Below are 45,405 nucleotides of genomic sequence, written 5' to 3' on the forward strand. Positions count from 1 at the left end.
CTCGCGGCCGGAGCGGCTCTCGCCGGCGCGGACGCGGAGGTCCTCGACCTCCTCGCCGGGTACGGCCGGCTCGTCGGAACGGCCTTCCAACTGGGTGACGACCTCCTGGGCGTGTTCGGCCAGGAGACCGTGACCGGCAAGAGCACGAGCAGCGACCTCCGCGAGGGCAAGCAGACCTCGCTGATCGCCTTCGCGCGCGGGACGATGGAATGGCCGGCGATCGAGCCGGTGCTCGGACGTCCCGACCTGAGCGCGGCCGACGCGGCCCGGGTGGCGGCGTCGCTCGAGCTCTGCGGCGCACGCGCGTTCGTGGAGCGGCTCCTCGCCGAGCACGTCGCGACCGCGATCGCCGCGCTCGACTCGCCGTTGATCCCTCCCGAGCTCGCCGCGGACCTCGCCCGGCTCGCGCTGCGCTGCGTGGGGCGGCCGTCATGACCCGCACCGCCCCGGCGCCCACGGGCGCGTCGACACCGCCGACCGACCTCGCGCTCTACGGGGAGGCCGCTCACCGGAGCGCGGCGACGATCATCCACGAGTACTCGACCTCGTTCGGGATGGCGACCCGGCTGCTGTCGCCTGCCGTCCGTCCCGGGGTCGAAGACGTCTACGCCCTGGTGCGGGTCGCCGACGAGATCGTCGACGGCGCCGCTGCCGAAGCCGGACTCTCGCCGGAGGAGATCGCGGCGATGCTCGACGGTCTCGAGGACGACACCGAGCGGGCGATGCGCGCCGGGTACAGTGCCAACGTCGTGGTCCACGCCTTCGCCCGCACCGCGCGCGCCGCGGGCATCGGGCCCGAGCTGACCCGGCCGTTCTTCGCGTCGATGCGGCGCGACCTCGACCCCGTCGACTTCAGCGCCGACGAGCTCAGCGCCTACATCTACGGGTCGGCGGAGGTCGTCGGCCTGATGTGCCTGGCCGTGTTCCTGCACGACACGCCTGTCCCGGAAGACACTAGACGACGGCTGGAGGCCGGCGCCCGGCGGCTCGGTGCCGCGTTCCAGAAGATCAACTTCCTGCGCGACCTCGCCGTGGACTACACGGAGCTCGGCCGCAGCTATTTCCCCGGCATCGATCCGGCCCGCCTCACCGAGCGCCAGAAGCTCGCGCTCGTGGTCGACATCGACTGCGACCTGGGAGCCGCCGCCGACGCCATCCCGGAGCTGCCGGAGAACTGCCGCCGCGCGATCACGGCCGCGCACGGCCTGTTCGCCGAGCTGAGCGACCGCATCCGCGTCACGCCGGCAGCCGACCTGATCGCCCGACGCGTGAGCGTGCCGACCCGCACCAAGCTCGCCATCCTGGTCCGGGCGACGGCAGGGACGTTGCGGTGACGGCGAACGGCGTCGATCCGCGCCGCGCCGTCGTGATCGGCGGCGGGATCTCCGGACTCGCGACGGCCGCCCTGCTCGCCCACGACGGCCACCGCGTGACCGTCCTGGAGCAGCAGGACGCGGTCGGCGGCCGGGCCGGGTCGTGGGAGCACGACGGCTTCCGCTTCGACACCGGGCCGTCCTGGTACCTGATGCCGGAGGTCTTCGACCACTTCTTCCGCCTGCTCGGCACGAGCGCGGACGAGCAGCTCGACCTGGTGACGCTCGACCCGGGCTACCGGCTGTTCGCCGAAGCAGAGCGCGCTCCTCTCGACATCCGGTCGAGCGGGGTGGCGAATCGCGCCCTGTTCGAAAGCGTCGAGCCCGGAGGGGCGGCCGCGCTCGACCGCTACCTGGCGAGCGCGTCGCAGACCTACCGGCTCGCCGTCGACCGCTTCCTCTACGCGACCTACGCGTCGCCGCGCCCGCTGCTCGACCCGGCGGTGCTCCGGCGGCTCGGCCGGCTGGTCAGACTGCTCGTCGAACCGCTCGACCGCTACGCCGCCGGGTACGTGAGCGACATCCGCCTCCGTCAGCTGCTGGGCTACCCGGCCGTCTTCCTCGGCACCTCGCCCGGGCGCGCTCCGAGCATGTACCACCTGATGAGCCACCTCGATCTGGACGACGGCGTCCGCTACCCGCTGGGAGGCTTCGCCGAACTCGTCGCGCGGGTCGCGGCGCTCGCCGAGGCCGCCGGAGTCGAGGTCCGGACCGGTGCCAGGGCCGTCGCCATCGAGACGCAGGGCGGCCGCGGTCGGGCGCGGGTCTCCGGCGTCGGGTGGGTGGACGCCTCGGGCGGGCACCATGTGACGGAGGCCGACCTCGTCGTCTCCGCCGCCGACCTGCACCACACCGAGACGCAGCTGCTGCCTCCTGCGCTGCGCACGCATCCCGAGCGGCGCTGGCGTCGTCGCGATCCCGGGCCGGGGGCCGTGCTGGCGATGCTCGGCGTCCGGGGCGGCCTCCCGCAGCTAGCCCATCACAACCTTTTCTTCACCACCGACTGGGAGGCCGGCTTCGCGCGCGTCTTCGGCTCGCGCCCGGGCATCCCGGACCCCGCCTCCCTCTACGTGTGCAAGCCGAGCGCGACCGACCCCGGTGTGGCTCCCGCCGGCGACGAGAACCTGTTCGTCCTCGTGCCCGTCGCCGCTGACGTGTCGATCGGGGCGGGAGGCGTCGACGGCGCGGGCGACCGGCTCGTCGAGCGCACCGCCGATGCGGCGATCGCCCAGGTGGCCGCGTGGGCGGGCATCCCCGATCTGGCCGACCGGATCGTCGTGCGGCGGACCGTCGGGCCCGACGACTTCGCCCAGCAGTTCAACGCCTGGCGCGGCGGCGCCCTCGGGCTGGCGCACACGCTCCGGCAGAGCGCGTTCTTCCGGCCGGGTAACGCGTCGCACCGGGTCGACGGCCTCCTCTACGCCGGCTCGTCCACCATCCCGGGCATCGGACTGCCGATGTGCCTGATAAGCGCCGAGCTGGTGCTCAAGCGTCTGCGCGGGGACGTCTCGGCCGACCGGCTGCCCGAGCCCGTGACGCCGGTCGCACGCACGGAGCGTGTGCCGTGAGCGTCGCCTATCTCGCGTGCCTGCTGATCGCATCCGGCGCGCTCGTGCTCCTGGATCGGCGGTTCGCTCTGGTCTTCTGGCGGGACGCCCGGCGGGCCACCGTGGTCCTGACCGTCGCGCTGGCGTTCTTCCTCGCCTGGGACGCCGTCGGGATCGTCTCCGGGGTGTTCGCGCGAGGGCGATCGTCGTTCATGACCGGCATCGAAATCGCGCCGGAGCTCCCGCTGGAGGAGCCGTTCTTCCTGGCGTTCCTCTGCTACCTCACGCTCGTCCTGCTCTTCGGCGTCCGCGCTGTGCTCGACCGGATGAGTGGAGACGACCGGGCGGCAGTGCGCGACCGTACCGAGCTGCTCCACGACGAGGAGCGGCGGCGATGACCTACCTCATCGTCGACCTGGTCTTCCTGGCCGTGGCCGCCGCCGTTCTCGCGGTCGCGCTGGCGCGCGCGCCCGACCGTTCCCGGCTGGTACGCCGGTGGTGGCTGCCCGCGCTCGTCTCCGGCATCGTCCTGCTCGCGCTCACGATCGTCTTCGACAATGCGATGATCGCCGCCGGCCTGATGACGTACGCACCGCACGCCGTGTCGGGAGCCCGGATCGGCCTGGTTCCCGTGGAGGATCTGGCGTACCCGATCGGCGGCCTCCTGATCCTCACCGGCCTCTGGGTCCTGCTACGGAGGAGGCCGGCATGACCACGACCGTCGCGCCTTCGCTGCTGCGCCAGCTCGTGCTGGCCTCCCGCCCGCTCAGCTGGATCAACACGGCGTTCCCGTTCGCCGCGGCCTACCTCCTCACCACGGGGCGCGTCGACGCTGTGCTGGTGATCGGAACGCTCTACTTCCTGGTGCCGTACAACCTCGCGCTGTACGGCATCAACGACGTGTTCGACTACGAGTCCGACCTGCGCAACCCGCGCAAGGGCGGGGCGGAGGGCGCCCTGCTCGATCGACGCCTGCACCGGAGCACGCTCGTCGCCGCCGCGGTGACGAATGTGCCGTTCCTGGTGTTCCTGGTCGCGGTCGGCTCGCCGCTGTCGTGGCTCGTGCTCGCCGTGAGCCTGTTCGCCCTGCTGGCGTACTCCGTGAAGGGGCTGCGGTTCAAGGAGGTCCCGTTCCTCGACTCCGCGACGTCGAGCACGCACTTCGTCAGCCCGGCGCTCTACGGCCTCGTCCTCGCCGGAGCCGTGTTCACGCCCGGACTCTGGCTGGTGCTGCTCGCGTTCTTCCTGTGGGGCGTCGGGAGCCACGCGTTCGGCGCCGTGCAGGACATCGTGCCCGACCGGGAGGCCGGCATCGCCTCGATCGCCACGGTTCTCGGTGCCGCCCGCACCACGCGCTTCGCGATGGCCGCGTGGGCGGTCGCAGGACTGGCGATGCTCGGCACGGCATGGCCCGGGCCGCTCGCCGCGCTGCTCGCCGTGCCGTACCTCCTGACCGCTGCGCCGTTCTGGTCGCTTCCCGACGAACGCGGAAGCGCCGCCAACCGGGGGTGGCGGCGCTTCCTGTGGATCAACTACGCATGCGGTTTCGTCGTCACGCTGCTGCTGATCGTCTTCGCGCTCGGGAGGGCGTGAGACTAGTCGCGCTTCGGCAGCTGCTGCAGGCTCCAGCCGTTGCCGTCGGGGTCGGCGAAGAACACGAAGCGGCCCCACGCCTGCTCGTCGACGCCCGTGGCCTCCACCCCGTTCTCGCGCAGGTGCGCCAGTGCCTCGTCGGCGTCCGGGATCACGATCTGCAGGCCCTTCATCGAGCCGGGCGCCATGTCGGTCAGGCCCTCGCCGAACGCGATCGAGCACGCCGATCCGGGAGGGGTCACCTGCACGAAGCGCAGCGTGGGGGTGACGCGGTGGTCGAAATCGGCGTTCCAGCCGAGCGCGTCGACGTAGAAGGCCTTGGCCCGGTCGACGTCGGTGACGGGGACGACGATGAGCTCGATGCGCCAGTCGCTGATGGTCATGATTCCTGCCCTTTCGGTTTTCCGTTCTGTGATTCCAGCCTAGGAGGGCAAGCGGTCATATTCCGTCCGCAATCCCATTTCCTCCACATCCGAAATCAAGGGAATTCGCGGATCCGCCCGCTAATGTCGTGACCTATGACCGACAGTCCCGCCGCGCCGAGCCCCTACGAGGTGCTCGGCGTCAGCGCGTCCGTCAGTCAGGAGGAGCTGCGCCGCGCCTACCGCCGTCTCGCCCGCGCGACGCACCCCGACACCGGCGGCACCGCCGCAGCGTTCCAGGCGGTGCAGACCGCGTGGGAGCTCGTCGGCGACCCGGAGGACCGCGCACGGTACGACCGCGGCGAGAGCCTGGTGGTCGACGCCGTCTCGGGCGAGTCCGGCGGGGGAGGCTTCAGCGCCACCGTGCACCCCACCCGCGGCTCCGCACGCGGAGCCACCGTGCGCGCACGCAGTTACGGGCACCCGGGCGGACGCGCGCGCGAGCGGTTCCTGACCCTCATGCGCGAGTGGATGGGCCGCGGCTCCGAGGCCGACCCGTACGACCCCGCGCTGGTCCGCTCGGCCCCGCGCGAGATCCGCATGCTGCTGGCGGAGGCGCTCGCCGAGGAGGCCACGGCACGTGCCGTCTCCGGCCTCGGCATCGGCTTCACCATCTGGAACGACGTCGCGGTGCACCCGGCGACGGACGCCAAACTCGACCACATCGTCCTCGGCCCCGCCGGGCTGTTCGCCGTGCGCTCGGCCGACTGGGGCGGCGAGGTCAAGCTCGCCAAGGGCGAGTTGACCGGCGCTGGCATCCGCCGCGACGAGGAGCCGTTCCACGAGCTCCACGCCTCGGCCAAGAGCTTCGGCCGCCAGGCCGGCGTGCGGTTCACCGGACTCATCGTCGTCGTGCCCGACGACGCCCTGGCCGTGCCGCTCGACGTCGTGCAGCGCGGGAGGCTGTCGGGCTCGCTGGTGGTGCGGCGCTCGCTGCTGCCGAAGGTGCTGCGCGACGGCGCCAACGCGGCGGGCCGCGAGAGCGTCGACCGCGCGTTCGAACTGCGGCCGCGGCTGCAGGAGGCCGTGCGGTTCGTCTAGACGCCGGGCCGCCCGGGGAGCAGAGTGGAGCTCATGGTGAACACTCTCGAGATCTTCAGCGGATTCAGCGTGAACGACATCGACGCCGCGCGCACGTTCTACCGGGACGCGCTCGGCCTCGACGTGACCGACGGCCCGATGGGCAACCTCGACATCGCCCTCCCGGCAGGCAGCCACGTGTTCGTCTATCCGAAGCCCGACCACCAGCCGGCGAGCTTCACCATCCTGAACCTCGTCGTCGCCGACATCGACGCGGCCGTCGACGAGCTCAACGCGAAGGGCGTCGTCACCAAGATCTACGACGACGACGCGCTCCCCACCGACGAGAAGGGCATCGCCCGTGGCAAGTCGGTGAACCGCGGGCCGGATATCGCCTGGTTCCGCGACCCGGCGGGCAACGTGATGTCGGTGCTGCAGGACTGACCGGCGCACCGCGAGCACGGCCGGCTCAGCGCAGCCGCTCGCAGAGGCCCATCGCGTCGTACGGAGCGCGCACCTTCATGTCGTTGTCGAAGTAGGCGAAGACGTCCAGACCGGCGTCGAGCCTCCCTCGCAGTTCAGCGGCCCAGCGGTCGAGCGCCTCGTCGGTGTACCCGCTCGCGTACAGCTCCTCGTCTCCGTGGAGGCGCACGTAGACGAAGTCGGCGGTGACCTCCCGGATCACCGGGTACTTTCCGGCCGTGTCGGCGAGGACGACGGCGACGCCGTGCTCGCGCGCGATGCGGGCGAACTCGGGGTCGGCGAAGCTCGGGTGCCGCGCCTCCACCGCGTGCCGCAGAGGGCGGTCGCCGCCGGAGGTCAGGTCGGTGCGATCCTCCTCGAGCGTGGTCTCGGCGGCGAGCGTCCGGGCCTCCGCGGCGGTCGACGGCAGCAGCGCGAGGAACGCGTCCAGTGCCTCGGGGTCGAGGGGGAGGGTCGGCGGCAGCTGCCACAGGAACGGCCCGAGCTTGGGGCCGAGCGCGAGCACGCCGGAGGCGAAGAAGTTGGCCAGCGCCGCGCGTGCGTTCCGCAGCCGCAGGATGTGCGTGATGTAACGGCCGCCCTTGACCGCGAACACGAATCGCTCGGGCGTGGTCTCCGCCCAGCTGCGGTAGCTCGCGGGCTTCTGCAGGGCGTAGAAGCTGCCGTTGATCTCGATCGAGTCGAGCTGGGAGGACGCGTACTCGAGCTCGGCGCGGTGCGGCAGCCCTTTCGGGTAGAACACGCCGCGCCAGGGTGCGTACGTCCATCCCGAGATGCCGACCCGCGCCACCGCCATCAGTGGCCTCGGAGCTGCTCGATCAGGCGCCGGTCGCGCTTGGTGGGTCGCCCGGCCCCGCGCTCGCGCGTGATGCCCGACGGCGCCTCGGTCTTCGGGGGCGGAGGCGGCGTGCGGTCCTCGAAGCACTCGGCGGCGATGGCTGCACCGACGCGCTTCACGATGAGCTTCCGCGCGATGTAGATCTTCTCGGAGCCGCCGACGTACGCGCGCACTTCGTCGCCGACCTTGACCTGCTGCGACGGTTTCGCGCGATCCCCGTTCACCTTCAGATGGCCGGCCTTGCAGGCGTCCGAGGCGGCCGACCGGGTCTTGTAGAGCCGCACGGCCCAGGCCCACGCGTCGACGCGGACGCTGGTCATGGGCGGAGTGCCGGCTCCGCCGTCAGGACGGTCTGCGACTCGCCCGCGGTCTCCGCTTCGGCGGCCAGCTGCGCCTTCCACTTCACGAGGCTGCGCACCGTCCGGCTGCGGTCCTCGGCCAGCTTCTCCATCACATCGGACGGCACGTAGTAGTTGACCGCCACCCAGCCGCGCACCGTCTCCGAGCGGTCGCTCGCGAGCGACCGCAGGATGTCGCACGGCGTCGCCTCGTTCTTGGCGACGCACCCGCGCACGCCCTCGTCGGGATCGTTCGCGAGCATCACGAACAGGTCCTCCGGAGTGTTGTAGCTGGAGGCGACGGCCTCCCGGATCTTCGGGTTCGGGTTCGTCGCGAGCAGCCGGAGCCTCCGCAGCTTGCTCTCTGTGAACTCCGGCGCCGGATGCAGCGCTGCGGCCTCCTCCGCGGTGAGCACCGCGGGACGGTGGTCGCGCATGGCCTGGCGCTGGGCGGGGGTGTTGAAGCGGATGCAGGACATGAGTCCACCGTACGCGCCGGATCGGGCGGAGGTGGAGCATCTCCCAGCCGCGTCGCGTTACCGTGAAGGCATGGAATCCCTGCTCCGACGGCTCGACCGGCTCGCGGGCGGACGCCACGCCGGTTACACCGTCCCCGAGGAGGGCCGCGACGATCCGCGCACGCGCCGCGCGTTCGTCGTCATCGCCTGGCTGCTGGTCGCCGAGCTGGTCATCGGCACGACGGCGGTCGTCATCGCACTGGTCCTCACGCTCGATGGCGCGGTGCTGCCGTTCGCCGTGTGGATGCGCTCTGTCGTCGTGCTCGGCATGACCGTGACGCTCTTCTACTTCGCGTGGCGTGCGCAGAAGGGTTACTACTGGGCGTACTCGCGCCTGCGGCTCTTCTCCAAGATCTTCCCTGTCGTCACGCTCGTGATCGCGGCGATCCCCGGGCTCTACCCGCTCTGGATGGTGACCGAGCAGATCGTGTTCAGCCTCATCCTCATCGGCGTCGCCGACTACCTCGACTCCGACCACATGCGGGAGGCCTTCCCCCGGCCCGCGCGCGCCGTCACGACCGCGCCGTGATCGCCTGGTCGCCGCGTCGCGGGAACCACGGGACGATCGGCGACGTGCGCCGCTGGTAGTCCGCGTACTCGGGGTAGCGCGAGCGCGAGATGCTCTCAGTGAACACCGTCGAGCCGATGAACAGCCCGGTGAGCAGCAGCGGTCCGATCACCGTCCACTGCAGGATCGAGCCCGCGGCCGCGCAGCCGAACAGGAAGACCACCCACCACTGGGCTTGCTCGAAGAAGAAGTTCGGGTGCCGCGAGATCCGGAACAGCCCGGCCTGCAGGAAGCGCGGGCTCGGAGTGCGCCCGGCGGCGACCTCCCGCTTCTTCCACTGGTGGAAATCCCACTGCTGCTGGTCGGCGATCGTCTCTCCGGCCAGGAACAGCAGGAAGAGCACGGTGCAGACGATGTCGAGCGCGTTCAGCGGTGTGCGGTGCTGGTACGCGGTCCAGGCCGGCAGTGTGATCAGCAGCAGGAGGACGTTCTGGTAGATCACGATGAAGAACAGATTGAACAGCGCGAACGCCCCGCGGCTCATCCGGGCGCGCAGCACCTCCCAGCGGTAGTCCTCTCCGCCGGGCGCGTAGCCGCCCTTGCGCGCGAAGTTGAAGGTGAGGCGCGCTCCCCAGAGCGTGACGAGTCCCGCCATCAGGTCGAGCCGGGCGTCCTGGAGGCCGGTGGCGGCTGCGAACACCCAGACGTAGGCGACGGGCACGATGGACCAGATCCGGTCGACCCAGGAGTGCTCGCCGGTGACCAGCGACAGCACCCAGGTGGCGGCGCACACGCCGACGAGGATCCACAGACAGACGATGAAGGGCTCCACGACCCACATCCTAGGGGTGACGTCGTCGCACGATGGGGGACAAGCGGTCACTAGAGTGGAAACGTGGATGGTGTCGGCGCCGTGAGCTCGCGCGTGTGGACGGTCCCGAACGCTCTCAGCTTCTTCCGGCTCGCTCTGGTCCCGGTGTTCCTGTGGTTCGTGATCGTGGGGGAGGACGCGCTCGCGCTGGGCGTGCTGATCTTCTCGAGCGTCACCGACTTCCTCGACGGCTGGTTGGCTCGCAAGCTGAACCAGGTCTCGCGGCTCGGCCAGCTCCTCGATCCGGCGGCCGACCGCCTGTACATCTTCGCTGCCCTCGTCGGCCTCGCCTGGCGGGAGGTCATCCCCTGGTGGCTGGTGGCGGTGATCGTCGCGCGCGACGTCATGCTCGCGGTGCTCGGCGTCATCCTCGCGAACCACGGCTACGGCCCGCTCCCGGTGCACCATCTCGGCAAGGTGGCGACGTTCTGCCTGTTCTGGGCGCTCCCGCTGCTCATGCTCGGCGAGGCGTTCGACCCTCTCGCTCCCTACTCCCTGCCGCTCGGCTGGGCCTTCGCACTGTGGGGAGCGTTCCTCTACTGGTGGGCCGGAATCGTCTACATTCGCGAGACGGCCCGGGTCATCCGTCTTCCGGCCGACGACAGCGGGCCACATTCCGATAGGCTTGACAGCGAGGAGGTTGACGGTGCCTGAACAGAACTACCCCGCCGGTGATCCGGCCGAGGGCGACAACGGTCGCGACGCCGCGAACCCCCTGCGCGACTCCGCGACGGGGAACGAAGACACGACCGCGCGCTTCGGCGAGGAGTTCGTCTCCAAGATGTTCCCGGTCGACGGTGAGATCAGTGCCGAGGAGCAGGAGGCCATCGCCGCCCTGCCGTCCGGTTCTGCTCTCCTGATCGTGCGTCGCGGGCCGAACACGGGTGCCCGCTTCCTGCTCGACGCCGATGTGACCAGCGCGGGGCGCCACCCCAACGCCGACATCTTCCTCGACGACGTGACCGTGTCGCGTCGGCATGCCGAGTTCACGCGCCGCGGCACGGCCTTCGAGGTGCGCGACCTGGGGTCACTCAACGGCACCTACTACGATGGGGTGCGCATCGAGAGCGCTCTGCTCAGCGATTCGTCCGAGGTCCAGATCGGCAAGTTCCGGCTCACGTTCTACGCGTCCCGCCAAGACCTCGCCACCGCGGCGAACGGCTAAGGCCCCTCTCCGTGGCGCGGCAAGCAGCGAGAGCGCACGCCGCCTCGCCCGCACTGCTCTCGATCGGCCAGGTCCTCGCTCGGCTCACTCCGGAGTTCCCGGACCTGTCGTCGTCGAAGCTCCGCTTTCTCGAGGAGCGCGGGCTCGTGACGCCATCGCGCACGGCGTCGGGCTATCGCAAGTTCTCGCCGGCCGATGTCGAGCGGCTGCACACCGTGCTCGCCATGCAGCGCGACCACTACCTCCCGCTCAAGGTCATCAAGAAGTATCTCGCCGAGGTCGACGCCGGCGGCGACCCGCCGATCCCGGGCGGAGCGACCTCCGGTCCCACGACGTCGATGCTCTCCGCCGGCCGGCGCTACCAGCGCGACGAGTTGCTGCGCGAGGCCGGAGCGAGCCCCGAACTGCTTCAGGAGGCCGTGAGCGCATCGTTGATCGTGCCGGCCGACGTCTACGGCGACGAGGCGCTCACCGTCCTGCGTGCCCTGGCCGAGCTCTCCCGAACCGGAATCGGTCCGCGGCACCTGCGCGGATTCCGCGCCGCAGCCGAGCGCGAGATCGGCCTGATCGAGACGGCTCTGGTGCCGCTGGCGCGGCGCAACGATGTCACCTCCCGACCGCAGACCGCCGAGCTGGCGCGGGAGATCGCCGGTCAACTCGACGTCGTGCGCGGCAGCATCATCCGGGCCGCTCTCGAACGTCTGCGTCCCTGAGCGCCGACACGCCGACGACGATTGCCGGATGTCGTTGCCCGGTGGCCGGGGGATGGGTACCGTTGATGAAGCGGCTCATTCGGAGACGCAGGATCCGAAGGACCCGGGCGAGAGGCAGGCAGCATGAGCGAATTGAGTCGTGACAGCGACGCCGCCCGGTACGACCTGGGCCTGCTGTTCACCGACGGCCTCCCCGAGATGGACGACGCCAACGGCTACCGCGGTGCCGTCGCCGCCCGCGCTGCCGGCATCTCTTATCGTCAGCTGGACTATTGGGCGCGCACCGGTCTCGTCGAGCCCACCGTCCGCGGTGCGGCCGGCTCCGGATCGCAGCGCCTGTACGGCTTCCGCGACATCCTCGTCCTCAAGCTGGTCAAGCGCCTGCTCGACACCGGCATCTCGCTGCAGCAGATCCGCACGGCGGTCAACCAGCTGCGTGAAGCGGGCGTCAACGACCTCGCCCAGACCACGCTCATGAGCGACGGCGCGAGCGTCTACCTCTGCACCTCCAACGACGAGGTCATCGACCTCGTCAGCCGCGGCCAAGGCGTCTTCGGCATCGCCGTCGGCAAGGTGCTGCGCGAGGTGGAGTCGTCTCTCGTCGAGCTCGACACCCAGGGCGACGACCTCGACGAGCTGGCTGTGCGCCGCGCCACCAAGTCCAAGGCCTCCTGAGCCTCGTACGTCACTAGCCGTCGAGTACCCGGACCATCGGTGTACTCGGCGGTTTTTCGTTGATCGAGTGCGTACTCGAGGGGTGGTGGCAGCGCGGGTCAGGAGCCGGCGACGGCGTACTCGCCGATCTTCGCCGTGCGCAGGACGCGCTCGAGCAGGAGGTCGAAGTTGTGCGCCATCTCCTGCGCACTTTCACCCGGCCAGACGTGCAGGGGCTTCGCCGCACCCTGCGCCTGCTGCAGCGACGTGCGCTCGGGCAGCTGGGGTGAGAGCACGAGCGGACCGAACATGTCGCGCAGCTCCTTGATGCGGAACTGGTGCTCGAGCGACTGGACGCGGGCCCGGTTGACGATGATGCCGAGTGGCTGGAGGCGCGGAGACAGGCCGCGGCGGATCTCTTCGATCGCGCGCAGCGCACGGTCGGCGGCCGCAACCGAGAACAGGCCGGGCTCGGTCACCACGGCGACACGGTCGCTCGCGGCCCACGCCGTGCGGGTGAGAGCGTTGAGCGACGGGGCGCAGTCGATGAGCACCAGGTCGTAGTCGTGCTCGACGTTCGCCAGCGCCTCCTCGAGCTTCCAGATGTCGCGGATGCTCGGGTGCGGGCCGTCGAAGTTGATGGCCGACGGGCTTCCGATCATCACGTCGATCTTGCCGGCGCGGCCTTTGGTCCAACCGGAGGGCGCGATCGCCGCGCGGACGATCTTCTCCTTGGGAGAGGCGAGCACGTCGGCGACGTTGAGGTGACCGGCGACCTGGATGTCCATGCCGGTCGAGACGTCCGACTGCGGGTCGAGGTCGACGACGAGCGTCCGGAGCCCCTTCGCGAAGGCGGCTGAGGCCAGACCGAGCGTCACCGTGGTCTTTCCGACACCGCCCTTGAGGGAACTAACGCTGAGTACGTGCACGACAGCCACGTTACCTTCACTAGTCTTGGAGTACCTAACCGTTTGCTGTGTGGTGCCGACCCCTGCTCGAAAGGTCCCCATGTTCCGTAAGATCCTCGTTGCCAACCGCGGTGAAATCGCCATCAGGGCCTTCCGCGCCGCCTATGAGTTGGGCGCCGCCACGGTCGCCGTCTTCCCGTACGAAGACCGCAACTCGATGCACCGGCTGAAGGCGGACGAGGCGTACCAGATCGGCGAGCCGGGGCACCCTGTGCGCGCCTATCTGGACGTTCAGGAGATCATCCGCGTCGCCAAGGAGTCCGGCGCCGACGCGATCTACCCGGGTTACGGCTTCCTTTCCGAGAACCCGGAGCTCGCCGACGCCGCGCGAGCCGCGGGCATCGCGTTCATCGGCCCGCGCGCCGAGGTGCTCGAGATGGCCGGCAACAAGGTCACGGCCAAGGAGCACGCCATCGCCGCGGGCGTCCCCGTGCTCAAGTCGACCCCGCCGTCGCGCGACATCGAGGAGCTGCTCGCCGGCGCCGACGGGATCGGCTTCCCGATCTTCGCCAAGGCGGTGGCCGGGGGCGGCGGCCGCGGCATGCGGCGGGTGGCCCGCAAGGAAGACCTCCGGGCGTCACTCGAGGAGGCAATGCGCGAGGCCGACAGCGCGTTCGGCGACCCGACCATGTTCCTGGAGCAGGCCGTGCTGCGTCCGCGCCACATCGAGGTGCAGATCCTCGCCGACGGCACGGGGGACACCATCCACCTGTTCGAGCGCGACTGCTCGGTGCAGCGCCGGCACCAGAAGGTGGTCGAGATCGCGCCGGCGCCGAACCTCTCCGACGAGATCCGCCAGTCGCTCTACCGCGACGCGATCGCCTTCGCCAAGTCCATCGGCTACGAGAACGCGGGCACCGTGGAGTTCCTGCTCGACACCGCGGGGGAGCGCGCAGGCCAGCACGTGTTCATCGAGATGAACCCGCGCATCCAGGTCGAGCACACGGTCACCGAAGAGATCACCGACGTCGACCTGGTGCAGTCGCAGATCCGCATCGCGGCGGGCGACACCCTCGCCGACCTCGGCCTCAGCCAGGACAGCGTCCAGATGCGCGGCGCCGCCCTCCAGTGCCGCATCACGACCGAGGACCCGACGGCGAACTTCCGCCCGGACACGGGCAAGATCACGACCTACCGCTCGCCGGGTGGCGCCGGCATCCGCCTCGACGGCGGCACGATCAACCCGGGCGCCCAGATCAGCCCGCACTTCGACTCGATGCTGGCGAAGCTCATCACGCGCGGCCGCGATTTCCCGGCCGCCGTGCTGCGCGCCCGGCGCGCGCTGGCCGAGTTCCGCGTGCGCGGCGTCGCCACGAACATCCCGTTCCTGCAGGCGGTCATGGAGGACCCGGACTTCATCGCCGGCAATGTCTCCACCTCCTTCATCGAGGAGCGCCCTGAGCTGTTCAAGGGCCGCACCTCCAAAGACCGGGGCACCAAGGTGCTCAACTGGCTGGCCGACGTCACCGTCAACCAGCCCAACGGTCCGCGTCCGGAGGTGGCCGACCCGGTCGAGAAGCTGCCGCGCCTCGACCTCGCGGTGCCGGCGCCGTCCGGCTCGCGCCAGCGGCTGCTCGAGCTCGGCCCGAAGGGCTTCGCCGAGGCGCTGCGCGCGCAGACCGCGCTCGCGGTCACCGAGACCACTTTCCGCGACGCGCACCAGTCGCTGCTGGCGACGCGCGTGCGCACCAAGGACCTGCTCGCGGTCGCTCCGTACGTCGCGCGCCTCACGCCGGAGTTGCTCTCGGTCGAGGCCTGGGGTGGCGCGACCTACGACGTCGCGCTGCGCTTCCTCGGCGAAGACCCGTGGGAGCGGCTCGCCGCCCTGCGCGAGGCGCTGCCCAACATCAACATCCAGATGCTCCTGCGCGGTCGCAACACGGTCGGCTACACGCCGTACCCGACGCAGGTGACCGACGCATTCGTGCGGGAGGCCGCGGCGACGGGTGTCGACATCTTCCGCATCTTCGACGCGCTCAACGAAGTGTCGCAGATGCGCCCGGCGATCGAGTCGGTGCTCGCCACCGGCACCTCCATCGCCGAGGTCGCGGTCTGCTACACGGCGGATCTGCTCGACCCGGCAGAAGACCTGTACACGCTCGACTATTACCTGCGGCTCGCCGAGCAGATCGTCGAGTCGGGCGCGCACATCCTCGCGATCAAGGACATGGCCGGCCTGCTGCGTCCCGCCGCGGCAGAGAAGCTGGTCTCGGCGTTCCGCGAGCGCTTCGACCTCCCGGTGCACGTGCACACCCACGACACTCCGGGCGGCCAGCTCGCGACACTGCTTGCGGCCTCCCGCGCCGGCGCAGACGCGGTCGACGTGGCCAGTGCGCCGATGGCGGGAACCACCAGCCAGCCGAGCGCCTCGGCGCTCGTCGCGGCCCTTGCGCACACCGAGCGCGACACCGGCGTCTCGCTATCGGCCGTCGAAGACCTCGAGCCGTACTGGGAGGCCGTGCGCCAGGTGTACCGTCCGTTCGAGTCGGGCCTGCCCGGCCCCACGGGTCGCGTCTACAAGCACGAGATCCCGGGCGGACAGCTGTCCAACCTGCGCCAGCAGGCCAACGCGCTGGGCCTCGCGGAGGACTTCGAGCTGGTGGAGGACATGTACGCCGCCGCCAACCGCATCCTGGGGCGCATCCCCAAGGTCACGCCGTCGTCGAAGGTCGTCGGCGACCTCGCGCTTCACCTGGCGGCCGTCCACGCCGACCCGGACGACTTCGCCGAGAACCCGCAGAACTACGACATCCCCGACTCGGTCGTCGGGTTCATGGCGGGCGAGCTGGGCGAGCTGCCCGGCGGCTGGCCGGAGCCGTTCCGCACGAAGGTGCTCGCGGGCAAGACCGTGAAGGTCGGCGTCGAAGACATTTCGCAGACCGACGCGGAGGCCCTGGAGGGCTCCAGCGCGTCCCGTCGCGCCGCGCTCAACCGGCTGCTGTTCCCGGCCCCGACGCGCATCTACGAGCAGATGCGCGAGCTGTTCGGCGACCTCTCGGTCGTCGACTCGATCGACTACCTCTACGGCCTCGGCGCCGGCGAGGAGCACGTCATCGAGTTCAGCAAGGGCGTGCGGCTCTACATCGGGCTGGAGGCGATCGGCGAGGCCGACGAGAAGGGCATGCGCACCGTCATGACCACGCTCAACGGCCAGCTGCGTCCCGTCTTCGTGCGCGACCGCAGCATCGTCGTGGAGGCCAAGAGCGCCGAGAAGGCCGACACGGCCAAGCCCGGCCAGGTCGCCGCTCCGTTCTCCGGAGTGGTCACCCTCCAGGTCGCGCCGGGCGATGCCGTCGCCGCGGGCCAGTCGGTCGCGTCGATCGAGGCCATGAAGATGGAGGCGGCGATCACCGCACCCATCGCCGGCACGATCGAGCGTCTCGCCATCCCGAAGACCCAGCAGGTGGACGCGGGCGACCTCCTGGTCGTCATCACGCCCGCCTGACCCTGCCCGATAAACTGTCGCAGTCGTCTCACGTCGAGCGGCAGAAGGAGTGACAACCGTGGCTGACAAGCCGGAGGAGCCGGAGCGCGGCGACCTCGAGCCGTCCGACGAGAAGCCCAGCTTCCGTCCGTCGCCGCTCGAAGTCGACACGACGCTGAGCATCGCCGTCGACCTGCCGCCGACGCCGCCGAAGGAGATCCCGGAGGACGAGGCCGCGGTCGCGATCGACGACGTGCCCGTGAACCCGGGCTTCGTCGAGTCGCCGACCGACCCGACGACCACGTCGGTCGCGATCGTGGCCTCGCGGCTGGCGACGGCCCCGACGCCGACGCAGCCCGACGCAAGCCGCGGCGAGACGACTGGGCTGCCGGGTTCCGATGCGCATCCCGAGGCGTTCGGCCAGTCGCGGCGCGACCGGCTGCGCGGCGAGCACTCGCCGCAGCCCGAGCCCGCGGCCATGCTGACGGCCGACCGCCTGCTGGAGGTCAACCGCAAGACGCGACCGGGTCCCGAGGGACCGTGGCAGCGGTTCGTGTACAACGTCACGTTCCGCACGGTGAACCTGGGCGACTCGGCCAAGGTCCGCGCGCGCAAAGAGCTCGACCACCGCATCCAGAAGCAGTTCGAGGGCGGCACCCGGTTCGTGCCCGTGCTCACGCGTAAGGGCGGCGTCGGCAAGACGACCGTCACGACACTGCTCGGGATGGCGCTGGCTGCCGCGCGCGAAGACCGCATCATCGCGATCGACGCGAATCCCGATCGCGGAACGCTCTCGGAGCGCGTCCCGAAGCAGACCAGGGCGACGGTGCGCGATGTCGTGCACAAAGCGGCGAGCATCGGCGGCTTCACCGACTTCTCGGCGCTGGTCTCGCGTGACGAGACGCGGCTCGACATCCTCGCGTCCGACACCGACCCCATGCTGTCGGAGGCCTTCGACGAGAACGACTACAACGTGGTCGCCGACCTGTCGGCACGCTTCTACTCGATCGTCCTGACCGACTGCGGCACCGGCATCGTGCACTCGGTGATGCGGGCGACGCTGCAGCGAGCCGACGCGCTCGTGATCGTGTCGGGCGGCAGCGTCGACGAGGCTCGCCTGGCCTCCGAGACTCTCACCTGGCTCGAGGCCAACGGCTACACCGACCTCGTCCGCAACGCGGTCGTCGCGCTCAACACCGCGACCCACGCCACGAATCTGGTGAAGCTCGAGGAGATCGAGTCGCACTTCCGCTCGCGCGTGCGCGAGATCGTCCGCATCCCGTACGACCCGCAGCTCGCCGCAGGCTCGGTCGTGTCCTGGAAGGACCTCAAGCCGCTGACCAAGCTCTCGGCCCGGGCGCTCGCAGCGCTCGTCGTCGAGGGCTTGCCTGCCGAGCGCGCCTGACCCCGTCCGCCGCCATCGCGCCGTGCGCGCGCCCGAGGAGATACCCGTGACCGAGCGCCAGATCCGCCTGTTCGGCGACCCCGTCCTGAAGACCCCGTCGGAGCCGGTCCTGGAGCTCGACGAGGGCGTCCGCGGCCTCGTGGAGGACCTCATCGACAGCGTCGTGCCTCCGGGCCGCGCGGGCGTCGCCGCGCCGCAGATCGGCGTCGGCCTGCGCGCGTTCAGCTACAACGTCGACGGCGAGATCGGCTACATCATCAACCCCGAGCTGGTGGAGGTTTCGGGCGAGCCCGAGCTGGTGGACGAGGGCTGCCTCTCGGTCCCCGGGCTCTGGTTCAAGACCTCCCGCTACCCGTTCGCCCGCGTGCGCGGCATCGACCTCGACGGCAACGAGATCGAGCTCTCCGGAACCGGCGTGATGGCGCAGGCCCTGCAGCACGAGACCGACCACCTCGACGGCAAGCTGTACCTCGACCGGCTCGACAAGGAGACGCGACGCGAGGCGATGCGCCAGGTGCGCGAGAGCGACTGGTTCTAGCGCCCGTCTAGACTCGATCACATGGACATCGCAGTCACCGGAGGATCGGGAAAGCTCGGACGCACCGTCGTTCGCGAACTACGCGCGGCGGGACACACCGTCGTCAATCTGGACGCGACGGGGGAACGCGGTCCCGGCTTCGTTCGGGTCGACCTCACGGACTTCGGGCAGACGCTGGACGCGATCCTCGGCGTCAACGACCTCCATGACGGGTTCGACGCGATCGTCCACCTCGCCGCGATCCCGGCGCCGGGCATCCTGAGCGACGTCGCGACCTTCCACAACAACATCCGGGTCACGTACAACGTGTTCCAGGCCGCGCGCCGCGCCGGCATCCGCAACGTCGTGTACGCGTCGAGCGAGACCGTGCTCGGCCTCCCGTTCGACGTGCCGCCGCCCTACATCCCGGTCGACGAGGACTACCCGGCCCGCCCGGAATCCACCTACTCGCTGGTCAAGCACCTCGAGGAGCAGATGGCGATCGAGTTGGTTCGCTGGGACCCGGCGCTGAAGATCGTGGCGCTGCGCTTCTCGAACGTGATGGAGCCGGCCGACTACGCGGCGTTCCCGTCGTACGACGCCGACGCGCGGGCTCGCAAGTGGAACCTCTGGGGCTACATCGACGCGCGCGACGGCGCCCAAGCGATCCTCCGCGCGCTGGAGTGGGACACCACCGGCTTCGACCGCTTCATCATCGCCGCGGCCGACACCGTGATGTCGCGTCCCAACGCCGAGCTCGTCGCCGAGGTCTTCCCCGGGGTCCCGCTGAAGCGCGACGACCTCGACAACAACGACACCCTCCTCTCCATCGACAAGGCCCGTCGCGTCCTCGGGTACGCCCCCACCCACTCCTGGCGCGACGAGCTCTAACCCCTCGAGATTTGCGGCAAATGTGGCGATAGGAGGCCTCTATCGCCACATTTGGCGCAAAGGCGTTGTCCACTCGGGTCGGGGGACAGCGTTAGAAGTGCACAGATTCGTGCAGTGGGGCGTGGGCCGGGCCCGACGCGGTGACGATGGGGGAATGCGAAAACCTGAGCCGCTGCCACCCGCGCTCGCGGGTGTCGCATTCCGACCTGACGACGCTCGAAGCCACGGTGTCGACGCGTCACGGCTGCGGAGACGCGATGTACACCACCCCTTCCACTCCGTCCACGTGTCGGTGGCGCCCCGCAACGTTCGCGAACTCTGCAGCGTCTATCGCGCGCTGCTGCCCGACGGTGCCTTCTTCAGCCACCAGACTGGAGCTGCGCTTCTCGGTATTCCATTGCCCATGTCCCTTCCCGGAGAGCCGCTTCACATCTCGGTCGCGTATCCCGGCATGCTCCCGGAGGGCGCGGTGTGGTCGGGCACAGCCTCGGACTGGTTTCGGGAACGACGATCGACGGGCTCCCCGTTTGCACGCCCGCGCAGGTCTGGTGTCAGCTCTCCGGCGTGCTGGGTCGGGATGATCTCGTGGCTGCGGGCGATCATCTCGTCGGCGCGCGTAATCGCGAGCCGCTCGCAACCCACGCCGAACTGGTAGAGATTGCTGAAGCGCTACCGCGCACCAAGGGCTCGCGCGGTCGTGCCTGGGCACTCCCTCGCATCCGGTTCGGCAGCGATTCGCGGCCGGAGAGCCTTCTCCGTCTGCTTCTCGACGACGTCGGCTATCGCGACGTCGAGATCAACGCGCCGGTTGCGGTCAAGGGCGGCCGCATCACGTTGCATCCCGACCTGAGCCTCCCCGACCGCCGCATCGCGTTCGAATACGAGGGCGATGGGCACCGAGTGGACCCGAGGCAATGGCACCTCGACATCGAGCGTCGTGAGCTCTTGGAAGCGGAAGGGTGGCGTGTCATGCGGGTCACTGCACGGGACCTCCACGAGCGCGAGGCGTTCATCGAACGCCTACACAGATTTGCGCCGAATGTTGCGTCAGGCGGCTCCAAACGCAACATTTGGCGCAAATCTCCCTAGTGGGCGAGGGAGATGCCCTGGGTGCTGGGGTTGCCGCTGTAGACGCCGTCGATGACGTCGGCGAAGTCGCTGAGGATGACGTTGCGCTTGATGCTGAGCTTGGGCGTCAGGTGGCCGCTGGCCTCCGTCAGCTCGGTGGCCAGGATCACGAACTTGCGGATGCTCTCGGCGCGAGACACACCCTGGTTGGCCGTGTCGACCGCGCGCTGGATCTCGGCGTTCACCGCCGGGTTCACGGAGGCCTCGGCGAGCGTCATGTCCTTGTCTTCACCGTTGTTCGCGAGCCAGGTGGGCAGCATCTCGGTGTCGAGCGTGACCAGTGCCGCGATGAACGGCTTCTGGTCACCGACCACGATCACCTGCCCGACCAGCGGGTTGGCGCGGATCGGGTCCTCGAGCGCGGCGGGGGAGACGTTCTTGCCGCCGGCGGTGACGATGATCTCCTTCTTACGGCCGGTGATCGTCAGGTAGCCGTCGTCGTCGATCGTGCCGAGGTCGCCTGTGCGGAACCAGCCGTCGTCGAACGCGGCGGCCGTCGCCTCGGGGTTCTTCCAGTACTCCTTGAAGACGTTGACGCCCTTGACCTCGATCTCGCCGTCGTCGACGAGGCGCACCGCCACGCCGGGGAGGACGGGCCCGACCGTTCCGATCTTGAACATGTCCGGACGGTTGACCGTCGCGGGGGCGGTGGTCTCGGTGAGTCCGTAGCCCTCGAGGATCTTGATGCCGAGGCTGTGGAAGAAGTGACCGAGGTGCGACCCGAGCGGCGCGGAGCCGGAGACCGCGTACTTCACGCGGCCGCCCATGGCCGCCCGGAGCTTCGAGAACACCAGCCGGTCGTAGAGCGCGAACTTGAGCTTGAGCCCGAACGGCACCGACCCCGCTTCGACAGCCTTCGAGTACTCGACCGCGACGTCGGCTGCCGCGCGGAAGATCTTGCCGCGACCGCCGGCCTCGGCCTTCTGCTCAGCGGAGTTGTACACCTTCTCGAAGACGCGCGGCACCGCGAGCAAAAAGGTGGGCTTGAAGCTGGCGAGCGCCGGGAGCAGCTGCTTGGTGTCGGCCTGGTGACCCACCTTCACCCCGGCGGTGACGCACAGCACCGCGATGAACCGAGCGAACACGTGCGCCGTGGTGATGAAGAGCAGCGTGGAGGCGCCTCCCGGCTGCGACACGACCTCCGAGAGCGCCTCGGCCGAGTTGCGCGACAGCTCGACGAAGTTGGAGTGCGTGAGCACGCAGCCCTTGGGACGGCCGGTGGAGCCCGACGTGTAGATGAGCGTGCCGATGTCGTCGCCGCGCGCGAGGTTCCTGCGGCGCTCGATCTCCTCGTCCGGCACATCCGCTCCGGCGTTGGCGAGCTTCTCGAGATCACCGAGGTGCAGCTGCCAGACGTTCTGGATGAGCGGGAGGTCGGGGTGCACCTCGTCGAACCGCGAGAACATCTCCGCGTCCTCCAGGATGACCGCGACCGCGCCCGAGTCGGACATGTTCCACTGCACCTGAGCAGGCGAGGAGGTCTCGTAGATGGGAACCAGGACCGCGCCCGCGAACCAGGTCGCGAAATCGATCAGCGTCCACTCGTAGCGCGTCTTGCACATCAGGCCGATCTTGTCGCCCGGCTGAATGCCGGCGGCGGCGATGCCCTTCGCGAGGGCGATGACCTGGCGGTGGAACTCCGCGGCCGTCACGTCCTTCCAGCCGTCGCCGTCCGGCCGGCTGAACAGCGCGGCGTCCGGGCTGGCAGCGACACGCTGGACGAGCAGGTCCGTCGCGTTGGCCTCCGGGTCGGCGGGGACGAGTGCGGGGATTTCGAACTGGTTCACGGTAGCTCCCTCGATACCGGGCGGGCGGGTAATCGAGCCGAATGGCTTCGGCTCGCAGTGGTTGATTACACTCTAGATGGTGCGGCAGAGAGTCTCCTCCGACCGGCTCGTCCCGCGCCTCCCACCCCGCGCCTGACCGCGCCGACCCGGAAGGGGCTCGCCTGTGCACGCCATCGGAATCGACATCGGCGGGACCAAGATCGCCGGGGCGGTCGTCGACGAACTCGGCGCGATCGTCCGCGAGGACCGCGTGCCCACCGATGCCAGCCGTCCGGAGGAGATCGAGAACGCCGTCGTCGCGATGATCGAGCGCCTCTCCGACGGGCCGGAGGAGATCGCGGGCGCCGGCGTCGCAGCGGCCGGCTTCATCGACGCCGCGCAGTCGACCGTCTACTACGCGCCCAACATCAACTGGAGGCACGAGCCGTTCCGCGAGAAGCTCGAGAAGCGGATCGACCTCCCCGTGCTCATCGAGAACGACGCCAACGCCGCCGGCTGGGCCGAGTTCCGTTACGGCGCAGGCCGCCTGGTCAGCGACATGGTCATCCTGACCATCGGCACCGGCGTCGGCGGCGCCATCGTGAGCAACGACCGGCTGTTCCGCGGCGGCTTCGGCGCGGGCGCAGAGATCGGCCACATGCGCGTGGTCCCCGGCGGCCTGCCCTGCGGTTGCGGCGCGCACGGGTGCATCGAGCAGTACGGCTCCGGCCGCGCATTGCAGCGCATGGCGAACGAGCTCGCCGACGCGGGCGGCATCGGCCAGCCGCTCGCCGACGTCCGCAGCCGCACCGGTTCGCTGAGCGGCTCCGACATCTCCGCGCTGATCATGACCGGCGACCCGGGCGCGCTCGCCGCCCTCCGCCAGCTGGGCGACTGGCTCGGCCAGGCCTGTGCGAGCCTCGGCGCCGTCCTCGACCCGCAGCTCTTCGTCTTCGGAGGCGGCGTCGCCCAGGCCGGTGAGCTGCTGCTCGAGCCGATCCGGCTCGCATACCTCGAGAACCTTCCCGCGCGCGGGTTCCACCCGGAGCCGGAGTTCAAGATCGCGGAGCTGGTCAACGACGCCGGGGTGGTCGGCGCGGCCGACCTCGCCCGCCTCCACGCCGCGCTCTAGCACCACCTCCCCCCACGGCGCCCAGGGCACTAGGCTTTCGATCGATGTTCTACTGGCTGATGAAGAACCTGATCGCGGGTCCGATCCTGCGCGGTATCTTCCGTCCCTGGGTCGTCGGGATCGAGAACGTGCCGGCCGACGGTGCGGTCATCCTCGCCAGCAACCACCTCTCGTTCATCGACTCGATCTTCCTGCCGCTCGTCGTCGACCGGCACGTGTCGTTCCTCGCCAAGAGCGACTACTTCACTCGGCGAGGTCTGAAGGGATGGGCCACGAAGGCGTTCATGAACGCGACCGGGCAGCTCCCGATCGACCGCTCGGGGGGCAAGGCCTCCGAGGCGTCGCTCAACACCGGGCTCGCCGTGCTGGCGCGCGGTGAGATCCTCGGCATCTACCCGGAGGGCACGCGCAGCCCCGATGGCAAGCTCTACCGCGGCCGCACGGGTGTCGCCCGCATGATCCTGGAGGCCGGCGTGCCGGTCGTCCCCGTCGCGATGGTCGACACGGCCGACATCATGCCCATCGGCAAGCGCCTGCCGCGCATCGGCCGCATCGGCATCATCATCGGCGAGCCGCTCGACTTCTCGCGGTTCGAGGGCATGGAGGGCGACCGTTTCATCCTGCGCTCGGTCACCGACGAGATCATGTACGCGCTGCACGCTCTGGGCGCTCAGGAGTATGTGGACGTCTACGCGAGCACCGTGAAGGAGAAGCGCGCGGCGCTCACCTGATCGCGCGTCCCAGTGGCCCGTCACAATCCGGTCGCGCGGCGCAAGACCCCGGTCCGGCGCGATAGGCTCGGTTATCCCCTTCCACCCGACCGAGCGGAACAGAACAGTGCTGCAGACCACAGATCCCGTCGTGAAAGCTGACGACTCCGTGATCGAGGGCCTGGACTATTGGCGCACGCTCCCCATCAAGCAACAGCCGACCTGGCCCGACCCGGAGGCTGCGGCTGCCGCGTCGGCCGAGATCGCCACGCTGCCTCCGCTCGTGTTCGCCGGCGAGGTGGACCAGCTGCGGTCGCGACTCGCGCGTGCGGCTCAGGGCGACGCGTTCCTGCTGCAGGGCGGCGACTGCGCCGAGACCTTCGCGGGGGCGACCGCCGACCAGATCCGCAACCGGGTCAAGACGATCCTGCAGATGGCCGTCGTGCTCACGTACGGCGCCTCTGTGCCCGTCATCAAGATGGGCCGTATGGCCGGTCAGTTCGCCAAGCCGCGCTCCAGCGACACCGAGACGCGCGGCGATGTGACGCTGCCCGCCTACCGCGGCGACATCGTCAACGGCTACGACTTCACGCCTGAGTCGCGCGCCGCCGACCCACGCCGCCTTGTGCAGGGTTACCACACGGCGGCCTCCACGCTGAATCTCATCCGCGCGTTCACACAGGGTGGCTTCGCCGACCTGCGCGAAGTGCACAGCTGGAACAAGGGCTTCGCGGCCAACCCGGCCAACCAGCGCTACGAGGGCCTCGCCCGCGAGATCGACCGTGCCATCAAGTTCATGGAGGCCGCGGGGGCGGACTTCGACGAGCTCACGCGGGTGGAGTTCTACTCCAGCCACGAGGCGCTGCTCATGGACTACGAGCGCCCGATGACGCGCATCGACTCGCGCACCGGCACGCCGTACAACACGTCGGCCCACTTCGTCTGGATCGGCGAGCGCACGCGAGACCTCGACGGCGCGCACGTCGACTTCCTGTCGCGCGTCCGCAACCCGATCGGTGTCAAGCTCGGCCCGACGACCACGGCCGACGACATGCGCCGGCTCATCGACGCCCTCGACCCCGAGCGCGAGCCCGGCCGGTTGACGTTCATCACGCGCATGGGCGCGGGCAAGATCCGGGACGCGCTGCCTCCGCTGCTGGAGGCCGTGAAGCGGTCGGACGCCAACCCGCTGTGGGTGACCGACCCGATGCACGGCAACGGCCTCACCACGCCGAACGGCTACAAGACCCGTCGGTTCGACGACGTCGTGGACGAGGTGCAGGGCTTCTTCGAAGCGCACCGCGCGGCGGGCACCCATCCCGGCGGCATCCACGTCGAGCTCACCGGAGACGACGTCACCGAGTGCCTGGGCGGCTCCGAGCACATCGACGAGGAGACCCTCGCGACCCGCTACGAGTCGCTCTGCGATCCGCGCCTGAACCACATGCAGTCCCTGGAGCTCGCCTTCCTCGTGGCCGAGGAGCTCAGCCAGGGCTGACCCGTACCAGACGACCTCCGAAGGGCACGTCGTTGTCGCTTCCCGAGAAGTGACAACGACGTGCCCTTCGAGGCTTGAGGGGAGGCGTGCTCAGAAGCCCGCGAAGTTGACCGTGACGGTGGAGCCTTTAGGGGCCTGCGTTCCGGCGCTGGGGGAGACCTTGGAGACCACGAAGCCGCTGGGGAGCAGGTCTGCTGCCGGGCTGTACTTGAGCTGGAAGCCCGCGTCCTGCAGCGCCTTCTTCGCCTTGTCCCAGCTCTGACCGACCACGTCGGGAACCGGGACGGGTTCTGGGCCCTTGGAGGTCTCGAGCGCCAGGGTGTCCCCGGGGCGCACCGGCCCCTCCTTCTGCGGCTGCGCCGAGATGACGTCGCCCTTGTCGACCGTGTCGCTGTAGCTCTGCGGTCCGGCGGTGCCTTCGAGACCGACCTTCTGCAGCGCGGCCGTGGCCGAGCTCACCGACATGCCGGCGACATCGGGGACGGGACCGACCGACACGACCATGTTCACCGTGGCCGCCTCGAAGTAGGCTCCGCCGCCGGAGATGTCACTGCCGTCGGACGCGCGCGTCGCCGAGATGACGGTGTTCGCCGGCACCTTGCTGTCGAACTGCTGGACGGTGTCGCCGACCTTGGCGTCGACGCTCGTGATCGCGGCTTTCGCGTCGTCGAGCGACTTGCCGGCCAGCGCGGGGAGCGTGACGGGCTTGGGTCCCTGTGAGATGCGCAGCGTGACGGTGCTGCCGCGACCGGCGGCCGCACCCGCCTTCGGATCGGTGCTCGACACCTGACCGGCGGGTACAGAGACGCTGTACTCCTGCGCCTGCGCCGTCTTGAACCCGAGGTTCGTGAGCGTGGCGGTCGCCGCGGCAGGAGCCTGCGACACGAGGTTCGGCACGATGACCTGCGATCCGGGGCCCGAACCGAAGTACCAGCCCGTGCCCCCGGCCGCCGCTGCGAGCACCAGGACGAGCGCGAAGAGCCACCAGCCCTTGCCGCGGCGGCGACGCGCAGCGCTGGTCAGCGTGTCCGTCGCGGCGGGCGTCGTGGAGGCGACCTGCTGGCGGATGGCCGGGTTGATGATCTGGGTGTCGCCGTCGTTCACGGCGAAGGCCGGAGGCAGCACCATGGTGGGCTGCATCACGGCGTCGCCGCGGATGGACTTCTCGGCCTCGATCAGGCGGTCCAGCATCTCGCGGGCGTCAGATGGCCTCCGGTCCGGGTCCTTCTCGGTCGCCCACAGCACGAGTTCGTCGAGCTCCGGAGGCACGGCGGGGTTGACGCTGCTCGGAGCGGGCACAGGGTCGTTGGCGTGCTGGTAGGCGATCTGCATCGGCTGCTCGCCGTGGAACGGCTGCGTGCCGGTGAGCATCTCGTACATCATGATGCCGAGCGCGTAGATGTCGCTGCGCGCATCGGCGACACCACGGGTGACGAGCTCGGGGGAGAGGTAGGCGATCGTGCCGAGGAGCGCCTGGCCGGTCGCCGTGTTGGCGCTGGCTGCGCGCGCAAGGCCGAAGTCGCCGATCTTGATGCGGCCGTCGTCGGCCAGCAGCACGTTCTCGGGCTTGAGGTCGCGGTGGACGATGCCCGCCTTGTGGGCGGCGGCGAGGCCGCTCAGCACGGCCTCCATGATGTCGATCGTCTGCTCGGGAGTGAGCTTGCCGTAGTCCTTGAGGAGGTCGCGCAGCGTGATGCCGGGAAGGTACTCCATCACCAGGTAGGCCATGTCGGAGTCCTGGCCCTGGTCGAACACGTTGACGACGTTGGGGTGGGCCAGTCGCGCGGCCGAGCGCGCCTCCTGCACGAACCGGCTCTTGAAGGTGTTGTCGTCGGCGAGATGGCCGTGCATGATCTTGATCGCGACCCGTCGCTCGAGCCGCAGATCGGTGGCGAGGTAGACGGTGGCCATGCCGCCACGGGCGATCCGCGAGCGCACCTGATAGCGGCCGTCGATCAGACGTCCGATCATCGGGTCGGTTTGGCTCGTGGTCACGGATCGAGTCTAGGGAACGGCGAGTGCGTGAACCCTGCAAAACACCGGTGTGCTGCGGGGCCGTGACCCGGCTGTGACCTTCGGGTCACCCGAGTTGGGCGAGCCATGCGCGCGCCGAGGGCTCCCACTTCGCATACGCGTCGGGGAATGCGGAGATCTGGACGGCCTGGGCGGCCTGGGTGACGCTCATCGCCGACCAGTTCGGGATGTCGAGCAGGCCGCGGGTCCGTCCCTTGTTGGGGTTGTTCGCCCCGCCGTAGAACGCGAGTGTCGCGCGCGCCGGGTCGAGCACCTGATCAGGTGTGCCCCAGCCGGTGCTCGGCCGCTGCTGGAACAGGCCGAGCGAGTCGCGGTCGCCGAAGCGGACGTTGCGCAGGCCGGACTCCTGGGCAGCGGCCGCGAGCGCGACGACGATGCCTTGGGCGGGCACGCCCTCGTTCCTGCCGATTCGGACGATCAGGGAGGCGTTGGCGCGCATCTCGTCGGTGAGCGCGACCACCTGCCCCGGCTGGACCGTCGGCGCCGGAGCGGGCGTGGGCGCGCTGACGACGGGCGCGGGAGCCGCGACCGGCTTCGGCGTTGTGACCGCTGCGGTGGCGACGCCGGGGATGGCGATGCGCTGGCCCGGGTAGATGACACTCGCACCGGTGAGGCCGTTGGCGCTGAGGACGGCCGCGGTGCGCAGACCGAACTTGGCCGCGATGCCGCTGATCGTGTCTCCGCGCACGACTGTGTACGAGGTCGCAGACGGCGCGGGGCCGGGAGCCGGCGCGGGTGCCGGAGCAGGCGCCGGCGCGGCTGCGCCGCCGAGGGCGAGGACCTGGCCGGGGAAGATGAGGCTCTTCCAGCTGAGCCCGTTGAGCGCCAGGACGGCCGCCGTCGAGAGCCCGAACCGGGCGGCGATGGTGGAGACCGTGTCGCCGGTCTGCACCCGGTAGTTCGCGGGCGCTGCGGCGGTGTCGGTGTGGGCGGGGGAGGCCGCGGTCTGGCCGAACGAGCCGGTGATCGTGTTCTGGGGCCCGGTGGCGTCGCTCTTCTCGGGCGCGCGCTCGCGTTCGGCCTCGGAGGCCGCGTGCGCGGGGGTCAGCAGGTTGAGGGTGACGGCGATGGAGCCGGCCACGGCGATCGGGACGGTGCCCAGCATTCCGCGGCCTCCACTGTGTGAGCGCCGCGGACGCTTCGTGCTCTCGATCGCAGACATGGTCGACCCCCTCGTGCGTGACAAAGCCGTTCTTCACGCTGACACACCTTGAGTAAGGAGTCAACCAGTGTGACGGATGTGAAATCAGTTAATATGACCGTAATATTTGCCTCGGACTCGTGCTCACCGCTCGGTCGTGGCACGCTTGTTCTTGTGAACGAGCAGGTCCAGGCCACCGAGTGGCTCACCATCCCCGACCTCGTGGAGCAGCTGGGACTCGGTGTCAGCCGGGTGCGCCGCCTCATCGAAGACAGACACCTCGCGGCGAAGCGCGTCGACGGCGTCATCAAAGTGCCGGCCGTCTTCCTCCGCGACGGCGAGCCCCTCAGCGAGCTCCACGGCACACTGATCGTCCTCGCAGACAACGGCTTCGACGACGAGGAGGCCGTCGACTGGCTCCTGTCGGACGACGAGAGCCTCGGCACTGCGCCCATTGAGGCGTTGCGCGCCGGCCGCAAGGCCGAGGTGCGGAGGGTCGCTCAGGCGCTGGCGTGAGCCTCCGCTGCCGCGCGTGCGCGGAGCGCCTGGCTCCGTTGGAGCGCCTGGCTCAGCAGGAACGTCTCGCTCAGTAGGAGCGGCGCGTGACCGTGACCGCGAGGTCGCGGAGCTGCGCGCGCGCGGCCGTGCCCAGCTGTGCGCCGTCGAGCGCCTCGATCGCACGCTCCACGTTCTCGGCGATCATCCGCTCCACCTTTTCGACGGCGCCGGACTCGCGAATGGTCATCTGCAGCGTCTCGATCTGCTGCGGCGTGAGGTCGGGGTCGCCGAGCAGCTCGTCGAGCGTCGCGCGCGCGCCGGCGGGCACCGCTTGCCGGGTGAGAGCGATCAGCACCGTGCGCTTGCCCTCGCGCAGGTCGTCCCCGCTCGGCTTGCCGGTGACCTCGGCGTCGCCGAAGACGCCGAGGAGGTCGTCGCGCAGCTGATACGCGATTCCGAGTGGGAGTCCGAATCGGCGGAGGGCGTCGAGCTGGCCGACGGTCGCGCCCGCGAGGCTGGCGCCGATCAGCAGGGGTGACTCGATGGAGTATTTCGCCGACTTGTAGACGATGACGCGCTCGGCGCGGGCCAGCTGGTCCGCGTCGGGCCTGCCTGCCCAGCCGATCTCCTCGAAGATGTCGAGGTACTGGCCGGCGGTGACGTCCAGGCGCATCCGGTTGAACTCCGCGCGGGCCGATCGTCGGGCGGAGGCGCTCACGGTCTGGGTGAGTCCTTCGTCGAAGAGTTCGTCGCTGAGGATGAGGAGGTAGTCACCCAGCAGCGTCGCGGCGCCCGTCCCGAACGAGGCGCCGGAGCCCTGCCAGCCCTCCTGCTCATGGAGGTGCTCGAAGCGCCGGTGGGCCGACGGATTTCCACGGCGCGTGTCGGAGTTGTCGATGAGATCGTCGTGCACCAGGGCAGCCGCATGGAACAGCTCGAGGGCCGACGCGACGGAGACCACGCCGTCGAGCGGACCGCCTGCCGCCACCGGTCCGCTGTCAGCCACCTCGCCGGTGGTGCGCACTGCCTGCCAGCCCCAGAAGCAGAAGAGGGCACGGAAGCGCTTGCCGCCGCTGAGAAAATCCCTCGAAAAAGCCGCGATCGGGGAGAGTTCATCGGCGATGGAGACGAGAATGGACGCACGTGCATCGAAGAATCCATCGATTCTTGACTGGATGAGGTCGACGAATCGGATGCTTTCAGACACACGTATAGCCTAGTCAGAGTGGTGCGGCTACAATCGGCCACACAACGCCTAGAACCCGCTAGAAAGAGGGGGATCCGGATGCCGCTTTCAGAACATGAGCAGCGCCTCCTCGAAGAGATGGAACGCAGTCTCTACCAGAACGACGCAGACTTCGTCGCCAAGGTCGGAGGCAAGCGGGCACGACCTGCGTATCGCTCGATCGTCCTCGGCGTCCTCGTCGCCGTCATCGGTGTCGCCGTGCTGGTGACCGGCGTCTTCGTGCAGCTGCCGATCGTCGGAATCCTCGGTTTCGTCGTGATGTTCGGCGGAGTGCTGCTGGCCATCGCTCCGGGCAAGCGCGTCGCGATCGACCCCGACGCCGCCGCGGCGGGCACGTCGGGAAAGCCGACGCGCGGCCAGCCCGGCTTCATGGATCGCATGAACGACCGCTGGGACAAGCGGCAGGACGGGCAGAGCTAGCCCCTCCACCCCGCTCCCCAGCGCACCCTTTCTGAGGGCCGATCTTTGGATCGGCCCTTTTTCGTGCGCTCGACGCACCCGGAGAGCTCTCGGCTCCTCCATTTTCCTCCACCACCTTCCGGCGCGGATTCACGGGGTTTTAACACCCCTAAACGGGGCAAAACTACCGATCATGCTGATTTTGTGGATGGGAGTGGAGTAAAGTGGAGGCACACCGCAACCGTGGCCGGGAGAGTGGGGGGTGGACCGATGTTCCTCGGCACCTATGCCCCCAAACTCGACGAGAAGGGGCGGATCATCCTGCCGGCCAAGTTCCGGGATGAGCTCGCGTCCGGTCTCGTCCTGACCCGCGGTCAGGAGCACTGCGTCTACGTCTTCTCGCAGCGGGAGTTCGAGTCCCTCCACGAGAAGATCCGGCAGGCGCCGGTGACCAGCAAGCAGGCCAGGGACTATCTGCGCGTCTTCCTCTCGGGGGCGAGCGCGGAGGTGCCGGACAAGCAGAACCGGGTCACCGTCCCGACCCCGTTGCGGACGTATGCGGGTCTCGACAGAGACCTGGTGGTGATCGGCGCGGGCAGCCGTGCGGAGATCTGGGACGCCGAGGCGTGGGAGACCTACCTCGCCGAGCAGGAGGCGGCATTCGCGAACACGGAGGAGGAGGTGATCCCGGGACTGTTCTAGCGCCTGGCATCGGACTCCCAGCCATACGCCCTGACACCACTTCCCCGGTGGCAGGTCGGAATGGATGGGGATCCGGATCCAGGGGCATGATCCTCCCGGTGCGGACATGACGGACGACATCCACACCCCCGTTCTGCTGGAACGCTGCATCGAACTCCTCGGCCCCGCCCTCGCGAAGCCGGGTGCGATCTTCGTCGACGCCACTCTCGGCATGGGAGGCCACTCCGCCGGCGTGCTGGAGCGGTTCCCCGACGCCGTGCTCGTCGGTCTCGATCGCGATCCCGAGGCGCTTGCCATCGCGGGCGCCCGCCTGGAGCGCTTCGGAGACCGCGTACACCTGGTGCACACGGTGTACGACGGCATCCAGGACGCGCTCGACGGGCTCGGCCTCGACCGGATCGACGGCGTGCTCTTCGACCTCGGTGTGTCCTCCCTGCAGCTCGACCGCGTCGAGCGCGGCTTCTCCTACTCGAAGGACGCCCCGCTCGACATGCGGATGGACGGCACGAGCGAGCTGACCGCCGAGGTGGTTCTCGCGACGTACTCCGAGGCCGATCTGCGGCGCATCTTCCGCGACTACGGCGAAGAGAAGCTGGCAGCGCGGTACGCGCGGCGCATTGTGGAGGAGCGGCAGTCGGCTCCGATCGTGCGCTCCGGCCAGCTGGTCGACATCCTGCAGAAGGCGACCCCCGCCGCGGTGCAGCGTCAGGGTCACCCGGCCAAGCGCGTGTTCCAGGCGCTGCGCATCGAGGTGAACCAGGAGCTGGCTGTGCTGGAGCGCGCCATCCCGGCCGCCATCGACGCGCTCGCGGTGGGCGGCCGCATCGTCGTGGAGTCGTACCAGTCGCTGGAGGACCGCATCGTCAAGCGCGAGCTCCAGACCCGGTCGCGCTCGAGCGCACCCGCCGGACTTCCCGTCGAGCTGCCGGAGCACAAGCCGGAGCTGAAGCTCCTGATCCGCGGGGCGGAGTTGGCCGACGACGACGAGAAGGCTCGCAACCCGAGGGCGACACCCGTGCGTCTGCGCGCGGCCGAACGAGTGAGGAGGGGCTCGTGAGCAGCAACAACCTGGGGGTGGGCGTCCGGCGACGTCCGACGATGACCTGGCACGTGCCGGCGTCCACTGCCGCGACGGCGCCCGTGCTGGAAGAGCCGGCACTCGATCGGCCTCAGCGGCCGGAACGCGAGCGCCGCACGCACCTGGAGGTCGTCTCCACCCGCAGTCAGCGCAGGGCCCGTCCCCGCACGGTGTATGCGATCACGGCGGTCTCGGCTCTGCTCGTGATCGTGGTGGCCCAGCTGCTCCTGAGCATCGGCGTGTCGCAGGGGGCGTACCAGCTGAGCTCCCTGCAGACCAAGCAGACGGAGCTGCAGCGCAGCTATCAGGCCGCCTCGGAGGATCTCAACCGGCTGACGTCGCCGCAGAACCTGGCCGCGAATGCGAACGCACTCGGCATGGTCAGCAACAGCAACCCGGCGTACCTGCGGCTCTCCGACGGAGCGGTCCTCGGCGCGCCCGTCGCGGCGAACGGGGCCGCGGGCACCGTGACCGGAGGCCAGGGCAATCTGGTGCCGAACTCGCAGCTGAACGGCGTGCCGCTGGTGGCGGGCCAGGGGGCGGCCGCGCAGGCGCAGACTCCTGCGGCCCACGGGGCGGCCCAAGCTGGGAGTTCCGCAAGCACGGGAGCGGCGTCCACGACTCCGGCGAAGCCGTCCGTACCGTTGCAGGGAGCGTTGCCGACACCGGTGACGCACTGACACGGACACTGACGCGCTAGCCGACGGGACGGGCCTCGATGCTCAACAGGAAGATGCTGCGGCGGAGGACGGCCCTGACCGTGGTCGCCGTCGCGGCGTTCGTCGCCGTCCTCGGGGGAAAGCTCGTCGACATCCAGGTGGTCAGGGCCGACGCCCTGCAACGGGCCTCGGTGAACGCCAAGGAGGACTCGAACGTCCTCTACGGCAACCGAGGCGACATCGTCGACGCGAGCGGCAAGATCCTCGCGACGACGATCTACACGTACACGGCGCAGGCGTCCCCGTCCGACGCGATCGCGGGCGGCCGCGACAAGATGGTGGAGGCCGCCGCGAAGATCGGCGCCATCACCGGTCAGGGCGGCGACGCGGTCGTGAAGCTGTTCGACGACGCGCTCAAGCAGAACGCCAAGTCGAAGTATGTGCTGATCAAGTCCGGCATGGACGTGACCGTCTTCGACAAGCTCGCCAAGCTACCGTACCCCTGGCTGACCTTCAGCAAGGCGCAGGCGCGCAGCTACCCGAACGGGGCAGTGGCCGGCAACCTCATCGGCTACGTCTCGCAGGGGGGCAACGGCGGTCTGGAGGACAGCGAGAACGGCTGCCTGGCGGGAGAGAACGGCGTCGAGACCTATCAGCGGGGCGCCGACGGGGTGGCCATCCCCGGCAGCACGGTCGTGCAGCAGAAGGCCAAGGACGGCGGGACACTCGAGCTCACCATCGACAGCGACCTCCAGTGGTTCGCCGAGCAGACGCTCGCCCAGCAGGTCGCCGCGACCGGATCGAAGTTCGGCTACGTGACGGTGGCGGAGGCCAAGACCGGCAAAGTCAAGGCCGTCGCCCAATGGCCCGCTCTCGACCCGAACAACATCGACGCGACCGATCCGTCGTTCTGGCGGCTGCAGACCCTCACCGACCCGCGTGAGCCCGGGTCGACCTTCAAGGCGCTCACGGCCGCCATGCTCATCGATCAGGGCAAGGCGAACCCCACCAGCCAGGTTCTCGCCCCCTACGAGTGGAAGTCCGGCAAAGGAGCGGACCTCCACGACTCGGGTTACCACGACCCCCTGCGTCTCACTCTCACGGGCGTGCTGATGATGTCGTCGAACACCGGAATGTCGCAGCTCGGCCAGCGGCTGACCGATCAGACCCGCTACGACTACCTCAAGAAGTTCGGGATCGGCTCGGACACCGGCCTCCCGTACCCCAACGAGTCCTCCGGCCAGTTGAACCCGGTCAAGGACTGGGACGACCAGACGAAGTACGCGACGATGTTCGGCCAGGGCGTCTCGGCGACCCAGCTGCAGATGGTGAGCGCGTACCAGGCCCTCGCCAACGGCGGCACCCGCATCCCGTTGACCATGGTCGAGGGTTGCAAGCAGGCCGACGGCACCGTGACCGACGTCCCGAAGCCCTCGCCGGTGAACGTCGTCTCGGCCGACGCCGCCAACACGACGCTCGGGATGATGGAGTCGGTGACCACCAAGGGCGAGCTCGCGAAGCAGCTGCAGATCCCCGGCTACCGCGTCGCCGCGAAGACCGGAACGGCCCAGCAGGCTGACGGCAAGGGAGGCTACCTGCCGTCGTACTACGTGTCGGTCATGGGCGTCGCGCCGGTGGACGACCCGCAGTACGTCGTTTCGGTCAACCTGGGGTTCCCGACTACCATTACTTCGTCGGCAGCCGCCGCTCCGCTGTTCCACACGATCATGAGCCAGGTGCTGAAGACCTACCGGGTGAAGCCCTCGACGTCGAGCCCGGCCGACTACCCGCCGTACTACTAAAACGGTCTACCGAGCAATGCCCGTCTACTGAAAGTGAGCCCCGTGACAGGACCGGCGCCCTCCTCTCTGCGCCCCGAGCATCCCGTCGCCCGCCCGCTCGCCCAGCTGGTCGCGGAGTTCGGGCTGGACGTGCGGGGTGATCTCGACGCCGTCGAGGTCACCGGCGCCGCCCTCGCGAGCTCGGCGGTCGAGCCAGGCGACCTCTACGTCGGCGTGCCGGGCAAGAACGCGCACGGCGCCGGCTTCGCCGCGGCAGCCGCCGAGGCGGGAGCGGTCGCCGTGCTCACCGACGAGGCGGGCGCGCAGCTCGCCGCCGACTCCGGCCTCCCGGTCATCGTCACCTCCGACCCGCGCGCCGCCCTCGGCGCGGTCGCCGCGTGGATCTACCGCACCGACGAGAACGCGGCGACGCTGTTCGGCGTCACGGGCACCAACGGCAAGACCAGCGTCGTCTATCTGCTCTACGCGATCCTCGGCCAGCTCGGCGTCGTCGCCGGCCTGTCGTCGACGGCCGAGCGCCGCATCGGCGAGCACGCGATCACGAGCAAGCTCACCACTCCCGAGGCCAGCGAGCTGCACGCGCTGCTGGCGCGCATGCGCGAAGAGGGCGTCCGGGCCGTCGCGCTGGAGGTCTCCGCGCAGGCGTTGAGCCGTCACCGCGTCGACGGCATCGAGTTCGACGTCGTCGGCTTCACCAACCTCAGTCATGACCACCTCGACGACTACGCCGCGATGGACGACTATTTCGCTGCGAAGCTGGAGCTCTTCCAGCCGGATCGCGCCCGCCGCGGCGTCGTCACCGTGGACTCCGAGTGGGGCCGTGCTCTCGTCGAGCAGTCGCGCATCCCGGTGTCCACCCTCACCGGTGTGCCCGGCGTCGACGCCGATTGGACGCTGACGGTCGTCGAGGAGACCCTCGCGGAGACGGCGTTCGTGCTGGCCGGCCCCGACGGCCGTCACCTCGAGACCCGGGTTCCGCTGCTCGGCGCCTACAACGCGGCGAACGCCGCGCTCGCGATCGTCATGCTCGTCGAGTCCGGCTACGACCTCGACGCGATCGGCGCCGCCCTCCACCGCGACGGCGGCATCGACGCGTACGTCCCCGGCCGCACGGAGCGGCTCTCGGGCGACCGCGGCCCGGTCGTCTTCATCGACTACGGGCACACGCCCGACGCGTTCCAGGCGCTCCTCGACGCACTGCGCCGGGTCACCGACGGCCGCATCGTCATGGTGTTCGGCGCCGATGGTGACCGCGACACGACCAAGCGCGCCGACATGGGCGCGATCGCTGCTCGCGGAGCCGACGCGGTCGTCATCACCGACTTCCACCCGCGTTCGGAGGACCCTGCGCTCATCCGCGCCGCGCTCCTCGACGGCGCACGCGCCGCCGTGCCCGACGCCGAGCTCTACGAGGTGGCCGATCCGCGTTCCGCTTTCCGCGCCGCCCTCGCCCTCGCCGGTGAGGGAGACGTCGTGCTCTACGCCGGCCCCGGTCACGAGGACTATCAGGAGGTCGCCGGCCGGCGCCTCCCGTACTCGGCCCGCGACGACGCGCGGCTGGCGCTCCGAGAGGCCGGGTGGCTGTAGTGATCGCCCTCACCCTCGCCGAGATCGCCGCCGCGACCCGTGGCACTCTGCTGCTCGACGGCGCGCTGCTGCCGGACGGCACGGCTGCGACGCCCGAGACCGTCGTCGACGGCCTCTCCACGACCGATTCGCGGGAGGTCGTGCCCGGCACGATCTTCTTCGCCAAGCCCGGCGAGGTGACCGACGGCCACCTGTTCGCCCCCCAGGCCGTCGAGGCCGGCGCAGCGCTGCTCGTCGTCGACCATGCCCTCGACCTGCCGGTGCCGCAGCTGCTCGTTCCCGACACCGTGGTCGCCCTGGGTGACCTCGCCACCGAGGTCATCGCGCGAGTCCGCGCGCTCGGCACGCTGAAGATCGTCGGCGTCACCGGCTCGAACGGCAAGACGACCACCAAGAACCTGTTGCGCGCGATCCTCGAACAGCTCGGCCCCACCATCGCCCCGCGGGCCTCCTTCAACAACGAGGTCGGGGCCCCGGTCACGATGCTCGAGGTGACGGAGGAGACCCAGTACCTCGTCGCCGAGATGGGTGCGAGCGGCATCGGCGAGATCGCCCGGCTGGTACGCATGGCGCGTCCCGACATCGGCATCGTCCTCAAAGTCGGTCTGGCGCACGCCGGAGAGTTCGGCGGCATCGAGAAGACGCTCGCGGCCAAGACCGAGATGGTCAGCGACCTGCTGGAGTCCGACGTGGCGGTGCTCAACCTCGACGACCCGCGCGTCGCCTCCATGCACGACAAGACCGTCGCCCGGGTGCTGTGGTTCGGCCTCGACGAGCGCGCGGCGGTCCGCGCGACCGACGTACGGTCGACGTCCCGCGGAACCTCGTTCACGCTGCATCTGCCCGCCGCCGACGGCGGAGAGGGCCCGGGCGAGTCCCGGCCCGTGCAGTTCCGGGTGCTGGGCGAGCATCACGTGATGAACGCCCTGGCGGCGGCCGCCGCCGCGCACACGCTCGGGGTCGGCATCGACACGATCGTGGCCGCGCTCGAGACCGTGCAGCGCGCCGAGCGCTGGCGGATGGAGGTGCTCGGCGGCGCTCGCGGCGTCACCATCATCAACGACGCGTACAACGCGAGCCCGGACTCCATGGCCGCGGCCATCAAGACGCTCGCGCAGATCGCCGAGCCGGGGGAGCGCACCGTCGCGGTGCTCGGCGAGATGAGCGAGCTCGGCGAGTTCTCGGGCGAGGAGCACGACCGCATCGGTCTGCTCGCCGTCCGCCTCGGGATCGACCAGCTGGTGATCGTCGGGCCGTCCGCGCGCCGCATGCACATCACCGCCATCAACGAGGGGTCGTGGGACGGCGAGTCGCTGTACTTCGAGACTCAGGACGCGGCGTTCGACCACCTGTCCTCGACGCTGCGCGCCGGTGACACCGTGCTCGTTAAGTCGTCCAACTCCGCGGGGCTGCGGTTCCTCGGCGACCGACTGGGAGAATTCTTCTCGTGAGAGCCCTTCTGACCTCCGGCGCGCTGTCGATGGCGTTCACGCTGTTCCTCACTCCGCTGTTCATCCGGCTCTTCCGGCGCCTCCAGTGGGGCCAGTTCATCCGCGACGACGGCCCGCAGAGCCACCACGCCAAGCGCGGAACGGCGACCATGGGCGGCATCGTCGTCATCCTGGGCACGCTCTTCGGCTATTTCACGGCGCTCCTGCTCACCGGCGACGAGACCAGTGTGTCCGCGCTGCTCGTGCTGTTCCTCATGGTGGGCCTCGGCATCGTCGGGTTCGTGGACGACTTCCTCAAGACCCGCCGGGAGCGCAGCCTCGGGCTGACGGGCTGGGCCAAGGTCGCGGGCCAGGTCGTTGTCGCGACCGTGTGGGCGTTCCTCGCGATCCGGTTCCCGGACGGGCGCGGGTACACGCCGGCGACCATGAGCGTGTCGTTCATCCGCGACCTGCCCATCGACTTCGGCTCGATCACCAAGTTCGGCGTGATCGGCGTGCTCGTCGGCTACGGGCTCTACCTGATCTGGATCAACTTCATCGTCGCCGCCACCTCCAACGGCGTGAACGTCACCGATGGCCTCGACGGTCTCGCCTCGGGCGCGAGCATCCTCGCGATCGGCGCGTACATCATCATCGGGTTCTGGCAGTCCATCCAGTCGTGCGCCAGCCCCACCCTGAACCCCGAGAACATCGCCAAGTGCTACGACGTGCGCGATCCATTCGACCTCGCGATCGTCGCAACGGCGATCGTGGGAGCGGTCGTGGGCTTCCTCTGGTGGAACACCTCGCCGGCGCAGATCTTCCTCGGTGACACCGGTTCGCTCGCGCTCGGCGGCGCCGTCGCGGCCCTCGCCATCCTCAGCCGCACCGAGCTCCTGCTCGTTCTCATCGGCGGCCTGTTCGTCATCGAGGCGGGCTCGGTCATCGTCCAGCGGGCGTACTTCAAGCTCACACACGGCAGACGCATCTTCCTGATGAGTCCGATCCATCATCATTTCGAACTGAAGGGCTGGGCCGAGATCACGGTCGTCGTGCGTTTCTGGATCATCGGCGGTCTCCTCGTCGCCGCAGGTGTGGGCTCGTTCTACCTCGAGTGGCTCGCGACGTGACGTCGGTGAGCGAACGCCTGGAGGCCCTCACCAGCTGGCATCACGACTGGCGGGGCCTGCGGGTCGCCGTCTTCGGCCTCGGCGTCACCGGCTTCTCGGTGGCCGACACGCTGGCCGAGTTGGGGGCGGACGTCCTGGTCGTGGCCTCGCGCGCCGATCAGGAGCGGTCGATGCTGCTGGAGGTCATCGGGGCGGAGCTGCTCGAGCAGCCCGACTTGAGCGTGCCTCCCGCCCGGCTGCTCGAGTTCGCTCCGGAACTCGTGGTCGTGTCCCCGGGCTTCCACTGGGACCATCCGCTGCTGCTCTGGGCCGAGAAGGGGGGCCTCGCGGTGTGGGGCGACATCGAGCTGGCGTGGCGCCTGCGCGACAAGGTCACCGGTCCCGACGGCACTCCCGCCGACTGGATCTGCGTCACCGGCACCAACGGCAAGACGACCACGGTGCAGCTCACGGCGACGATGCTGCTGGCCGGCGGCTCGCGCGTCGCCCCGTGCGGCAACATCGGAGTGCCGGTGCTCGACGCCATCCGCGACCCTCAGGGCTTCGACGTGCTCGTCGTGGAGCTGTCGAGCTACCAGCTGCACTGGGTGAACCGCAATCGAGGCGGCGAGCTCTCGCCGTACTCGGCAGCATGCTTGAACATCGCGAACGACCACCTCGACTGGCACGGCTCGCTGGAGGCGTACATCGCCGCCAAGGCGAAGGTCTACGACAACGCCCAGGTCGCCTGCGTCTACAACCGCGCCGACCTCACGACGCGGCGGATGGTCGAGGAGGCCGACGTCGTCGAGGGCGCCCGCGCCATCGGCTTCGGTCTCGACGTGCCCGGCCCGAGCGACTTCGGCATCGTCGACGGCATCCTGTGCGACCGCGCTTTCCTGGAGGATCGCCGCAACAGCGCCATCGAGCTCACCACACTCGACGAGCTGGCGGAGGCAGGGCTGGCCGCTCCGCATGTCGTGGCGAACATCCTCGCCGCGAGCGCGCTCGCGCGCTCCTACGGGGTCGAGCCGCAGGTCGTCCGCGATGTGCTCACGGCGTTCCGGCTCGACGCGCACCGCATCGAACTGGTCCGCGTGGAGGCGGGCGTCAGCTGGGTGGACGACTCCAAGGCCACCAACCCGCACGCGGCCGATGCGTCCCTTCGGGCGTATCCCTCGGTCGTGTGGGTCGTCGGCGGCCTCCTCAAGGGCGTCGACGTCGAGCAGCTCGTGGCGGCGCACATCGACCGGCTGCGCGGCGCCGTCCTCATCGGGGTGGACCGTTCGGCGCTGCTCGCGGCATTCGAGCGACACGCCCCCGGGCTGCCGGTGCTGGAGGTGGACACCGACGAGACTGAAGGGGTCATGCCGACGGCGGTGCGGCTGGCCGGCGGTCTCGCCCGCGAGGGCGACACCGTACTGCTCGCGCCGGCAGCGGCGTCGATGGACCAGTTCACCGACTACGCAGAGCGTGGGCGCCTGTTCCAGGCGGCCGTCAACGAGTTTTTTGGAGGTGGGGCGGATGACGACGACGCCGCCTCGGCTCCGCCCGGCGCCTGACGGTTCCGAGTCCGCTCGCGGCTCCGAGTCCGCTCGCGGCTCCGACTCCGGGCGCGGTTCCGACTCCCGCGTCGGCGCGCTGACGGCGCGCATCTCGCTGGGCCGCGCCATGAACAGCGAGTCCTCCGACTACTTCCTGCTGCTCGGCATCACGCTGTTCATGGTCGTCTTCGGGCTCGTGATGGTGCTGTCATCGTCGTCTGTCGAGTCGCACAACGACACCGACAACTTCTTCTCGCGGTTCTGGTCGCAGGGGGCGTACACGCTCGTCGGCCTCCCGCTGATGTTCATCGTCTCGCGCATCCCGATGACGTTCTGGAAGCGCTCGATCTGGTTCATCCTCGGCGCGGCCTGCTTCCTCCAGCTGCTCGTGCTGGTCACGCCTCTCGGCGTCGAGATCGGCGGCAACCGCAACTGGATCCGCGTCGGCGGGTTCGTCGGTCAGCCGTCGGAGGCCATCAAGCTCGCACTCGTCGTCTGGCTCGGCGTGGTGCTGGCCCGCAAGCAGGACCTCATCGACGACTGGCGGCACGTGGCGCTGCCGATCCTGCCAATCGCGGGAGGCGCCATCGGCCTGGTCGTGCTGGGCGGCGACCTCGGAACGACGGTCGTCATGGCCGCGTTCGTGCTCGGCGGGCTGTTCTTCGCCGGCGTGCGGATCCGCTACCTGCTCGCCGGGCTGGCCGGGGTCGCGGTCGTCGCCCTGTTCGTCGCCATGTCCAGCGCCAGCCGGATGGGACGCATCGCCGCGCTCTTCGGCGGGGCCAGCGCCGCGAACCCCGACGTCAACTGGCAGATCGACAACGGCTTCTACGCGCTCGCCTCCGGCGGCGTCTTCGGCGTGGGGCTCGGCAACTCCCACTCCAAGTGGTCGTGGCTGCCGGCCGCCGACACCGACTTCATCTTCGCGATCATCGGGGAGGAGCTCGGCCTCATCGGCGCGGTCGTGGTCCTCCTGCTGTTCGTGATGCTCGCCATCGTCTTCCTGCGCATCATCCACTCCTCGACCGACCCGTTCCCGCGCGTCACCACCGCGGCGATCATGGTGTGGCTCATCTTCCAGGCGTTCGTGAACATCGCCGTCGTGCTCGGCGTCATCCCGGTGCTCGGAGTCCCGCTCCCACTGATCTCTGCGGGAGGGACTGCGATGATCAGTTCCATGATCGCAATCGGCATCGTGCTGTCCTTCGCCCGCCAGAACGCCCGCGACGCCCGTCGCGCCAAAGGGCCGGTCGTCCGTCCGGGGTCCGCCGCGTGAGCCGCTACCTCCTCGCCGGCGGAGGCACCGCCGGCCACGTGAACCCCCTGCTCGCCGTCGCCGATCGGCTGCGCCGCGACGACCCATCGGCGGAGGTCGTCGTGCTGGGCACGAAAGAGGGGCTGGAGTCCCGGCTGGTGCCCGCCCGCGGCTACGAGCTCGCGACCATCCCCAAGCTCCCGTTCCCGCGACGGCCGAACGCCGCGGCGCTGCGGTTCCCCGGCGAGTACCGCCGCGCGGTGCGCTCGGTGACCGGCCTGATCCGCGACCGCGGCATCGACGTCGTGGTCGGTTTCGGGGGCTACGCCGCCGCGCCCGCCTACTCGGCCGCCCGCAGTGCGAAGGTTCCGTACGCCCTCCACGAGGCGAACGCACGACCCGGCCTGGCGAACCGCCTCGGTGCGCGGTCGACGCGCTGGGTCGGCGTCGCCTTCGACGGCACGAAGCTCCCGCACGCCCGCTTCGTCGGGATGCCGCTCCGGCCGGAGATCGAGGAGCTCGACCGCGCGGCCTCCCGTGCCGCCGCGCTTCGCGAGTTCGGGCTCGTCGACGACCGCCCGACCCTCCTGGTCACCGGCGGCTCGCTCGGCGCCCGGCGCCTCAACGGGACCATCGCCGACCGCGCAGCCGCCCTGACGGCGGCCGGGTGGCAGGTGCTCCACATCCAGGGCGGTCGCGGCGAGCTGGGCGATCCCGGCATCGAGCACTACCGCCTCCTCGACTACTGCGACCGCATGGACCTCGCCTTCGCTCTGACCGACTTCGCCGTCGCGCGGGCGGGAGCGGCGACCGTGTGCGAGTTCGCCGCCCTCGGCATCCCTGCGGTGTACGTGCCGTTCCCGATCGGCAACGGCGAGCAGCGCTTCAACGCGGCGGGCGTGGTAGAGGCGGGAGGCGGCATCCTGGTCGACGACGCGGAGTTCCTCCCGTGGTGGGTCGACGAGCGCCTGCTCCCGCTGCTGGCGGATCGGCCCGCCGTCGACGAGATGGCCCGCAAGGCCGCGACCACGGGCGTGCGCGACGGCTCGGACCGGATGGTGGCCCTCATCCGGAGCGCCGTGAACCGGAGCGCCCCGACCCAATCCTGAGGTTCGCCGCGTAGCCTGTACCCTGTTCAACCCGACTCGCGGACCGAAAGCAGCACCTGTGACGATCAAACCCGACCTCAGCGCCACTATCCCCGACGACCTGGGAGCCGTGCACTTCGTCGGGATCGGCGGTTCGGGGATGAGCGGCATCGCGCGCCTGTTCCTGGAGTCCGGTCACACTGTGACCGGGTCGGACGTGCGGCATTCGGCGAACGTCGACGCCCTGCGCGCGCTCGGCGCCACGATCGCGATCGGCCACGACGCCGCGAACGTCGGCGACGCCGACACGCTGGTGGTCACCGGTGCGCTGTGGCAGGACAACCCGGAGTACCAGCTGGCGCTCGAGAAGGGCCTCCCGGTGCTGCACCGGTCGCAGGCGCTCGCGTGGCTGATCAACCGCAAGCGGCTCGTCGCCGTCGCCGGCGCGCACGGCAAGACGACCTCCACCGGCATGATCATCACGGGGCTGCTCGGTCTCGGCGAAGACCCCAGCTTCGTGAACGGCGGCGTGATCGCCTCGCTCGGAAAGAGCTCGCAGACCGGAACCGGCGAGCTGTTCGTCGTCGAGGCCGACGAGTCGGACGGCTCGTTCCTGCTCTACGACACGGCCGTCGCCCTGATCACCAACGTCGACCCCGACCACCTCGACCACTACGGCTCGCTGGAGGCGTTCGAGGACGCCTTCGTGACGTTCGCCAACGAGGCCGACGAGTTGGTCGTCGTGTCGTCGGACGATGCTGGCGCGACCCACGTGCACCGCCGGCTGCGGGAGGTCGCGCCCGAGAAGCGCGTCGTCACCTTCGGCGAGGCCGAGGACGCCGACGTCCGCATCCACTCGATCGTCACCGACGGGCCCGTCGCGTTCACGCTGAGCTTCCAGGGCCAGGAGTACTCGGCGCGTCTGCGCGTCCCCGGCCGTCACAACGCCATCAACGCGGGCGGCGCTTTCGCCGTCCTGACCGGCCTCGGCTTCGAGCCGGCCGCTGCGCTGGCCGCGATCGCGGAGTTCGGAGGGACAGAGCGTCGCTTCGAACTGCACGGCACGGTGGGCGGCGTGAGCGTCTACGACGACTACGCCCACCACCCGACCGAGGTCGCCGCCGCCCTCTCGGCGGCGCGGACGGTCGTGGGTGACGGACGCATCATCGCGGTGCACCAGCCTCATCTCTACAGCCGCACCCGGCTGTTCGCCCGGGAGTTCGCCGAGACGCTCGAGACCTACGCCGACGAGACGGTCGTTCTGGATGTCTACGGCGCGCGAGAAGATCCGGAGCCGGGGGTGACCGGTGCGCTCGTCGCCGAGCGCTTCGAGCATCCCGAGCACGTCGCGTTCATCGCCGACTGGCAGGCGGCAGCCGACCACACGGCCGGCATCGCCCGCGAGGGCGACTTCGTCATCACACTGGGCTGCGGCGACGTCTACCGCATCGTCCCGCAGCTCCTCGACTCGCTCCGCCGCGTCCGGGAGTAATCGCCGGTGAAGCGTCCCCAGGGTTTCGACCGGTCCGTCTCGCCGCGCGCGGGCATGCCGGACGTTCCGGCCCCCGCCACGCCGGAGAGCTCGCCGGAGCGTCCGGCCGCGGTCGGCACGGTCACGGAGCCCATCCCGATCGTGCGGCACGACGTCCCCGCGGCGCCGCGCCAGACAGCGCGCGAGACTCCGGAGCCGGCCTCCGCCGCGCGACGCTTGACCGACGCCGCGATCGGCCGCGTCCCGAGCAACCGCGAGATCTCGCGCGCCCTGCGGGCGGCGCGCGCCGAGCGCAAGCGCGTCGAGCGCGGCGAGGTGCGGCGCTTCACCAAGCGCTCCCGCCATCGCCGGATGCTCTGGCTGGGTGCGGCCGGCGTGGTCGTCGCCCTGGTGCTCGGGGTCGTGCTGGTCGGGCTCTCACCGCTGCTCGCTCTACGGCACGTGGAGGTCGTCGGCGCCTCCCGGCTCGACCCGGCTGCGATCGCCAAGACGTTGGACGACCAGGTGGGCAGGCCGCTCGCCCTGCTCGATCAGGCCGAGATCTCGAGCGACCTCGCCGGTTTCCCGCTCATCCGCAGCTACACGCTCGAGAGTCATCCGCCCGACACCCTGGTGGTGCGGATCGTCGAGCGTCAGCCGATCGGGGTCGTGCAGCAGGGGTCCGCGTTCGTGCTGGTCGACGAAGCCAAGGTCCCGATCGCCTCGAGCGCTACCCGACCGGCGGACTTCCCGCTGATCGCGGCCACCGGCGCGGCGGCCGACGCGAACGCGGACTCCGGATTCGCCGCGGCCTCCGCCGTGCTCGCGTCGCTGCCCACCGAAGTGCTCGGGCGGGTCGACACGATCTCGGCGAAGACCA

Annotated in this window: 45 protein-coding genes; 35 read left to right on the plus strand and 10 right to left on the minus strand. The window is 69.9% G+C overall.

The window, feature by feature from the left end:
• The 6 genes from AC0HS0_RS03490 to AC0HS0_RS03515 form a co-directional block, all read left to right on the plus strand.
• Positions 1–435, plus strand: a 435-nt coding sequence (locus tag AC0HS0_RS03490; protein WP_472961670.1) for a polyprenyl synthetase family protein, incomplete at its 5' end; no start/stop codon positions are given.
• Complete coding sequence (locus tag AC0HS0_RS03495; RefSeq protein ID WP_472961672.1) at positions 432–1,334, plus strand: phytoene/squalene synthase family protein; 903 nt, start codon at positions 432–434, stop codon at positions 1,332–1,334. The genes AC0HS0_RS03490 and AC0HS0_RS03495, both read left to right, overlap by 4 nt.
• Positions 1,331–2,941 carry a phytoene desaturase family protein gene (gene crtI / locus AC0HS0_RS03500; protein WP_472961674.1) on the plus strand — a complete coding sequence of 537 codons (1,611 nt, stop codon included), beginning with the start codon at positions 1,331–1,333 and terminating at the stop codon, positions 2,939–2,941. Before AC0HS0_RS03495 ends, crtI begins: the two co-directional genes overlap by 4 nt.
• Positions 2,938–3,318: a lycopene cyclase domain-containing protein gene (locus AC0HS0_RS03505; protein ID WP_472961675.1), complete on the plus strand. Its 381-nt coding sequence runs from the start codon at positions 2,938–2,940 to the stop codon at positions 3,316–3,318. Before crtI ends, AC0HS0_RS03505 begins: the two co-directional genes overlap by 4 nt.
• Entirely contained in the window at positions 3,315–3,632 is a 318-nt protein-coding gene (locus tag AC0HS0_RS03510; protein ID WP_472961676.1) for a lycopene cyclase domain-containing protein, read from the plus strand. The genes AC0HS0_RS03505 and AC0HS0_RS03510 overlap by 4 nt, the downstream gene beginning before the upstream one ends.
• On the plus strand, positions 3,629–4,513 hold the full coding sequence (locus AC0HS0_RS03515; RefSeq protein ID WP_472961677.1) for a prenyltransferase: 885 nt from the start codon (positions 3,629–3,631) through the stop codon (positions 4,511–4,513). The genes AC0HS0_RS03510 and AC0HS0_RS03515 overlap by 4 nt, the downstream gene beginning before the upstream one ends.
• A gap of 2 nt (positions 4,514–4,515) precedes the next feature.
• Here the strand turns inward: AC0HS0_RS03515 and AC0HS0_RS03520 are convergent, their stop codons facing one another.
• Positions 4,516–4,896: a glyoxalase superfamily protein gene (locus tag AC0HS0_RS03520; protein ID WP_472961678.1), complete on the minus strand. Its 381-nt coding sequence runs from the start codon at positions 4,894–4,896 to the stop codon at positions 4,516–4,518.
• 135 nt (positions 4,897–5,031) lie between these two features.
• Here AC0HS0_RS03520 and AC0HS0_RS03525 point away from each other — a divergent pair, with 135 nt between their 5' ends.
• Positions 5,032–5,976, plus strand: a complete 945-nt coding sequence (locus AC0HS0_RS03525; protein WP_472961680.1) for a DnaJ domain-containing protein — start codon at positions 5,032–5,034, stop codon at positions 5,974–5,976.
• Between the two features lie 33 nt (positions 5,977–6,009).
• Entirely contained in the window at positions 6,010–6,399 is a 390-nt protein-coding gene (locus tag AC0HS0_RS03530; RefSeq protein ID WP_472961682.1) for a VOC family protein, read from the plus strand.
• A gap of 25 nt (positions 6,400–6,424) precedes the next feature.
• On the opposite strand, the gene AC0HS0_RS03535 is transcribed toward AC0HS0_RS03530, so the two are convergent.
• The 3 genes from AC0HS0_RS03535 to AC0HS0_RS03545 are packed head-to-tail and all read right to left on the minus strand — an operon-like array spanning position 6,425 to position 8,093.
• Positions 6,425–7,234, minus strand: a complete 810-nt coding sequence (locus AC0HS0_RS03535) for a DUF72 domain-containing protein (protein WP_472961684.1) — start codon at positions 7,232–7,234, stop codon at positions 6,425–6,427.
• Complete coding sequence (locus AC0HS0_RS03540; protein ID WP_472961685.1) at positions 7,234–7,596, minus strand: RNA-binding S4 domain-containing protein; 363 nt, start codon at positions 7,594–7,596, stop codon at positions 7,234–7,236. The genes AC0HS0_RS03535 and AC0HS0_RS03540 overlap by 1 nt, the downstream gene beginning before the upstream one ends.
• Positions 7,593–8,093, minus strand: coding sequence for a hypothetical protein (locus tag AC0HS0_RS03545; RefSeq protein ID WP_472961687.1), 501 nt, complete (start codon positions 8,091–8,093; stop codon positions 7,593–7,595). Before AC0HS0_RS03545 ends, AC0HS0_RS03540 begins: the two co-directional genes overlap by 4 nt.
• Before the next feature lie 70 nt (positions 8,094–8,163).
• Between AC0HS0_RS03545 and AC0HS0_RS03550 the strand changes: the two genes are divergently transcribed.
• Positions 8,164–8,661, plus strand: coding sequence for a hypothetical protein (locus AC0HS0_RS03550; protein WP_472961688.1), 498 nt, complete (start codon positions 8,164–8,166; stop codon positions 8,659–8,661).
• Here the strand turns inward: AC0HS0_RS03550 and AC0HS0_RS03555 are convergent.
• Positions 8,645–9,472 carry a DUF1295 domain-containing protein gene (locus tag AC0HS0_RS03555; RefSeq protein ID WP_472961691.1) on the minus strand — a complete coding sequence of 276 codons (828 nt, stop codon included), beginning with the start codon at positions 9,470–9,472 and terminating at the stop codon, positions 8,645–8,647. The genes AC0HS0_RS03550 and AC0HS0_RS03555 overlap by 17 nt on opposite strands.
• Positions 9,473–9,535: 63 nt before the next feature.
• Here AC0HS0_RS03555 and AC0HS0_RS03560 point away from each other — a divergent pair, with 63 nt between their 5' ends.
• The 4 genes from AC0HS0_RS03560 (at position 9,536) to AC0HS0_RS03575 (ending at position 12,064) form a co-directional block, all read left to right on the plus strand.
• Positions 9,536–10,165 (plus strand): CDP-alcohol phosphatidyltransferase family protein, encoded by a 630-nt coding sequence (locus AC0HS0_RS03560; RefSeq protein WP_472961692.1) that lies wholly within the window; start codon positions 9,536–9,538, stop codon positions 10,163–10,165.
• Positions 10,166–10,226: 61 nt separating this feature from the next.
• Positions 10,227–10,676 carry an FHA domain-containing protein gene (locus AC0HS0_RS03565; protein WP_472962120.1) on the plus strand — a complete coding sequence of 150 codons (450 nt, stop codon included), beginning with the start codon at positions 10,227–10,229 and terminating at the stop codon, positions 10,674–10,676.
• A gap of 11 nt (positions 10,677–10,687) precedes the next feature.
• Positions 10,688–11,389: a transcriptional regulator FtsR gene (ftsR, locus tag AC0HS0_RS03570; protein WP_472961693.1), complete on the plus strand. Its 702-nt coding sequence runs from the start codon at positions 10,688–10,690 to the stop codon at positions 11,387–11,389.
• 123 nt (positions 11,390–11,512) lie between these two features.
• The gene (locus AC0HS0_RS03575; RefSeq protein WP_472961694.1) at positions 11,513–12,064 is read left to right on the plus strand and encodes a MerR family transcriptional regulator; all 552 of its coding nucleotides are present in this window, start codon (positions 11,513–11,515) and stop codon (positions 12,062–12,064) included.
• 98 nt (positions 12,065–12,162) lie between these two features.
• On the opposite strand, the gene AC0HS0_RS03580 is transcribed toward AC0HS0_RS03575, so the two are convergent.
• On the minus strand, positions 12,163–12,981 hold the full coding sequence (locus AC0HS0_RS03580; protein ID WP_472961695.1) for a ParA family protein: 819 nt from the start codon (positions 12,979–12,981) through the stop codon (positions 12,163–12,165).
• Positions 12,982–13,051: 70 nt separating this feature from the next.
• Between AC0HS0_RS03580 and AC0HS0_RS03585 the strand changes: the two genes are divergently transcribed.
• From AC0HS0_RS03585 to AC0HS0_RS03605, 5 genes are all read left to right on the plus strand, one after another.
• On the plus strand, positions 13,052–16,456 hold the full coding sequence (locus tag AC0HS0_RS03585) for a pyruvate carboxylase (RefSeq protein ID WP_472961696.1): 3,405 nt from the start codon (positions 13,052–13,054) through the stop codon (positions 16,454–16,456).
• Positions 16,457–16,514: 58 nt separating this feature from the next.
• Positions 16,515–17,840: a MinD/ParA family ATP-binding protein gene (locus AC0HS0_RS03590; protein WP_472961698.1), complete on the plus strand. Its 1,326-nt coding sequence runs from the start codon at positions 16,515–16,517 to the stop codon at positions 17,838–17,840.
• A 46-nt stretch (positions 17,841–17,886) separates the two neighbouring features.
• A complete protein-coding gene (gene def / locus AC0HS0_RS03595; protein WP_472961699.1) occupies positions 17,887–18,378 on the plus strand; it encodes a peptide deformylase in 492 nt (163 codons plus the stop codon).
• 21 nt (positions 18,379–18,399) lie between these two features.
• A complete protein-coding gene (locus AC0HS0_RS03600; protein WP_472961700.1) occupies positions 18,400–19,248 on the plus strand; it encodes an NAD-dependent epimerase/dehydratase family protein in 849 nt (282 codons plus the stop codon).
• Positions 19,249–19,719: 471 nt separating this feature from the next.
• A complete protein-coding gene (locus AC0HS0_RS03605) occupies positions 19,720–20,337 on the plus strand; it encodes a hypothetical protein (RefSeq protein ID WP_472961701.1) in 618 nt (205 codons plus the stop codon).
• On the opposite strand, the gene AC0HS0_RS03610 is transcribed toward AC0HS0_RS03605, so the two are convergent.
• Complete coding sequence (locus AC0HS0_RS03610; RefSeq protein ID WP_472961702.1) at positions 20,334–22,163, minus strand: AMP-dependent synthetase/ligase; 1,830 nt, start codon at positions 22,161–22,163, stop codon at positions 20,334–20,336. The genes AC0HS0_RS03605 and AC0HS0_RS03610 overlap by 4 nt on opposite strands.
• A gap of 163 nt (positions 22,164–22,326) precedes the next feature.
• On the opposite strand from AC0HS0_RS03610, the gene AC0HS0_RS03615 reads away from it, so the two are divergent.
• The 3 genes from AC0HS0_RS03615 to AC0HS0_RS03625 all read left to right on the plus strand — a co-directional run bounded on the left by AC0HS0_RS03615 (position 22,327) and on the right by AC0HS0_RS03625 (position 25,482).
• On the plus strand, positions 22,327–23,274 hold the full coding sequence (locus AC0HS0_RS03615; RefSeq protein ID WP_472961703.1) for an ROK family glucokinase: 948 nt from the start codon (positions 22,327–22,329) through the stop codon (positions 23,272–23,274).
• A gap of 44 nt (positions 23,275–23,318) precedes the next feature.
• Positions 23,319–24,005 (plus strand): lysophospholipid acyltransferase family protein, encoded by a 687-nt coding sequence (locus AC0HS0_RS03620; protein ID WP_472961704.1) that lies wholly within the window; start codon positions 23,319–23,321, stop codon positions 24,003–24,005.
• A 148-nt stretch (positions 24,006–24,153) separates the two neighbouring features.
• Positions 24,154–25,482, plus strand: a complete 1,329-nt coding sequence (locus AC0HS0_RS03625; protein ID WP_472962122.1) for a class II 3-deoxy-7-phosphoheptulonate synthase — start codon at positions 24,154–24,156, stop codon at positions 25,480–25,482.
• Positions 25,483–25,572: 90 nt separating this feature from the next.
• Here the strand turns inward: AC0HS0_RS03625 and pknB are convergent, their stop codons facing one another.
• Positions 25,573–27,477: a Stk1 family PASTA domain-containing Ser/Thr kinase gene (gene pknB / locus AC0HS0_RS03630; protein WP_472961706.1), complete on the minus strand. Its 1,905-nt coding sequence runs from the start codon at positions 27,475–27,477 to the stop codon at positions 25,573–25,575.
• 85 nt (positions 27,478–27,562) lie between these two features.
• The gene (locus AC0HS0_RS03635; RefSeq protein WP_472962123.1) at positions 27,563–28,621 is read right to left on the minus strand and encodes a LysM peptidoglycan-binding domain-containing protein; all 1,059 of its coding nucleotides are present in this window, start codon (positions 28,619–28,621) and stop codon (positions 27,563–27,565) included.
• A gap of 210 nt (positions 28,622–28,831) precedes the next feature.
• Between AC0HS0_RS03635 and AC0HS0_RS03640 the strand changes: the two genes are divergently transcribed.
• Positions 28,832–29,173 (plus strand): Rv2175c family DNA-binding protein, encoded by a 342-nt coding sequence (locus AC0HS0_RS03640; protein ID WP_472961707.1) that lies wholly within the window; start codon positions 28,832–28,834, stop codon positions 29,171–29,173.
• 70 nt (positions 29,174–29,243) lie between these two features.
• Here the strand turns inward: AC0HS0_RS03640 and AC0HS0_RS03645 are convergent, their stop codons facing one another.
• The gene (locus tag AC0HS0_RS03645; RefSeq protein ID WP_472961709.1) at positions 29,244–30,362 is read right to left on the minus strand and encodes a polyprenyl synthetase family protein; all 1,119 of its coding nucleotides are present in this window, start codon (positions 30,360–30,362) and stop codon (positions 29,244–29,246) included.
• Between the two features lie 78 nt (positions 30,363–30,440).
• Between AC0HS0_RS03645 and AC0HS0_RS03650 the strand changes: the two genes are divergently transcribed.
• The 13 genes from AC0HS0_RS03650 to AC0HS0_RS03710 form a co-directional block, all read left to right on the plus strand.
• Entirely contained in the window at positions 30,441–30,821 is a 381-nt protein-coding gene (locus AC0HS0_RS03650; RefSeq protein WP_472961710.1) for a DUF3040 domain-containing protein, read from the plus strand.
• 249 nt (positions 30,822–31,070) lie between these two features.
• Positions 31,071–31,502: a division/cell wall cluster transcriptional repressor MraZ gene (gene mraZ / locus AC0HS0_RS03655; RefSeq protein ID WP_472961712.1), complete on the plus strand. Its 432-nt coding sequence runs from the start codon at positions 31,071–31,073 to the stop codon at positions 31,500–31,502.
• A gap of 106 nt (positions 31,503–31,608) precedes the next feature.
• Positions 31,609–32,559 carry a 16S rRNA (cytosine(1402)-N(4))-methyltransferase RsmH gene (gene rsmH / locus AC0HS0_RS03660; RefSeq protein WP_472961713.1) on the plus strand — a complete coding sequence of 317 codons (951 nt, stop codon included), beginning with the start codon at positions 31,609–31,611 and terminating at the stop codon, positions 32,557–32,559.
• A complete protein-coding gene (gene ftsL / locus AC0HS0_RS03665) occupies positions 32,556–33,260 on the plus strand; it encodes a cell division protein FtsL (RefSeq protein ID WP_472961715.1) in 705 nt (234 codons plus the stop codon). Before rsmH ends, ftsL begins: the two co-directional genes overlap by 4 nt.
• Before the next feature lie 38 nt (positions 33,261–33,298).
• On the plus strand, positions 33,299–35,041 hold the full coding sequence (locus AC0HS0_RS03670) for a peptidoglycan D,D-transpeptidase FtsI family protein (RefSeq protein WP_472961716.1): 1,743 nt from the start codon (positions 33,299–33,301) through the stop codon (positions 35,039–35,041).
• A 42-nt stretch (positions 35,042–35,083) separates the two neighbouring features.
• Complete coding sequence (locus tag AC0HS0_RS03675) at positions 35,084–36,628, plus strand: Mur ligase family protein (protein WP_472961717.1); 1,545 nt, start codon at positions 35,084–35,086, stop codon at positions 36,626–36,628.
• Complete coding sequence (locus AC0HS0_RS03680) at positions 36,628–38,079, plus strand: UDP-N-acetylmuramoyl-tripeptide--D-alanyl-D-alanine ligase (protein ID WP_472962124.1); 1,452 nt, start codon at positions 36,628–36,630, stop codon at positions 38,077–38,079. Before AC0HS0_RS03675 ends, AC0HS0_RS03680 begins: the two co-directional genes overlap by 1 nt.
• Positions 38,076–39,188, plus strand: a complete 1,113-nt coding sequence (gene mraY, locus AC0HS0_RS03685; RefSeq protein WP_472961718.1) for a phospho-N-acetylmuramoyl-pentapeptide-transferase — start codon at positions 38,076–38,078, stop codon at positions 39,186–39,188. Before AC0HS0_RS03680 ends, mraY begins: the two co-directional genes overlap by 4 nt.
• Complete coding sequence (gene murD / locus AC0HS0_RS03690; RefSeq protein ID WP_472961719.1) at positions 39,185–40,729, plus strand: UDP-N-acetylmuramoyl-L-alanine--D-glutamate ligase; 1,545 nt, start codon at positions 39,185–39,187, stop codon at positions 40,727–40,729. Before mraY ends, murD begins: the two co-directional genes overlap by 4 nt.
• Positions 40,692–41,987: a putative lipid II flippase FtsW gene (ftsW, locus tag AC0HS0_RS03695; protein ID WP_472961720.1), complete on the plus strand. Its 1,296-nt coding sequence runs from the start codon at positions 40,692–40,694 to the stop codon at positions 41,985–41,987. The genes murD and ftsW overlap by 38 nt, the downstream gene beginning before the upstream one ends.
• Positions 41,984–43,075: a UDP-N-acetylglucosamine--N-acetylmuramyl-(pentapeptide) pyrophosphoryl-undecaprenol N-acetylglucosamine transferase gene (locus AC0HS0_RS03700; RefSeq protein WP_472961723.1), complete on the plus strand. Its 1,092-nt coding sequence runs from the start codon at positions 41,984–41,986 to the stop codon at positions 43,073–43,075. Before ftsW ends, AC0HS0_RS03700 begins: the two co-directional genes overlap by 4 nt.
• A gap of 58 nt (positions 43,076–43,133) precedes the next feature.
• The gene (murC, locus tag AC0HS0_RS03705) at positions 43,134–44,546 is read left to right on the plus strand and encodes a UDP-N-acetylmuramate--L-alanine ligase (protein WP_472961724.1); all 1,413 of its coding nucleotides are present in this window, start codon (positions 43,134–43,136) and stop codon (positions 44,544–44,546) included.
• A 6-nt stretch (positions 44,547–44,552) separates the two neighbouring features.
• A partial coding sequence (locus AC0HS0_RS03710; protein WP_472961726.1) for an FtsQ-type POTRA domain-containing protein occupies positions 44,553–45,405 on the plus strand: 853 nt, incomplete at its 3' end.

The sequence above is a fragment of the Leifsonia sp. PARNA 1/14 genome, from assembly GCF_055720965.1.

Coding starts and splice junctions, on each gene's coding strand:
- AC0HS0_RS03550 (WP_472961688.1), top strand. CDS start 8,164: ATGGAATCCCTGCTCCGACGGCTCGACCGGCTCGCGGGCGGACGCCAC.
- AC0HS0_RS03520 (WP_472961678.1), bottom strand. CDS start 4,896: ATGACCATCAGCGACTGGCGCATCGAGCTCATCGTCGTCCCCGTCACC.
- AC0HS0_RS03515 (WP_472961677.1), top strand. CDS start 3,629: ATGACCACGACCGTCGCGCCTTCGCTGCTGCGCCAGCTCGTGCTGGCC.
- AC0HS0_RS03495 (WP_472961672.1), top strand. CDS start 432: ATGACCCGCACCGCCCCGGCGCCCACGGGCGCGTCGACACCGCCGACC.
- rsmH (WP_472961713.1), top strand. CDS start 31,609: ATGACGGACGACATCCACACCCCCGTTCTGCTGGAACGCTGCATCGAA.
- AC0HS0_RS03620 (WP_472961704.1), top strand. CDS start 23,319: ATGTTCTACTGGCTGATGAAGAACCTGATCGCGGGTCCGATCCTGCGC.
- mraZ (WP_472961712.1), top strand. CDS start 31,071: ATGTTCCTCGGCACCTATGCCCCCAAACTCGACGAGAAGGGGCGGATC.
- AC0HS0_RS03575 (WP_472961694.1), top strand. CDS start 11,513: ATGAGCGAATTGAGTCGTGACAGCGACGCCGCCCGGTACGACCTGGGC.
- AC0HS0_RS03510 (WP_472961676.1), top strand. CDS start 3,315: ATGACCTACCTCATCGTCGACCTGGTCTTCCTGGCCGTGGCCGCCGCC.
- AC0HS0_RS03545 (WP_472961687.1), bottom strand. CDS start 8,093: ATGTCCTGCATCCGCTTCAACACCCCCGCCCAGCGCCAGGCCATGCGC.
- AC0HS0_RS03530 (WP_472961682.1), top strand. CDS start 6,010: ATGGTGAACACTCTCGAGATCTTCAGCGGATTCAGCGTGAACGACATC.
- AC0HS0_RS03585 (WP_472961696.1), top strand. CDS start 13,052: ATGTTCCGTAAGATCCTCGTTGCCAACCGCGGTGAAATCGCCATCAGG.
- AC0HS0_RS03535 (WP_472961684.1), bottom strand. CDS start 7,234: ATGGCGGTGGCGCGGGTCGGCATCTCGGGATGGACGTACGCACCCTGG.
- AC0HS0_RS03525 (WP_472961680.1), top strand. CDS start 5,032: ATGACCGACAGTCCCGCCGCGCCGAGCCCCTACGAGGTGCTCGGCGTC.
- ftsW (WP_472961720.1), top strand. CDS start 40,692: ATGACGACGACGCCGCCTCGGCTCCGCCCGGCGCCTGACGGTTCCGAG.
- AC0HS0_RS03600 (WP_472961700.1), top strand. CDS start 18,400: ATGGACATCGCAGTCACCGGAGGATCGGGAAAGCTCGGACGCACCGTC.
- AC0HS0_RS03635 (WP_472962123.1), bottom strand. CDS start 28,621: ATGCTGGGCACCGTCCCGATCGCCGTGGCCGGCTCCATCGCCGTCACC.
- AC0HS0_RS03670 (WP_472961716.1), top strand. CDS start 33,299: ATGCTCAACAGGAAGATGCTGCGGCGGAGGACGGCCCTGACCGTGGTC.
- AC0HS0_RS03540 (WP_472961685.1), bottom strand. CDS start 7,596: ATGACCAGCGTCCGCGTCGACGCGTGGGCCTGGGCCGTGCGGCTCTAC.
- AC0HS0_RS03650 (WP_472961710.1), top strand. CDS start 30,441: ATGCCGCTTTCAGAACATGAGCAGCGCCTCCTCGAAGAGATGGAACGC.